Annotated in this window: 52 protein-coding genes, 1 pseudogene and 1 riboswitch (2 of these 54 only partly in view); of the genes and pseudogenes, 11 read left to right on the top strand and 42 right to left on the bottom strand. The window is 72.3% G+C overall.

What is annotated here, in order from left to right:
- Nucleotides 1-898, top strand: partial view of an AAA family ATPase gene (locus tag C6376_RS22215; RefSeq protein WP_107445039.1) — the 3' end only. Its footprint begins 971 nt before the window's first position; 898 of the gene's 1,869 nt are visible here — the last part of the coding sequence; its start codon lies off the left edge, out of view; its stop codon occupies nt 896-898.
- Between the two features lie 516 nt (nt 899-1,414).
- On the opposite strand, the gene C6376_RS22210 is transcribed toward C6376_RS22215, so the two are convergent.
- The 9 genes from C6376_RS22210 to C6376_RS22170 all read right to left on the bottom strand — a co-directional run bounded on the left by C6376_RS22210 (nt 1,415) and on the right by C6376_RS22170 (nt 8,783).
- Nucleotides 1,415-2,500, bottom strand: coding sequence for a hemolysin family protein (locus tag C6376_RS22210; protein ID WP_107445038.1), 1,086 nt, complete (start codon nt 2,498-2,500; stop codon nt 1,415-1,417).
- Nucleotides 2,497-3,822, bottom strand: coding sequence for a hemolysin family protein (locus C6376_RS22205; protein ID WP_107445037.1), 1,326 nt, complete (start codon nt 3,820-3,822; stop codon nt 2,497-2,499). The genes C6376_RS22210 and C6376_RS22205 overlap by 4 nt, the downstream gene beginning before the upstream one ends.
- A 204-nt stretch (nt 3,823-4,026) precedes the next feature.
- Entirely contained in the window at nt 4,027-4,494 is a 468-nt protein-coding gene (locus C6376_RS22200) for a PH domain-containing protein (RefSeq protein ID WP_107445036.1), read from the bottom strand.
- A 14-nt stretch (nt 4,495-4,508) separates the two neighbouring features.
- A complete protein-coding gene (gene hisG / locus C6376_RS22195) occupies nt 4,509-5,357 on the bottom strand; it encodes an ATP phosphoribosyltransferase (protein ID WP_057583698.1) in 849 nt (282 codons plus the stop codon).
- Nucleotides 5,358-5,427: 70 nt separating this feature from the next.
- Nucleotides 5,428-5,700: a phosphoribosyl-ATP diphosphatase gene (locus tag C6376_RS22190; RefSeq protein WP_057583788.1), complete on the bottom strand. Its 273-nt coding sequence runs from the start codon at nt 5,698-5,700 to the stop codon at nt 5,428-5,430.
- 34 nt (nt 5,701-5,734) lie between these two features.
- Nucleotides 5,735-6,220, bottom strand: coding sequence for a 6,7-dimethyl-8-ribityllumazine synthase (gene ribH / locus C6376_RS22185; RefSeq protein ID WP_057583696.1), 486 nt, complete (start codon nt 6,218-6,220; stop codon nt 5,735-5,737).
- A 30-nt stretch (nt 6,221-6,250) separates the two neighbouring features.
- Nucleotides 6,251-7,540, bottom strand: a complete 1,290-nt coding sequence (locus C6376_RS22180; protein WP_107445035.1) for a bifunctional 3,4-dihydroxy-2-butanone-4-phosphate synthase/GTP cyclohydrolase II — start codon at nt 7,538-7,540, stop codon at nt 6,251-6,253.
- Nucleotides 7,537-8,178: a nicotinamide riboside transporter PnuC gene (gene pnuC, locus C6376_RS22175; RefSeq protein ID WP_107445034.1), complete on the bottom strand. Its 642-nt coding sequence runs from the start codon at nt 8,176-8,178 to the stop codon at nt 7,537-7,539. The genes C6376_RS22180 and pnuC overlap by 4 nt, the downstream gene beginning before the upstream one ends.
- A complete protein-coding gene (locus C6376_RS22170; RefSeq protein ID WP_107445033.1) occupies nt 8,175-8,783 on the bottom strand; it encodes a riboflavin synthase in 609 nt (202 codons plus the stop codon). The genes pnuC and C6376_RS22170 overlap by 4 nt, the downstream gene beginning before the upstream one ends.
- Nucleotides 8,784-8,928: 145 nt before the next feature.
- Nucleotides 8,929-9,059: riboswitch (FMN riboswitch) on the bottom strand.
- 226 nt (nt 9,060-9,285) lie between these two features.
- On the opposite strand from C6376_RS22170, the gene C6376_RS46440 reads away from it, so the two are divergent.
- The 3 genes from C6376_RS46440 to C6376_RS22160 all read left to right on the top strand — a co-directional run bounded on the left by C6376_RS46440 (nt 9,286) and on the right by C6376_RS22160 (nt 11,051).
- Complete coding sequence (locus C6376_RS46440; protein WP_319593917.1) at nt 9,286-9,549, top strand: sigma factor; 264 nt, start codon at nt 9,286-9,288, stop codon at nt 9,547-9,549.
- A gap of 69 nt (nt 9,550-9,618) precedes the next feature.
- Complete coding sequence (locus tag C6376_RS46435) at nt 9,619-10,191, top strand: sigma factor-like helix-turn-helix DNA-binding protein (RefSeq protein ID WP_319593916.1); 573 nt, start codon at nt 9,619-9,621, stop codon at nt 10,189-10,191.
- A gap of 116 nt (nt 10,192-10,307) precedes the next feature.
- Nucleotides 10,308-11,051 (top strand): SDR family oxidoreductase, encoded by a 744-nt coding sequence (locus C6376_RS22160; protein ID WP_107445032.1) that lies wholly within the window; start codon nt 10,308-10,310, stop codon nt 11,049-11,051.
- Here C6376_RS22160 and C6376_RS22155 read toward each other — a convergent pair.
- A complete protein-coding gene (locus C6376_RS22155; RefSeq protein WP_107445031.1) occupies nt 10,983-12,362 on the bottom strand; it encodes an ROK family transcriptional regulator in 1,380 nt (459 codons plus the stop codon). The genes C6376_RS22160 and C6376_RS22155 overlap by 69 nt on opposite strands.
- Nucleotides 12,363-12,498: 136 nt before the next feature.
- On the opposite strand from C6376_RS22155, the gene C6376_RS22150 reads away from it, so the two are divergent.
- Nucleotides 12,499-13,719, top strand: coding sequence for an MFS transporter (locus C6376_RS22150; RefSeq protein WP_107445030.1), 1,221 nt, complete (start codon nt 12,499-12,501; stop codon nt 13,717-13,719).
- Here C6376_RS22150 and C6376_RS45345 read toward each other — a convergent pair.
- A pseudogene (locus tag C6376_RS45345) lies at nt 13,685-13,783 on the bottom strand (acyl-CoA thioesterase); the annotation flags it as partial. The gene C6376_RS22150 and the pseudogene C6376_RS45345 sit on opposite strands and share 35 nt — an antisense overlap.
- Before the next feature lie 55 nt (nt 13,784-13,838).
- Nucleotides 13,839-14,960, bottom strand: a complete 1,122-nt coding sequence (locus tag C6376_RS22140; protein ID WP_107445029.1) for a glycoside hydrolase family 6 protein — start codon at nt 14,958-14,960, stop codon at nt 13,839-13,841.
- 143 nt (nt 14,961-15,103) lie between these two features.
- Between C6376_RS22140 and C6376_RS22135 the strand changes: the two genes are divergently transcribed.
- Nucleotides 15,104-15,817, top strand: coding sequence for a DUF5995 family protein (locus C6376_RS22135; protein ID WP_107445028.1), 714 nt, complete (start codon nt 15,104-15,106; stop codon nt 15,815-15,817).
- A gap of 60 nt (nt 15,818-15,877) precedes the next feature.
- Here C6376_RS22135 and C6376_RS22130 read toward each other — a convergent pair whose 3' ends face one another.
- The 8 genes from C6376_RS22130 to C6376_RS22095 form a co-directional block, all read right to left on the bottom strand.
- Nucleotides 15,878-17,575: an NAD(P)/FAD-dependent oxidoreductase gene (locus C6376_RS22130; protein ID WP_107445027.1), complete on the bottom strand. Its 1,698-nt coding sequence runs from the start codon at nt 17,573-17,575 to the stop codon at nt 15,878-15,880.
- A 130-nt stretch (nt 17,576-17,705) separates the two neighbouring features.
- Complete coding sequence (locus C6376_RS22125; RefSeq protein ID WP_107445026.1) at nt 17,706-18,494, bottom strand: carbon-nitrogen hydrolase family protein; 789 nt, start codon at nt 18,492-18,494, stop codon at nt 17,706-17,708.
- A gap of 177 nt (nt 18,495-18,671) precedes the next feature.
- Nucleotides 18,672-20,024 (bottom strand): MFS transporter, encoded by a 1,353-nt coding sequence (locus C6376_RS22120; protein WP_107445025.1) that lies wholly within the window; start codon nt 20,022-20,024, stop codon nt 18,672-18,674.
- A 64-nt stretch (nt 20,025-20,088) separates the two neighbouring features.
- Complete coding sequence (locus tag C6376_RS22115; protein WP_107445024.1) at nt 20,089-21,567, bottom strand: HAD-IA family hydrolase; 1,479 nt, start codon at nt 21,565-21,567, stop codon at nt 20,089-20,091.
- Between the two features lie 22 nt (nt 21,568-21,589).
- Entirely contained in the window at nt 21,590-22,669 is a 1,080-nt protein-coding gene (locus tag C6376_RS22110; protein WP_107445023.1) for an ABC transporter ATP-binding protein, read from the bottom strand.
- 3 nt (nt 22,670-22,672) lie between these two features.
- On the bottom strand, nt 22,673-23,485 hold the full coding sequence (locus C6376_RS22105; protein WP_107445022.1) for an ABC transporter permease: 813 nt from the start codon (nt 23,483-23,485) through the stop codon (nt 22,673-22,675).
- Nucleotides 23,473-24,369: an ABC transporter permease subunit gene (locus C6376_RS22100; RefSeq protein WP_107445021.1), complete on the bottom strand. Its 897-nt coding sequence runs from the start codon at nt 24,367-24,369 to the stop codon at nt 23,473-23,475. Before C6376_RS22100 ends, C6376_RS22105 begins: the two co-directional genes overlap by 13 nt.
- A complete protein-coding gene (locus tag C6376_RS22095; protein WP_107445020.1) occupies nt 24,366-25,523 on the bottom strand; it encodes an ABC transporter substrate-binding protein in 1,158 nt (385 codons plus the stop codon). Before C6376_RS22095 ends, C6376_RS22100 begins: the two co-directional genes overlap by 4 nt.
- Nucleotides 25,524-25,744: 221 nt before the next feature.
- Here C6376_RS22095 and C6376_RS22090 point away from each other — a divergent pair, with 221 nt between their 5' ends.
- Nucleotides 25,745-26,485, top strand: a complete 741-nt coding sequence (locus C6376_RS22090; protein WP_107445019.1) for a GntR family transcriptional regulator — start codon at nt 25,745-25,747, stop codon at nt 26,483-26,485.
- Nucleotides 26,486-26,632: 147 nt separating this feature from the next.
- Here C6376_RS22090 and C6376_RS22085 read toward each other — a convergent pair whose 3' ends face one another.
- The 5 genes from C6376_RS22085 to rpe form a co-directional block, all read right to left on the bottom strand.
- Nucleotides 26,633-27,085, bottom strand: a complete 453-nt coding sequence (locus tag C6376_RS22085) for an Lrp/AsnC family transcriptional regulator (protein WP_020128883.1) — start codon at nt 27,083-27,085, stop codon at nt 26,633-26,635.
- A 477-nt stretch (nt 27,086-27,562) separates the two neighbouring features.
- Nucleotides 27,563-29,002: a GuaB1 family IMP dehydrogenase-related protein gene (locus C6376_RS22080; RefSeq protein WP_173985903.1), complete on the bottom strand. Its 1,440-nt coding sequence runs from the start codon at nt 29,000-29,002 to the stop codon at nt 27,563-27,565.
- A 131-nt stretch (nt 29,003-29,133) separates the two neighbouring features.
- On the bottom strand, nt 29,134-29,439 hold the full coding sequence (locus C6376_RS22075) for a barstar family protein (RefSeq protein ID WP_107445017.1): 306 nt from the start codon (nt 29,437-29,439) through the stop codon (nt 29,134-29,136).
- Between the two features lie 104 nt (nt 29,440-29,543).
- Nucleotides 29,544-30,587 (bottom strand): sugar-binding transcriptional regulator, encoded by a 1,044-nt coding sequence (locus tag C6376_RS22070; RefSeq protein ID WP_107449100.1) that lies wholly within the window; start codon nt 30,585-30,587, stop codon nt 29,544-29,546.
- 90 nt (nt 30,588-30,677) lie between these two features.
- Nucleotides 30,678-31,364 carry a ribulose-phosphate 3-epimerase gene (gene rpe / locus C6376_RS22065; protein ID WP_107445016.1) on the bottom strand — a complete coding sequence of 229 codons (687 nt, stop codon included), beginning with the start codon at nt 31,362-31,364 and terminating at the stop codon, nt 30,678-30,680.
- Between the two features lie 161 nt (nt 31,365-31,525).
- Here rpe and C6376_RS22060 point away from each other — a divergent pair, with 161 nt between their 5' ends.
- Together C6376_RS22060 and argG are read left to right on the top strand one after the other, a co-directional pair.
- Nucleotides 31,526-33,688 carry an MMPL family transporter gene (locus C6376_RS22060; RefSeq protein ID WP_107445015.1) on the top strand — a complete coding sequence of 721 codons (2,163 nt, stop codon included), beginning with the start codon at nt 31,526-31,528 and terminating at the stop codon, nt 33,686-33,688.
- A gap of 27 nt (nt 33,689-33,715) precedes the next feature.
- Nucleotides 33,716-35,170 (top strand): argininosuccinate synthase, encoded by a 1,455-nt coding sequence (gene argG / locus C6376_RS22055; protein ID WP_107445014.1) that lies wholly within the window; start codon nt 33,716-33,718, stop codon nt 35,168-35,170.
- A 116-nt stretch (nt 35,171-35,286) separates the two neighbouring features.
- On the opposite strand, the gene C6376_RS22050 is transcribed toward argG, so the two are convergent.
- Together C6376_RS22050 and fmt are read right to left on the bottom strand one after the other, a co-directional pair.
- Nucleotides 35,287-36,714 carry an RsmB/NOP family class I SAM-dependent RNA methyltransferase gene (locus C6376_RS22050; RefSeq protein WP_107445013.1) on the bottom strand — a complete coding sequence of 476 codons (1,428 nt, stop codon included), beginning with the start codon at nt 36,712-36,714 and terminating at the stop codon, nt 35,287-35,289.
- 165 nt (nt 36,715-36,879) lie between these two features.
- Nucleotides 36,880-37,812 carry a methionyl-tRNA formyltransferase gene (gene fmt, locus C6376_RS22045; protein WP_107445012.1) on the bottom strand — a complete coding sequence of 311 codons (933 nt, stop codon included), beginning with the start codon at nt 37,810-37,812 and terminating at the stop codon, nt 36,880-36,882.
- 221 nt (nt 37,813-38,033) lie between these two features.
- Between fmt and C6376_RS22040 the strand changes: the two genes are divergently transcribed.
- Nucleotides 38,034-38,582, top strand: coding sequence for a hypothetical protein (locus tag C6376_RS22040; protein WP_107449099.1), 549 nt, complete (start codon nt 38,034-38,036; stop codon nt 38,580-38,582).
- Between the two features lie 302 nt (nt 38,583-38,884).
- Here the strand turns inward: C6376_RS22040 and C6376_RS22035 are convergent, their stop codons facing one another.
- The 14 genes from C6376_RS22035 to pyrR all read right to left on the bottom strand — a co-directional run bounded on the left by C6376_RS22035 (nt 38,885) and on the right by pyrR (nt 55,745).
- A complete protein-coding gene (locus C6376_RS22035; protein WP_107445011.1) occupies nt 38,885-41,074 on the bottom strand; it encodes a primosomal protein N' in 2,190 nt (729 codons plus the stop codon).
- A gap of 293 nt (nt 41,075-41,367) precedes the next feature.
- Nucleotides 41,368-42,576: a methionine adenosyltransferase gene (gene metK / locus C6376_RS22030; protein WP_107445010.1), complete on the bottom strand. Its 1,209-nt coding sequence runs from the start codon at nt 42,574-42,576 to the stop codon at nt 41,368-41,370.
- A gap of 239 nt (nt 42,577-42,815) precedes the next feature.
- Complete coding sequence (gene coaBC / locus C6376_RS22025; protein ID WP_107445009.1) at nt 42,816-44,018, bottom strand: bifunctional phosphopantothenoylcysteine decarboxylase/phosphopantothenate--cysteine ligase CoaBC; 1,203 nt, start codon at nt 44,016-44,018, stop codon at nt 42,816-42,818.
- Between the two features lie 122 nt (nt 44,019-44,140).
- Nucleotides 44,141-44,413, bottom strand: coding sequence for a DNA-directed RNA polymerase subunit omega (rpoZ, locus tag C6376_RS22020; protein ID WP_003988945.1), 273 nt, complete (start codon nt 44,411-44,413; stop codon nt 44,141-44,143).
- Nucleotides 44,414-44,465: 52 nt separating this feature from the next.
- Nucleotides 44,466-45,059 (bottom strand): guanylate kinase, encoded by a 594-nt coding sequence (gene gmk, locus C6376_RS22015; protein ID WP_107445008.1) that lies wholly within the window; start codon nt 45,057-45,059, stop codon nt 44,466-44,468.
- A 60-nt stretch (nt 45,060-45,119) separates the two neighbouring features.
- A complete protein-coding gene (locus tag C6376_RS22010) occupies nt 45,120-45,443 on the bottom strand; it encodes an integration host factor (protein WP_003977346.1) in 324 nt (107 codons plus the stop codon).
- Between the two features lie 290 nt (nt 45,444-45,733).
- Nucleotides 45,734-46,576, bottom strand: a complete 843-nt coding sequence (pyrF, locus tag C6376_RS22005) for an orotidine-5'-phosphate decarboxylase (RefSeq protein ID WP_107445007.1) — start codon at nt 46,574-46,576, stop codon at nt 45,734-45,736.
- Nucleotides 46,573-47,679, bottom strand: a complete 1,107-nt coding sequence (locus tag C6376_RS22000) for a quinone-dependent dihydroorotate dehydrogenase (protein ID WP_107445006.1) — start codon at nt 47,677-47,679, stop codon at nt 46,573-46,575. Before C6376_RS22000 ends, pyrF begins: the two co-directional genes overlap by 4 nt.
- A 110-nt stretch (nt 47,680-47,789) precedes the next feature.
- Nucleotides 47,790-51,098, bottom strand: coding sequence for a carbamoyl-phosphate synthase large subunit (carB, locus tag C6376_RS21995; protein ID WP_107445005.1), 3,309 nt, complete (start codon nt 51,096-51,098; stop codon nt 47,790-47,792).
- Complete coding sequence (carA, locus tag C6376_RS21990; RefSeq protein WP_107445004.1) at nt 51,091-52,233, bottom strand: glutamine-hydrolyzing carbamoyl-phosphate synthase small subunit; 1,143 nt, start codon at nt 52,231-52,233, stop codon at nt 51,091-51,093. Before carA ends, carB begins: the two co-directional genes overlap by 8 nt.
- Nucleotides 52,230-52,796 carry a hypothetical protein gene (locus tag C6376_RS21985; RefSeq protein WP_107445003.1) on the bottom strand — a complete coding sequence of 189 codons (567 nt, stop codon included), beginning with the start codon at nt 52,794-52,796 and terminating at the stop codon, nt 52,230-52,232. The genes carA and C6376_RS21985 overlap by 4 nt, the downstream gene beginning before the upstream one ends.
- The gene (locus tag C6376_RS21980; RefSeq protein WP_107445002.1) at nt 52,793-54,079 is read right to left on the bottom strand and encodes a dihydroorotase; all 1,287 of its coding nucleotides are present in this window, start codon (nt 54,077-54,079) and stop codon (nt 52,793-52,795) included. Before C6376_RS21980 ends, C6376_RS21985 begins: the two co-directional genes overlap by 4 nt.
- Nucleotides 54,080-54,083: 4 nt before the next feature.
- On the bottom strand, nt 54,084-55,064 hold the full coding sequence (locus tag C6376_RS21975; protein ID WP_107445001.1) for an aspartate carbamoyltransferase catalytic subunit: 981 nt from the start codon (nt 55,062-55,064) through the stop codon (nt 54,084-54,086).
- A gap of 96 nt (nt 55,065-55,160) precedes the next feature.
- Nucleotides 55,161-55,745, bottom strand: a complete 585-nt coding sequence (pyrR, locus tag C6376_RS21970; protein ID WP_107445000.1) for a bifunctional pyr operon transcriptional regulator/uracil phosphoribosyltransferase PyrR — start codon at nt 55,743-55,745, stop codon at nt 55,161-55,163.
- 240 nt (nt 55,746-55,985) lie between these two features.
- Here pyrR and bldD point away from each other — a divergent pair, with 240 nt between their 5' ends.
- A complete protein-coding gene (gene bldD / locus C6376_RS21965) occupies nt 55,986-56,486 on the top strand; it encodes a transcriptional regulator BldD (protein ID WP_107444999.1) in 501 nt (166 codons plus the stop codon).
- Nucleotides 56,487-56,716: 230 nt separating this feature from the next.
- On the opposite strand, the gene nusB is transcribed toward bldD, so the two are convergent.
- Nucleotides 56,717-56,841 carry the 3' portion of a transcription antitermination factor NusB gene (gene nusB, locus C6376_RS21960; RefSeq protein WP_107444998.1) on the bottom strand. It continues 310 nt past the right edge of the window, so the window shows 125 of its 435 coding nt (coding positions 311-435); its start codon lies beyond the right edge, outside the window; its stop codon occupies nt 56,717-56,719.

Genomic DNA, 56,841 nt, shown 5'->3' with positions numbered 1-56,841 from the left:
GCTGCCGGCCGGTCCCACCGATCCCGCGTTACTCGAGGAGGCGCTCGCCGAGCTGGAGCGCATGGTGGGACTGGAGCCGGTGAAACGCCAGGTCAAAGCGCTCTCGGCGCAGCTCAACATGGCGCGGCTGCGGACCGGCCAGGGCCTTCCGGTCCAGCCGCCGAAGCGGCACTTCGTGTTCTCCGGCCCCTCCGGTACCGGCAAGACGACGGTGGCCCGCATCCTCGGCCGCGTCTTCTACGCCCTCGGCCTGCTGGGCGGCGACCATCTGGTGGAGGCCCAGCGGGCCGACCTGGTGGGTGAGTACCTCGGCCAGACCGCCGTGAAGGCCAACGAGCTGATCGACTCCGCCCTCGGCGGCGTGCTCTTCGTCGACGAGGCGTACTCGCTCTCGAACTCCGGTTACGGCAAGGGCGACGTGTACGGCGACGAGGCATTGCAGGTGCTGCTGAAACGGGCCGAGGACAACCGGGACCACCTGGTGGTGATCCTGGCCGGCTATCCGGAGGGCATGGACCGCCTCTTGACGGCCAATCCCGGGCTGTCCTCCCGTTTCACGACCCGTGTCGACTTCCCCTCCTACCGTCCCCTCGAACTCACCTCCATCGGAGAGGTGCTGGCCGCGGAGAACGGCGACGCGTGGGACGAGGAGGCGTTGGACGAGCTGCGCTCGATCGCCGGTCACGTGGTCGACCAGGGCTGGATCGACGAGCTCGGCAACGGGCGTTTTCTGCGCACCCTGTACGAGAAGAGCTGCGCCTACCGGGACCTGCGTCTGTCGGCCTATCCGGGCGCGCTGACCCGGGACGACCTGGCGACGCTGCGCCTGCCCGACCTGATGCAGGCGTACGGAGAGGTGCTGTCCGGGCGGGGGCCGCAGGACCCGTCGGCGACCTGACGCATCCCGCCCGCGCACTCCGCTCGGGCCCACCCCGCTCTGGCCCCCCTGGACCCGCACCGCTGCGGATCGCCGCGCCGATGCCGGCCGCCGGGGACACGCGCGTCCTCGGGCCCGGTACGGCTCTCCCGGACCCGGGGAGCAGCTCGCCCGGCGGGTGTCCACTGCCCGGTCGGCAGGACCACCGGGGAGCACGGGCCCGCCGAGCCGGACGGCCCGTCGGCTGCCGAGACGGTCGCCGTACTGCTCGCCAGGCCGTTCCGGTCGTCGACCCGCAGACGCACCGGGCCGGGCCGATCCGCCGGCCCGGTGCGTCTGCGGGCGATCGGCTCGCTCCCCGGGCCGGCCGGCAGACCGCCCCCGTCGTCGGCCTAAACGATCCACCAGCCGTGACGACCCACCACGCCGGGACGCCACCGCCCGGGAACGCTGGTCCGGCCGGCGACGCGTGCCGGCCGCGTGGTCGGCGCCGTCTGCCGGACGCGCCCGGCCGGATCGCCGACCGCCGGGCGCCGGTCAGCTCGCCAGGGCCTCCTCCGGCTCGTCGCTCGCCCTCGGCTCCGTCAGCCGCACCTCGGGAACCTCGCGGTGTGCGGGGTCGGTGACCTCGCCCACCAGCAGTTCCAGCACGTCCTCCAGGGCGACCAGGCCGAGGACCTTGCCGGAGGCGTCGGCGACCTGCGCCAGATGGGTCGCCGCCCGCCGCATCACGGTCAGCGCGTCGTCCAGCGGCAGTTCGGAGCGGAGCGTCGTCATGGGACGCCACAGCTGCTGCGGCACCGCCCGCTCGGAGTCCTCCTGGTCGAGGACGTCCTTCACATGCAGGTAGCCCATGAAGGCGCCGGTCTCCGCGGCCACGGGGAACCGGGAGTAGCCGGTTCGGGCGGTCAGCTCGACGATCTCGCCCGGGGTGACCGCCGGACTGACCGTGACCAGGGACTCGCGCCGGAGCAGGACGTCGGTGACGGGACGGGAGCCGAGCTCGAGGGCGTCCTCCAGGCGCTCCTGCTCCTCGGGGCCGAGCAGACCGGCCTGGCCGGAGTCCTCCAGCAGACGGTTCAGCTGCTCGCTGGTGACCACGGCCTCCACCTCGTCCCTGGGCTCGACGTGGAAGAGCCGCAGGATGCCGCGGGCGCAGGCGCCGAGCGCGACCGTGATCGGCCGGCACAGCCGGGCGAAGGCGACCAGGCCGGGGCTGAGCCACAGCGCGGTCTTCTCCGGTGCCGCCATGGCGAGGTTCTTCGGAACCATCTCGCCGATCACGAGATGGAAGAAGACCACGGCCGCGAGGGCTATGACATAGCCCAGCGGGTGGATCATCCCGTGCGGAAGGTGGACCCACTCGAACAACGGCTCCAGCAGCTCGGCGACGGTCGGCTCGGCGACCGCGCCCAGGGTGAGGGAGCAGACGGTGATGCCGAACTGGGCCGCCGCCATCATCTGCGGCAGCCGCTCCAGCCCGTAGAGGACCTGGCGGGCCCGCGCGGTGCCGAGCGGCTCGATCTGGCTGCGGCGGACGGAGACGAGCGCGAACTCGGCACCGACGAAGAAGCCGTTGGCGAGCACGAGCAGCGCGGCGAAGACGAGCTGGAGGGCGCTCATCGGGAGACCTCCACGACCTGACCGGTGCGCACCAGCCGGACCCGTTCGGCCCGGTAGTGGCCGACCCGGCGCACCGAGAGCCGCCAGCCGGGCAGCTCCGTCCGGTCGCCGACGGCGGGAATGCGGCCGAGCAGGTCGGCGACGAGCCCGGCGACCGTCTCGTACGGTCCCTCGGGGACCTCGAGGCCTATGCGCTGGAGGGTGTCGACGCGGCAGCTGCCGTCCACGTCCCAGGCGGGCCTGCCCTCCTCGGGCGGGGCGGCGGCGAGTTCGGGGGAGTCCTGACCGTCGTGCTCGTCGCGGACCTCGCCGACGATCTCCTCGACGATGTCCTCCAGGGTGACCACTCCGGCCGTGCCGCCGTACTCGTCGACGACGACGGCGATGGGCTGCTCGCTGCGCAGCCGGGCCAGCAGGGGCTGGACCGGCAGCGTCTCCGGGACCAGCAGGGCCGGGCGGGCGATGCGGACGACCGGAGTGCGCAGCCGGTCGTGGACGGGGACCGCCAGGGCGTCCTTCAGGTGGACCATGCCGACGATTTCGTCGATCTTCTCGCGGTAGACCGGGAACCGGGACAGGCCGGTGGCCCGGGTCAGGTTCACCACGTCCTCCGCGGTGGCCGTGGACTGCAGGGCGCTGACCTTCACGCGCGGGGTCATGACGTGCTGCGCGGTCAGTTCCGCCAGGGAGAGCGTCCGGACGAAGAGGTCGGCCGTGTCCTGTTCGAGGGCGCCGGCCTGGGCCGAGTGGCGGGCCAGCGAGACGAGCTCGCCGGGGGTCCGCGCGGAGGCCAGCTCGTCGGCGGGTTCGACGCCCAGGGCCCGTACCAGGCGGTTGGCGACGGTGTTGAGGGCGGCGATCACCGGCCGGAAGAGGCGGGCGAAGACGTGCTGCGGGCCCGCGACGAAGCGCGCGACCTGCAACGGCTTGGACACCGCCCAGTTCTTGGGCACCAGTTCGCCGATCACCATCTGCACGGCGGACGCCAGCAGCATGCCGACGACGACGGCGACCCCGGAGACGGCGCCCTCGGGGACGCCGATCGCCGTGAACGGGCCGCTGAGCAGCTCCGCGAGCGCCGGTTCGGCGAGCATGCCGACGACGAGGGAGGTGATGGTGATGCCCAGCTGGGTGCCGGAGAGCTGGAAGGACAGTTCCTTCAGCGACTCGACGACCGTGTGGGCCCGTCTGTCGCCCTCGGCGGCGGCCCGCTCCGCGTCCGGACGCTCGACCGTGACAAGGCCGAACTCGGCGGCGACGAAGAAGCCGTTGGCGAGGATGAGCAGGAACGCGGCTGCCAGGAGCAGCAGGGGGGTGGTCATGATGCCGCCGCCTCCGAACCAGGTCGGGTGGGGGCGGCGCAGGTACTACAGGACGAACCGTCCATCGCCGGAGGGAGTCACTCCTCGGGTAGCAGGAACCCCTGTGAGCCCGGCAGGGCACAGCAGGGGCGGGGGCGGGGGGTGCGCCTCCGTCACCAGATTAATCAAGACAGGGGGTTCTGCGGCAGGGCGGCGGGCCCCGAGTCAGCCCTGATCTTGCTCGGGGGGCGTCTCGGGGTCGCGGATCGCGTGTGCCTCGGCGAGCGCCCGGAGCGCCCGCGCGTCGCGGATGGCCTGCTGCTTGTCGATGCCGGGCTGGATGCCGAGCACGGGCAGGCTGGTGCCGTCGCTGAGGTTCAGGAACACCCACGGATCGCCCGGTCGGAGGTTCACCTGGAGGATCTCCGCCCAGGCCAGACGCCTGGTGCTGGCGATGTTCACCACGGTGACGCCGGAGTCGTCGGCGTTCACCCGCACGCGGGCCAGCTGGGCCAGCACCCAGAAGATGAGGGCTCCGGTGACGATGAAACTGAGCTGCTCCCCCGGCCCGAGCTGCTCCAGCAGCATCGCGACGGCGGAGATGACGAGGAAGATCGCCACTCCGGCCGTGAGCAGCACCACACGGGTGCGGCCGGGCCGGAAGACTACGGGGAGGGCAGGCAGGTCGGACATGTTCCCGGCGGAGTTCAGAGGCGGCAGGCGTGGATGGCCGTGGTCAGGATGGCGCGGGCGCCGATGTCGTAGAGGTCGTCCATGATCCGCTGGGCCTCCTTGGCGGGGACCATGGCGCGGACGGCGACCCAGCCCTCGTTGTGCAGCGGGGAGACCGTCGGCGACTCCAGGCCCGGGGTCAGCGCGACGGCCTTCTCGAGCTGCTCGACGCGGCAGTCGTAGTCCATCATCACGTACGTCCGGGCCACCAGGACGCCCTGCAGGCGGCGCAGGAACTGCTGCACCTTGGGCTCCTCGGCGTCCGCGCCGGTGCGGCGGATCACGATGGCCTCGGACTTCATGATGGGCTCGCCGAAGACCTCCAGACCCGCGTTGCGCAGCGAGGTGCCGGTCTCGACCACGTCGGCGATGACCTCGGCGACGCCCAGCTCTATCGCGGTCTCGACGGCGCCGTCGAGGTGGACGACGGAGGCCTCGACACCGTGGTCGGCGAGGTGGCCGGCCACGATGCCCTCGTAGGAGGTGGCGACCGTCTTGCCCTTGAGGTCCTCGACGCCGGTCGCCGCGCCGGGCTTGCCGGCGAAGCGGAAGGTGGAGCGGGCGAAGCCGAGCGGCAGGATCTCCTCGGCGTCCGCGCCGGAGTCGATCAGCAGGTCACGGCCGGTGATGCCGATGTCGAGGCGGCCGGAGGAGACGTAGATCGCGATGTCGCGGGGGCGGAGGTAGAAGAACTCCACCTCGTTGACCGGGTCGACGATCCGCAGTTCCTTGCTCTCCCGGCGCTGCTGGTAGCCGGCCTCATGCAGCATGTCCCCCGCAGGGCCTGACAGGGAACCCTTGTTGGGGACGGCGATGCGCAGCATGAGGTCGGCTTCCTTCGCGTGGAACGGGAAAGGTGGAACGGGAAAAGGGACGGTGTGCGGGAATGCGGTTCTACAGGTGGGCGTAGACGTCGTCCAGCGAGATTCCGCGGGCGACCATCATCACCTGGACGTGGTAGAGGAGCTGCGAGATCTCCTCCGCGGCCGCCTCCTTGCCCTCGTACTCGGCGGCCATCCACACCTCGGCGGCCTCTTCGACGACCTTCTTGCCGATGGCATGGACGCCCTTCCCGACGAGTTCCGCGGTACGGGAAGTGGCGGGGTCGCCGCTGGCGGCCTTCTGCTGGAGCTCGGAGAAGAGCTCCTCGAACGTCTTCTTGGACATGGTGGTGCCCACCCTAGCCGTTCTTCCGGTCCGCCTACCGCCAGGGTTCGGATACTGAACGGAGGGTGGCCGCGGTCGCCACCGCCGCCGTCACCGCCTCGTGGCCCTTGTCCTCGTTGGAGCCCTCGATGCCGGCCCGGTCCAGGGCCTGCTCCTCGGTGTCGCAGGTGAGGACGCCCATACCGACGGGCACCCCGGTCTCGACGGACACCTGGGTGAGGCCCTGGACGACGCCTTGGCACACGTACTCGAAGTGCGGTGTCCCGCCGCGGATGACGACGCCGAGGGCGACGATCGCGTCGTAGCCCCGCCCGGCCAGCACCTTGGCCACCACCGGCAGTTCCCAGCTGCCGGGGACCCGCAGCAGGGTCGGCTCGTCGATGCCGAGGTCGTGCAGGGCGCGCAGCGCGCCGTCGACCAGACCGTCCATCACCTTCTCGTGCCACTGGGCCGCGATGACGGCGACCCTGAGGTCACCCACATTGCGTACGGACAGCTCCGGTGCGCCCTTGCCGCTCACGTTCTCGTCTCTCCTCGGTGCCGGTCGTGCTTACTGGTTGCCGCAGGGGGACACGGGGGCCGCGTCCAGCCAGGGCAGGTCGTGTCCCATCCGGTCCCGCTTGGTGCGCAGGTAGCGGATGTTGTGCTCGCCCGCCTGGACGGGCATCGGCTCGCGCTCGATGACCTCGATGCCGTGCCGGACGAGCGCCTCGCTCTTCTCGGGGTTGTTGGTCATGAGGCGGACGCTGCGCACGCCGAGGTCCTGGAGGATCTGCGCCCCGGCCCCGTAGTCGCGGGCGTCGGCGGGCAGGCCCAGCTCCAGGTTGGCGTCGAGGGTGTCGTGGCCCTGTTCCTGGAGTTCGTACGCCCTCAGCTTGGACAGCAGGCCGATGCCCCGGCCCTCGTGCCCGCGCAGGTAGACCAGCACGCCCCGGCCCTCGCTCTGGATGCGTTCCAGGGACGCGTCGAGCTGGGGGCCGCAGTCGCAGCGCAGGGAGGCGAAGACGTCGCCGGTGAGGCACTCGGAGTGGACGCGGACCAGGACGTCCTCGCCCTCGCCGATCTCACCGTGGACCAGGGCGACGTGCTCGACGCCGTCGACCGTGGAGCGGTAGCCGTACGCGGTGAACGTGCCGTGCACGGTGGGCAGTCGGGTCTCGGCCTCGCGGCGGACCGTCGGCTCGGCGCTGCGCCGGTAGGCGATCAGGTCCTCGATGGAGATGATCGTCAGGCCGTGCTTGCGGGCGAACGGGATCAGTTCGGGCAGTCGCAGCATCCGGCCGTCCTCACCGGCGATCTCGACGATCGCGCCGGCCGGGCGCAGCCCCGCGAGACGGGCGAGGTCCACGGCGGCCTCGGTGTGGCCGTTGCGGGTCAGCACGCCGCCGGGCTGGGCGCGCAGCGGGAAGACGTGGCCGGGGCGCACGAAGTCGGCCGGCCCGGCGTCGCCGCTCGCCAGCAGACGGAGCGTGGCGGCGCGGTCGGCGGCGGAGATGCCGGTGGTGACGCCGTGGGCGGCCGAGGCGTCCACGGAGACCGTGAACGCGGTCGTCATCGACTCGGTGTTGTCGTCGACCATCTGCGGGAGCTTCAGGCGCTCCAGCTCGTCGCTCTCCATGGGGGCGCAGATCAGGCCGCGGCACTCGCTCATCATGAAGGCGACGATCTCCGGCGTCACCTTCTCCGCGGCGACGACGAGGTCGCCCTCGTTCTCGCGGTCCTCGTCGTCGACGACCACGATGGGGCGGCCGGCCGCGATGTCGGCGACGGCCTGCTCCACGGGGTCGAGGCTGAGGTCTTCCAGGCCTTCGGTGCTGTACAGGATCGGTGCCGTGCTCATGCCGGCGCTCCTTCCAGAGCGGGTTGCGAGGCCTTGCGGGACCGCAGCCACCAGTCGCGCATGCCCCACAGGACGAGCGCGCCGTAAATGACGTAGACGAAGCCTGAGAAGGCGTAGCCGTTGGCGAAGTTGAGGGGGACGCCGACGACGTCGACGAGGAGCCAGGCGATCCAGAACTCGACCATGCCGCGCGCCTGGGCGTACATGGCGACGATGGTGCCGACGAAGATGTAGGCGTCCGGCCAGGGGTCCCAGGACAGGGACGGGTTGGCCTTGAAGAGGAGTGCGACGGCCACCGTGCCGAGGGCGGCGGCGCCGATCATGGCCGCGCGCTCGGGCCAGGTGGCGAAGCGGGGGGTGATCTGGCCGTCCGCCGACCGTCCCTTGCTGCGGTTCCACTGCCACCAGCCGTACAGGGCGACGACCATGACGACGACCTGCTTGCCCGCGCTGCCGGCGAGATGGCCGTAGAAGGCGACGAAGAGGACGAGCCCGGAGAGGAACTGCACCGGCCAGGTGAGCAGTGAGCGCCGCCAGCCGAGGGCGAGAGTGATCAGGCCGAGGATGTTCCCGATCATGTCCGACCAGATGATGTGCTGGTCGAACGCGACGAACGCCTCGGAGTTCAGCCAGTTCACCTGCCCGCTCCCTGCTGTGTGGTGGCCAGCAGGCGCTCGACGTACTTGGCGACGATGTCCACCTCGAGGTTGACCGGGTCGCCGGGCTGCTTGAGGCCGAGGGTGGTCAGCGCGAGGGTGGTGGGGATGAGGCTGACGGTGAAGTGGTCCAGGCCGGCCTCGACGACCGTGAGGCTGATGCCGTCGACGGTGATGGAGCCCTTCTCCACGACGTACCGGGTGAGTTCGGCGGGGAGGGAGACCTTGACGATCTCCCAGTTCTCGGACGGCCTGCGCTCCAGCACCGCGCCGGTGCCGTCGACGTGTCCCTGCACGATGTGCCCGCCGAGGCGCGCGCCGACGGCGGTGGGGCGTTCGAGGTTGACCCGGGAGCCGACGGCGAGTGCGCCGAGGCTGGATCGGTTCAGGGTCTCCGCCATGACGTCGGCGGTGAACTCGTCGCCCTCGTGCTCGACGACGGTGAGACAGACCCCGTTCACGGCGATGGAGTCGCCGTGCTTCGCGCCGTCGGTGACGACGGGGCCGCGCAGCCGGAAGCGGGAGGCGTCGCCGAGATTCTCGACGGCGGTGACCTGACCCAGCTCTTCGACGATTCCGGTGAACACTTCCCGGGTCCTCCTGCCTCATAGGGCACGGACTCCGGGGCCTGTCGATGACGACAGCAGGTACGGACAGCGGCTTCGGGACGACGCCGGACAGACTCGTCCATCGACGAGTGCCTGTATGACGACGCGCACGAATGCCCGCCCGCCGCGCACTGCCTCCCATCCGGACTTTAACCGTCGGTCCAGGAATTTCACCTGGTCAACCGGCCGCTGGAAGCGGACGGGTCGCGGACTATAACCGCCGGTTCGGACTTTCACCGACCCCGGAGTGCGCTGCTTTTGGTACAGGGTCAGTGTGCCACGGCCGGTGGGCGTCCATACAGGTGAAGGGTGTGGGTTGGCTCACAGGGCGTCATCCCTCCGCCCGACACTCCATTGGTCCATACCTATTGACGGATTGGTCTAGTCCTTTCTAGGCTCGAGCCGTACGGCCCGGCGGCGGTGACGACGGCCCTTGCCCGCCGCCGGGCCCCCACTCCGGCCGCTCTGCCAGGGTGGCCCCATGGAGCAGGGTGATCCCAGGACGACCGCGGGCGCCGACGAGTTCGAGGCCCACCGGTCCCGGCTGTTCGGGCCGGCCTACCGGATGCTGGGCTCGGCCCATGAGGCCGAGGACACGGTGCAGGGCGCCTACCTGCGGTTCAGCGGAGCCGACCGTGCGGGCGTCGCGCACCCCGCGGCCTGGCTGGCGAAGACCGTGACCCGCCTGTGCCTGAACCGGCTCACCTCGGCCCGCGCCCGGCGCGAGACGTACGTCGGGCAATGACTGCCGGAACCGGCCCTCACCTCGGACGGCACACTCGGCCCCCTGGAGTCCGCGGAGCAGCGCGAGGCGGTGTCGCTGGCGATGCTGGTGCTGCTCGAACGCCTCACCCCGCAGGAGCGGGCCGTGTACGTGCTGCGGGAGGCGTTCGCCTACCCGCACCGGGCGACGGCCGAGGTCCTCGCCCTGAGCGAGGCCCACTGCCGTCAGCTGCACCGGCGGGCGGTGCAGCGGTTGACGTCGGCGCGCCCGCGCTTCGAGGCCGCGCCCGCACGCCGGGCGGAGCTGGTCGCCTCGTTCGTGAGGGCGGCGCGGGACGGCGACCTGCGGGCGCTGGAGAAGGCACTCGCCGCCGACGTCGAGTGGTGGAGCGACGGCGGGGGCCGGGTGAAGTCGGCCCTGCGGCCGATCCTGGGCCGCGAGAAGGTGCTGCGTTTCCTGGACGCCGGGTCCCGGACCTTCGCGGCCGGGTTCTCCTGCACGGTCGTGGAGCTCAACGGCGCGCCGGGCGCACTCGTCCACGGCGGCGGCGAGCTCATCGCCACGCTCGGCTTCGAGAGCTCCGGCGAGGAGATCACTGCAGTGCAGGTCATGATGAACCCGGACAGACTGAGATTCGTGGGCCGTCAGCTCGGCCGGATGTAGCGCGCATGCGCGCAGCGGTTGCGCCGGCGCTGTCACATTCCGCGGGGGCCGGCCGGTCTGTGCTGCCGGAGGACGTTCCGGTCGGGAGCGTCCGCTGTCCGAAAGGGCTGAACACTATGAGCACGATCCTGGTGACCGGCGGGACCGGAACCCTCGGCAGACTCGTCGTGGAGCGGCTGCGAGCGGGCGGGCACGAGGTGCGGGTGCTCAGCCGGCACGCCGAACCGTACGCCGTCGACCTGCGCGAGGGCGGCCCAGGCCTGGACGCCGCCGTGACGGGCGTGGACACGGTCGTGCACTGCGCGAGCTCGCCGCGCGGCGGCGACGAGCGGGCCGCCGCACACCTGATCGCCGCGGCACGCCGGGCCGGGGTGGAACACCTGGTGTACATCTCGATCGTCGGCGTGGACCGGGTGCCGTACGGCTACTACCGGGCGAAGCTCGCCGTGGAGAAGCTCGTGGCGGAGTCGGGGATCGGCTGGACGGTGCTGCGCGCCACGCAGTTCCACGACCTGCTGGTCCAGGCGTTCCAGGCGCTCGCCAAGGTTCCGGTGATGCTGCTGCCCGCCCGGGTGAGCGACCAGCCGGTGGCGGTCGGGGAGGTCGCCGACCGGCTCGCCGAGCTGGCCGCCGGGGCGCCCGCCGGGCGGGTCGACGACATGGGCGGCCCCGAGGTGCGCACGGCCGAGTCGCTGGCCCGCGCGTTCCTGAAGGCGAGTGGCAGGCGGTGCGCGGTGGTGAACGTACCGCTGTGGGGCGCGGCCTACCGGGGTTTCCGCTCCGGTGGCCATCTAGCCCCGGAACGAGCCGTGGGCAAGGGCACGTTCGAGGACCATCTGGCCACGCGCGTCCGGCGCTGAGTCCCGGGGCGCCTCGGGGCTGCCGGCCGCCACCGTCGCGAACAGGTCCTCCTGGGCGGTTTCCCGCGCGGTGAGCAACGCCCCGCGCAGCACCGCGCCGCCGCCCAGCACGCCGGGGCGCACCTCGGTGGGCAGCGGGGCCATGCGCCGCAGCCGCCGTGCCACCCGGTCGGCCAGCACGTCCCCGCCGGCCTGACCGACCTCGCCGCCCAGCACCACGCAGCCCGGGTCGAGGACGGCGACGACGGAGGCCGCGCCGAGGGCCAGCCGGTCGGCGAGGGCGTCGAGGAAACGCGCGGCGGCGCGCCGCACGGCCCCTTCACCCGCCGGCCCGGCTGCCGCGGACCCCGCCTCCCCCGCCGGGGACGCCGGTTCCCCGGCGTGCTCCCCTTGCGTGCCTTGGGTCCCGCGCACCGCGGCCACCGCCGCCCGCACCAGGGCTGCGGCCACCGGTTCCTCGGTGTGCGCTCCGTGCGTCAGACCGAACGTCTCCGCCAGGCCGGCGATCGCCGCGGAGCCGGCCAGGGAGTGGAAGCCGCCCTCGCAGTCGGTCGCCGAGGGCAGTCCGCTCGTGCCGGGGACCGGCAGGAAACCGATCTCGCCGGCCCCGCCGGAGGCGCCCCGGCGCAGGGTTCCGTCCAGGACGAGTGCCGCGCCGGTGCCGTGGCCCAGCCACAGCAGGACGAACGTGTCGCGGTCGTGGGCCGCGCCCTCGCGCTGCTCGGCCAGCGCGGCCAGGTTGGTCTCGTTCTCGATGTGCGCGCGGGCCCGCGGGAACCGGTCCTGGAGGGCGGCGACCAGGCGGCGGTGCCACTCGGGCAGGCCGCTGGAGTCGCGCAGCTCACCGCTCGCGGGATCGATCAGGCCGGGCGCGCCGATGCAGAGGGTGTGCAGCCGGTCGGCGCCCGCCTCGGCCGCCACGCGTTCGACCAGCGCGACCGCTTGTTCCACGGCCGTTCCGGTGCCCGTTTCGCCGCCGATCGGCACCGAGGCCTCGGCGAGCACCCGGCCCACCAGGTCGGAGACCAGCACGGCGACGCCCTCCGTCCGCACGTCCAGCGCGGCCAGTTGCGCGCGGTCGGCGACGATGCCGTAGAGCTTGGCGTTCGGCCCCCGGCGCTGCTCGCCGGCCTCTCCGACGACCTGGATCAGTCCGGCGGCGGTGAGCCGTTCGACGAGGTCGGCCACCGAGGGACGGGACAGGCCGGTGAGCTGTTTCAGCTGCCCCGCCGTCAACGGGCCCTCGCGTTGCAGCAGCCGCAGGGCGAGCCGGTCGTTGATGGCCCGGGCTGTGCTCGGGGTTGCGGGCATGGCGGGAATCCTCCCACGGCCGAGGGGGACCCGGTCGGCGGGCCGACCGGAAGCACTCTATTTATCAGGCAGGGTCCCTGATAGTTTACGTCGGCGGTGCGCGGGCGCCGCCGACGGGAGCCGGGAGGGCGGGAGAATGAGCGGAGTGGGCGACGTGGTCTGCACACCGGCGGAGGTGAAGCACGCCCGGTACGCCGTGGCGGCCGTGTTCACCGTGCACGGCGCCGTCACCGGGTCCTTCGCCACCCGGGTGCCCTGGATCCAGGACCACGCCGGCGTCTCCACCGGCCAGCTCGGGTTCGCCCTGGCCTTCACCGCGTTCGGCGCGGCCTGCGCGATGCCGCTGGCGGGCTCGGTCACCCATCGCTTCGGCAGCCGTACGGCCATGCGCGGGCTGCTCGCGCTGTGGACGCTGTCGCTCCTCCTGCCCGCTCTCGCCCCGAACCTGCTGACGCTGTGCCTGGCGATGTTCGCCTACGGCGCGGCCGCCGGCATGGCGGACGTCGCGATGAACGCCCTCGGGGTGGAGGTGGAGCGGCTGCTCCACAGATCGGTCATGTCCGGGCTGCACGGCATGTGGAGCGCGGGCGCCCTGATCGGCTCGGCCGGCGGAACACTCGCCGCCCACCTCGGCGCGGACGCCCGCGTGCACCACGCCCTGGCCGCGGCGGTTCTCACCGTGCTCGGACTGCTGGCCTGCCGGTGGGTACTGGACATCCGGCCTGCGGCGGGCGAGGACCCGCCCCCGCGGTTCGCGCTGCCACCCCGCTCGGCGCTGCTGATCGGCGCCGTCGGCTTCTGCGCGGTGTTCGCGGAGGGCGCGAGCCTGGACTGGTCGGCGGTGTACCTGCGCGACCGGCTCGAGTCGTCGGCCGGGCTCGCGGCGGCCTGCACGACCGGCTTCATGCTCACGATGGCGGTGGCACGGATCGCGGGAGACGCGGTGGTCAACCGGTTCGGCGCGGTGCGCACGGTACGGGCGGGCGGGGTGCTGGCCGCGCTCGGCGGGCTGCTGATCGTCGTCGCCGGTCGTCCGGCGGTGGCGATCGGCGGGTTCGCACTGATGGGGCTCGGCATCGCGGTCGTCGTGCCGCTGTGCTTCGCCGCGGCCGGCCACAGCGGCCCGAACGCCACTCAGGCCATCGCGGGCGTCGCGACGATCACGTACACCTCCGGACTGATCGCCCCGAGCCTGATCGGCGGGGTGGCTCAGGCGACCAGCCTCACGGCGTCGTTCGTCGTGGTGACCGTGCTGGCGTGCGGGCTGGTGGCCTTCGCGGGCGTGCTGCGCGGCGGAGAGCGGACGGGCGGGGAGGTCGGTCCGCCGACCGCAGCAGTGCCCGGCCCCCGGCCCTGAGGGTCTCGCTCCAGGACGCGGGACGCATGGTCGCGGCGTCCAGCCGGACGAGGACCCGGGCGCCCCCTTCGCGCCCGCCCGTCTCAGAACCCGGCGGCCGCTGCTGGACGCGCCGGCGGTTACGACGACGCCAGCTCATAGGCGTACGCAGGGCTGAACTCGCCCGCCGCCCCCTTGCAGCCGTCCGACTCCCCCGGCAGCTTCACCCACAGATAGGCGTCGATCCGGGCCTGCCCGGTGTCGAAGGTGGGCGCCCTGCCGATCCTGCGGCCGTCCGGGTCGCACCACTGGCCGTCGGCCGGCGCGCCGTTGCCGTTGCGGCTCGTGTCGATGACCGCGCCCAGGCCCGCCGGACCGCCCAGCGCGTCCAGCACCCGGCGCACGTAGGCGGCCTCGTCGGCGGTGCCGCGGAAGTTGGACACGTTGCTGAAGATCCCGTCGGAGGACGCGGTGGAGGCGGCACCGGCCTGCTTCAGCAGCGCGGCCTGCTCCGCCGGCGGGTTCCAGTGGGAGTGGCCGGCGTCGTAGTAGACACGGGCCGACGGGTTCGCCGCCTTCAGCACACGTCCCGCGCGGGCCAGGGCGGCGAAGCGGTCGGCCCGCGCGCCCGCGTCGAGACAGTCGGCCTGGGCGATCGAGTCCGGCTCCAGGACGACGACCACGTCGCGGGAGCCGAGCCCGGCGGCGAACCGGTCGATCCAGCCGGCGTAGGCGTCGGTGTCGGGCGCTCCGCCCTCGGAGGCGCCGCCGCAGTCGCGGTCGGGGATCGCGTACGCCACGAGGACGGGGACCCGGCCCTGGGCGGCGGCACCCGAGGTGACCGCGCGGACCCGTGCGGCGATCGTGCCGGGCGCGTAGTCGGCGAACCAGACCGCGGCCGGCCGGTTCGCGATCCGGGACTCGATGACGGGGGTGCGCGGGTCCGCCGGGTGGGCGCGGACCCAGTCGAGGACCTGGGACTCGGAGTGGCGGTACAGGCCGGTGGACGCGGCCACCGCCCGGGGCTCGCGCACGGCTCGGCGGTCGGCCGAGGGAGCCGGCGTCGCGGCGGGCGGCGCGGTGGAGGGCGCCGCGGAGGCGGACGGGGAGGGCGGCGGGGAGGGGGACCGCGGCGTCGCCCCGGCACGCGGCCGGGCGCCGGCGGTGTCACGGCCATGGCCTCGATCGCCACCGTCGCCGAGCGCGGTCACCATCCCGGCCGCGGCGCCGAGGGCGACCACGGCCGAGGCGACGGCGACCACGACGGCGCGCCGGCCCGACCGTCGCTGACATACCCCTGACACGGTGCTGTTCCCCCTCCCGCGCGACGGGCCCGTTCCCCCGTTCCGGGGAAGCGTCGGGCTCGCCGGCACGCGGGCCAGCCTAGGACTGCCACCCTGCCCCCATGCCGCAATTGGAACAGTTCACCGCTCCCGTCGACGCGGGGGTCGGCCCGGCCGGCCCGAGCCTCGACGGCGTGCTCGCCCGGATGCGCGCCCTCGACGCGGGCCTGCCCGCGCGCGACGGGGTCGCGGTCTTCAACCGCGTCTACCTCGCGGTGACCGAGGAGGTCGGCCGGCGCATCGACCGGGGCCGCTTCCCCGACCCGCAGGCCGCGATCACGCTGGACGTACGGTTCGCCGAGCGTTACCTGGACGCGGTGGATCCGGCGACCGGCGACCGGCGTCCGCCCGCCTGCTGGCGCCCGCTGCTGCAGTTCCGCCGCCACCCCGGCGTACGCCCGCTGCAGTTCGCGCTCGCGGGCATCAACGCGCACATCGGGCACGACCTCGCGCTCGCCGTCGTGGACGCCTGCCGTAGCCTCGGCTGCGAACCGGCCGAGCTGGAGGACGAGTTCGACCGCGTGGGCGATCTCCTCGTCTCGCTGGAGGAGCGACTCCGCGAAGAGCTGATGCCGGGCCCCGATCTGCTGCAGATCGCCGATCCGCTCACCCATCTGCTCGGGGCCTGGAGCCTGGAACGCGCCCGGGACGCCACCTGGACGGCGGCCCGGGCGCTGTGGGCGCTGCGCCGGCTCCCCGACGTGGCCGTGGAGTTCACCGAGCGGCTCGACACGGCCGTCGGCTTCGCGGGACGGATGATGCTCACCCCGCTGTGAGGCGCACCGGCGCGCGGCGCGCCCTGGAGGCACGCCGGTGGAGGCACGCCGGTGAGGGACTCAGTCCTCCGGGAGCTCCACGGGTGCGATCTCGTCGTACACGTCGCCCGGGCCCGGGTTGGTGGCGTCGGTCGCCCCGCCGAAGTGGTGCATGACGCCCCAGACCGCGTTGAGCGCGGTCTGCACGGCGCCCTCGGCCCAGCCGGCCGTCCAGGAGATGTCGTCGCCGGCGAGGAAGACGCCCCGCTTGTCCTCGGGCAGCCGGTCCTGCATGAAGTGGGTGAACAGTCGCCGCTGGTAGCGGTAGTGGCCGGGCAGGTTGGCCTTGAAGGCGCCCATGAAGTAGGGCTCGTTCTCCCAGGACACCGTCACCGGGTTGCCGATGACGTGCTTCCTGATGTCGACCTTCGGGTAGATCTCGCCGAGCGACTTCAGCATGACCTCCATCCGCTCGTTCGCGGACAGCGGCAGCCACTTCAGGCTGTCGTCGCACCAGGTGTACGAGAGGCAGATGACGGCGGGCCTGTCGGGGCCGTCGTCGAGCAGGTACGTCCCGCGCGTCATGCGGTCGGTGAGGGTCATCGACATGACGTCCCGGCCGGTGGTCTCGTCCTTGTCGAGCCAGAACGGCCGGTCGACGGGTACGAACAGCTTGCTGGACTCCATGTAGTGGGTGCGCTCGATCGCGGTCCAGTGGTCGATCGGGAAGAGCGAGTCGTCACAGGCGATCTTCGACAGCAGCATCCAGGACTGGGCGGTGAAGACCGCGGCCCGGTACGTGCGGATGTCGCCGTCGGCGTCGGTCACGGTGATCCGGTCGCCCGCGGTGCGGTGCAGCCGGGTCACGGCGGGTCGCGGCTCGCCGCCCTGGTGCAGCGAGCTGAGCGAGGTGCCGTACGGCCAGTGGACGATCTTCTCCGGTTCGCGTTCCCACAGGCGCAGCGGCAGTTGCTGGGAGCCGCCGACGATGCCGCGGTGGTGGTCGTCGGCCTCGGTGTAGACGACGCGCAGGATCTCCAGGATGGAGTTCGGGAAGTCGGTGTCCCAGCCGCCGGTGCCGAAGCCGACCTGGCCGAAGATCTCCCGGTGGCGGAAGGACTTGAACGCCTCGGAGTCGCAGAGGAATCCGTAGAAGGTCTGGTTGTCGAGCTTCTCGACGAGCTTCGCCCAGATCTCGCGGATGCGCGTCACGTCCCGCTCGCGCATGGCCCGGTTCATGTCGGAGAAGTCGGCGCCCTCCTCGATGCACGCGCTCCAGGCCGCGGCGACGTCGCGGTAGACCTGCGGCAGGTCGTCGATCGTCTCTGCGTAGTGCGACTCGCCCTTGAGGTCGACGACCGTCGAAGGGGTGGCCTCCGCGAGGGGGTTGGGGAACGGCCGGGTCTCCAGCCCCACCAGGTCGATGTAGTGCTGGAGCGCCGTGGAGGACGGCGGGAAACGCATCGCGCCCATCTCGGCGGTCAGGGAGGGGTCGCAGCCCTCGAAGCCGACGGTGCGCAGTCGTCCGCCGATCCGGTCGGCCTCGTAGACGACCGGCTTGAGCCCCATCTTCATCAGCTCGTACGCGGCCACGATGCCGGACAGCCCGCCGCCGATGACGGCGACCTCGGCGCCGTGCTCGGTCGCCGGGATCTGGCCGAGGCCCGCCGGATGTGCGAGGAAGTCGTCGTAGGCGTACGGGAAGTCCGGACCGAACATGGTGATCGGCGGCTGCTGCTCGTCTGCGTGCTCGACGGCGTTGGGCACGGTGGACGTCATGGGGTGCGGACTCCTTGCGGCAAAGATGAGCGGAGGTGTGCGGCGTTCGGGGTGCGGCGCCGCCGGTGCGGCGTCGGGGGTGCGGCGTCGGGGGTGCGGCGTCGGGGGTGCGGCGTCGGGGGTGCGGCGGTCAGACCAGGGACCCGTAAAGACCGGGGCGGCGGTCCCGCAGGTAGGGGTTGGCCTCACGGGAGGCGGCGAGGGCGACCGGGTCGGCGTCGGCGAACACCAGTTCCTCGGCGCGGCCCGCACGCGCCCGGGCGATCCCGTCGGGACCGGCCAGGGTGGAGAGTCCGACGAACTCGAACTCCCCTTCCCGGCCTACCCGGTTGACGTAGGCGACGTACATCTGGTTCTCGAAGGCACGCACCGGGATCATCGACTCGGCGACGAACTGGAAGGGATGCATCTGCGCGGTCGGCACGACGAGCAGGTCGGTGCCGGCCAGCGCGTGCGCCCGCACGTTCTCCGGGAACTCGACGTCGTAGCAGATCAGGAGGCCGACGGTGAGGCCGTTCAACTCTGCCTGGGCGACGGGCTGCGCGCCCTCGGTGAAGTGGTCGCGCTCGAAGCAGCCGAAGAGGTGGGTCTTGCGGTGGTTCGCGAGGCGGCCGCCGTCGGCGGAGATCAGCTGGACCGCGTTGTACACGGTCTCGCCGGAGCGCTCCGGGTAGCCGTAGGCGATCGCGATGCCGTGCCGCGCGGCGGTCTCGGCGACGGCGACCGCGCAATCGCCGTCGGCGGGCTCGGCGAGACGGGCGACGTCGTCGCCGATGGCGTACCCGGTGAGGAACATCTCCGACGTGACGAGCAGCCCGGCGCCCGCGGCGGCGGCCCGGTCCGCGGCCTCGTCGAGGACCTTGAGGTTCTCGACGACGGAGCCGGGGCGTCCGGAGCTCTGGAACAGGGCGGTGCGCATGCGTGATCCTCACCGGGCGGAAGGGGGTTGTGGGGGCCACCTAGACGGTACGGGCGGCCGCGCGGACCGGACAAGAAGGAGCCGTTGCGCGACGGTGAGCGGTTCGTTGCGTGCGCGACGGGTGAGGCGGCGATTCGTTGCGCGCCTCCCTCTCGCCCGCACCCGACGACCGGGCGCTCACTCCCCTCTCCCCCGGCCTCGCAGCACCGCACTCGCCCGCCTCCTCCGGCGGTCCCGCGACAGCGCGCTCGCCGCCCTCCGCCGCCGCCTGCCCACCGCCAGCGCCGTGACCAGATACGGCAGCGCGCACAGGGCGAACACGATGCCGTGCGGGAACCGCGCGCCCAGGACGCCGTACGCGCCGTACACCGCGACGGTCACCAGCTCGGTGCCCAGTCCGGCGATCGAGGTCAGGGTGGCCCGTGCGGCGCCTTCGATGCGCTGCTGGAGCCGGACGTCGGCCAGGACGGTCGCCGTCTGGAAGCCGCCGAAGGCGAGGCCGACGAGGGCGATGCCGGCCTGCGCGCCCGTCAGCGCGCCGGCCGCGAGGGCGAGCGCGGCGCCCGCGAGGACCGCCGCCAGACCGGTGCGGCCGAGGCGCTCGGCCGCACCGGCCAGCAGGCTGCCCGCCGTCACCCCGGCCCAGACCGTCATGAGCAGGTACGGGACGGCCGCGTCCGCCGCCCCGGTCTCCCTGACCAGCAGCGGGGTGTACTCGTCGAGCGCGCCCCACACCGCGGTGACGGCCGGGACGAGCAGCAGGGCGCCGAGAAGGGGACGGTCCCGGTGGAGTCCGGCCAGTCCGGAGAGTCCGGTGCGCAGCGTCCGGGTCCAGCCCTCGTCGCGCCGGTCCCCGCCGGCGTCCGTGCCCTGGTCCCCGCCCTCACCCACGCCGGGCGTCTCACTCACGCCCGACGCCTCACCGCCGCCGGGGCCCTCACCGTCGAGGCCCCCGCCGCCTACGGCGTCGCTCCCGGCGGGCGGCCGGGTGCGGTGCTCCGGGAGACAGGCCGCCGTCGCGGCGCAGAGCAGGCACGCCAGCACGCTGGCCGCGCCGACGGCCGGGTATCCGCCGGCCGCGAAGACCGGGCCGGCCAGACCCGTCGCCGCCATCACGGCCCCCTGGCCCACGGCGTGCGCACGCCCCATGACCCCGGCGTACCGGTGGGCGGCGCCGGCCCGGTCCAGTTCCTCGTAGACCAGTGCCTCCAGCGCGCCGGAGCCCAGCGCGCCACGGGCTCCCCACAGGACGAAGCCGGCCGCGAAGGCCCAGTACGAGGGGAACAGCACCCACAGCGCGAAACCGGCCGCGCCCAGCAGCGGGCCGGTCCACAGCAGCAGCCGCCGGGAGACGGCGTCCGCCAAGGCGCCCGAGGGCACCTCGAGCAGGACGCCGGTCAGCGACCACAGGACGAAGAGGGAGGAGATCTGCCCGACGGACAGCCCGGCGTCCGCGAACAGCAGCGCGTACACCGGATACAGGAGCACGAACTCGTCGAGGAACGCGTACGCGTACAGCGTTGCGGTCAGTCGACGGACGCCGGAGCCGGTCGTGGATCAATGTCGCCAGGTCATGCCGTCGATGGTAGGCGGCTCACGTCCTTTCGCCCACCGGTTTTCCGCAGACCGCCGCGGGGGTGATCGCGAAGGTGGTGATCACCGCGGCGTGGTCGGAGGGCCAGTCGTTGTCCTCGACGTCCGGCCAGGGCCGGTTGCCGCCGGTCACCAGGGTCCGCGAGTCGAGCACCCGCAGACCGCGGTGGAACACGAAGTCGATCCGGTCCTGCGGTTCCGGTCGGCCGCTGCCGTCCTCGTGCTCGGCGTGCACCGGGGACCAGGTGTGACCGGGCTCCCGCACGGGGTCCGGGTGCGCCTCGCGGTAGGAGTCGGCGAAGCCCGCCTCCTCGGCGGCCCTCGTCACCGGCCACGGGACGTCCGCCCGGTCCAGGTGGGAGGGGCAGTTGAAGTCGCCGACGAGGACGACGGGACGTTCCGGGCCCTCCCCGACCCGGCGCAGGGCGTCCCCCAGCCGCGCGAGCCGGCCCTCCTCGTGCGCGGTCAGGGCGTCCGCGGTGAGCCCGTCGAAGGCAGCCTCGTAGGGCCCGTAGGGCGCGCAGTCCAGGTGGACCGTCCACACGTCCACCTCGCCCCCGAGGACGCGGATCCGGGCGCCCGCCGCACCGTAGAAGCCCACGTCGGGGTCGCCGAGCCCGGCCGTGATCGGGTGGCGGCTGACGATCCCCAGGTTCTCCCCGGCCCGGTGGCAGTGCCAGCCGAGGGCTTCGGCGAGCTCCTCGGCGGCGCCGCCGTACGTCTCCTGGAGTCCGACCACGTCCACGTCGGCCTCGGTGAGCACCTTGAGCTGCTTGGCCCGGTGGTCGCGGACCTCGGTTCCCCCGTGCCAGAGGTTCCACGTCATGACGCGGAGCCGGTGCGGGAGCAGCGAGCGGAGCCGGTCGGGGGTGACGCCTTCCAGACCGGCCACGACGGTCCGGCCGGGGGCCGGGGCGATCGGCGCGAGCGACGGCACCGCGAGCACCGCGCACCCGGCCGCCTCGGCGGAGGCCACCCCGGTCTCGGTGTCCTCGACGGCCACACAGGCCGCGGGGTCGACGCCGAGGGCGGCGCAGGCCGCGAGGTAGGGGTCGGGGGCGGGCTTGGTGTGCTCGGTGTCGTCGGCGGTGACGGTGACGGCGAACCGGCCCGCGCCGAGCGCGTCGAGCACGAGGTCGGCGACGGCCCGGGGCGACGCGGTCACCAGTGCCGTCGGGACGCGCTCCCGGGCCAGGGCGTAGAGCAGGGCGAGCGCGCCGGGACGCGGCACGACGCCGGCGCGCACGCGGTCCGCGAACTCGCGGTGCAGCGCCTCGGCGAGGCCCGCCGCCGGCCGGCCCGTGCCGACGGCCAGCCAGCGGGCGGTGTGTTCGACGGGGCGGCCGAGCACCTGCGGCCGGTCCGCCTCGGTCAGCGGCCGTCCGGCGACCCGCTCCACCGCCTCCCACCACAGCCGCTCGGTGTCGACGAGCGTGCCGTCCATGTCGAACAGGGCGGCCTGGAGCGGGATTCGGGTCACGGTTTCCTCTTTCGGCACGGGATCAGGAAGTACGTTCGGCGACGAGCACCGGGCGGTCCGGCAGCGACACGGTCACCGTCGTCCCCGCCGCGAGCCCGGCGGCCTCGTGGGCGGGCAGGTCGGCCTTGACCTCGGTGCCGTCGGCGAGGCGCACGGTGAGCCGGACGGCCGCGCCCAGGAAGGAGCCGGCGACCACGCGCGCGTTCCCGGCGTCCTCGGCCCGTACCCGCACCGCCTCCGGCCGCACCAGGACGTCCACCTCGGTCACGGCCGGCACCCGGCCGTCGACGGGCAGCCGACGCCCGAGCACCTCGACGCTGCCGCCGTCCAGGTGTCCCGGGATCCGGCTCGTCGTGCCCACGAACTCGGCGACGAAGGCCGTGACGGGCCTGCCGTACAACTCGGCCGGGGCAGCGCACTGTTCGAGCCGCCCGGCGTGCATCACGGCGACCCGGTCCGCCATGGACAGGGCCTCCTCCTGGTCGTGGGTGACGAACAGGGTGGTGATGCCGAGCTCCTGCTGGAGCCGCCGGATCTCCTCGCGGAGGGTCAGCCGCACCTTGGCGTCGAGCGCGGAGAGCGGCTCGTCCAGCAGCAGGACCCGCGGGCGCAGGGCGAGCGCACGGGCCAGCGCGATGCGCTGCTGCTGACCGCCGGAGAGCTGGTGCGGGAACCGGGCGCCCTTGTCGGCGAGGCCCACCAGGTCCAGCAACTCCGCGGCCCGCGACCGTCGTTCGGAGCCGCGCACCTTGCGCATCCGCAGCCCGAAGGCCACGTTGTCGAGCGCGTCGAGGTGCGGGAAGAGGCTGTACGACTGGAAGACCATTCCCGCGTCCCGGCGGTGGGCCGGGACCCGGGTGACGTCCTCGCCGTCGACGAGCACCGCACCGGAATCGGGGTGCTCGAATCCGGCGAGCACCCGCAGCGCGGTGGTCTTGCCGCAGCCGGAGGGGCCGAGCAGGGCGAGGAGCTCACCCGGGCGGACGGTGAGATCGAGGCCGTCGAGGGCGACGGTCGGACCGAACTCCCTTCGCAGCCCCCGGAATTCGACGGTCGCCGCCTGCTTCGCGGCCTTCGTCGCTGTCGTGTCGAGCACGGTCATGGTTCATCCCCGGGAAGTAGGACGGGTGCGCCCGCCGAAACCGGCGAGGACGAGGAGGAGTGCCCAGGTCACGAGCAGGCTGAGCACGGACACGGCGACGGACAGCTGGGCCTGCGAGCCGCTGACGTTCACGATCCAGACGGCGAAGGGCCGGAAGCCGAGCAGCTGCGCCACGGTGAACTCGCCCAGCACGAGGGCCAGCGTGAGGAAGGAGGCGTTGAGCAGCGCGCCGCGCAGGTTGGGCAGAACGGCCCGGACCAGCGCCTGCGGCCAGCCGGCGCCGCAGCTGCGGGCGGCCTCGACGAGGGTGCGCACATCGATGGAGCGCAACCCCGCGTCCAGGGCGCGGTACGCGAACGGCAGCGCCATCACCACGTACGCCAGCACGAGGACGACGGGGAAGCCGGGGTCCTGGATCGCCACGAACGTCTGGAAGAGGGGGGTGCGCGAGAGGTGCTCGGGTCCCCACTTCAGGACGGTCCCGATGCCGGCGACGAAGGCGATGGGCGGCACCACCAGCGGCAGCGAGCACACCACCTCGACGACCGGCCGCAGCCGTGGCGAGCCCAGTCGCAACGCCACCGTGGCGGGCACCATCAGCAGCAGGACGACGGCGATGGTGGCGGCGGCCAGCTCCAGGGAGAGCAGCAGGCTGGAGCCGAAGCCGTCGGCGGAGAAGATCTGTGTGTAGGCGTCGAAGGTGACGCCCTGCCCGGGCACGTCGACGGTGAAGACGACCGACGCGGCCAGCGGTACCAGGAAGTACAGTCCGGCGAGGCCGAGGACACCCCACCGCCACAGGTTCAGGCGAGCCATCGCGCGCTCCGTCGTTGCAGGGGCAGGTACACGGCCATGACCAGTCCGGCGACCAGGACCATGTCGAGGCTGAGCGCGAGCGCCACGTTCTCCTGCCCGACGAGGACGTTGCCGGAGATGGCGTCGGCGATCTGGAGGGTGACCAGCGGGACGGAACTGCCCACCATGGCCGCGGCGGTGGCGTACGCGGCGAAGGCGCTGCCGAAGAGCAGCACGAGGCCGCCGAGCAGCGAGGGCAGCAGAACGGGCAGGGCGACGTGCCGCCAGTACTGCGCGGACGTCGCGCCGTTGTTCTGGGCCGCCTCACGCCACTGGGAGCGCAGTCCCTCCAGGGCGGGGGTGATGGTGAGCACCATCAGCGGGATCAGGAAGTACAGGTAGACGATCACCAGTCCCCAGAAGCTGTACAGGTCCCAGCCCCGGTCGGTGAGACCGAACTGCCGGGTCAGCACACCGGCGTTGCCGAGCGTGGCGACGAAGGCGAACGCCAGCGGGACCCCGCCGAAGTTGGCCAGCACCCCGGACGCGGTGAGCACGGCCTCGCGCAGCGCGCGGAAGCGGGAGGTCACGACGGCCTGGGCGAGCGGCAGCCCGAGCAGCGCCCCCAGCGCCGCCGACACGGCGGACAGCTTCACGCTGCCGAGCAGGGCCGTCAGATAGGCGCCCCGCAACGAGGCCGTCAGGTTGTCGGCCGTGTAGGACGTGGCGCCCGTGGCCGGGTCCTTGGCGGTGAACGCGCCGTCGAGCATGGCCACAGCGGGCAGCCCGAAGGCGAGCGCGGTGAAGGCGAGCAGCGGGACGACGGCGAGCCAGCCGAGGGCACGGCGCCGCCGCTTCACCGGAGCGGCGGCGGCCGTGTCGACCCGTACGGCGGTGGTGGTCATCCGGAGACGGCCTTGGCCCAGCCCTGCCCGAGGACCGTCTTGGCCTTGCTCTGCTGGGCCTCGGTCGGGAAGGCGGGCGTCCCGGACACCTCGGGCAGCTTGGCGGCCGCCGCCTTGTCGAGGGTGCCGGCCTTCTCCATGGCGGTCATCAGGGCCGGCCGGGCGTACCCCTTGAGCCACAGGTTCTGGCCCTCGGCGCTGTAGAGGTACTCCTGCCACAGACGTGCCGTCGCCGGGTGCGGGGCATCCTTGTTGATCGCCTGGGAGTAGTACTGGGAGAACCGGCCGTCGCTCGGCACGGACACCTTCCAGTCGACGCCCTTGGACGTGAACTCGTCGGCGTACCCGGCGTTGAGGTAGTCCCAGTCGATGCTGATGGGCGTCTCGCCCTTCTCGACGGTGGCCGGGGTCGACTCGACGGGCGTGTAGTTGCCGTTCTTCTTCAGCTTGGCGAAGAAGTCGAGGCCGGGCTGGATGTCGTCGAAGGAGCCGCCGCTCGCGAGGGCCGCCGCGTAGACGCCGCCGAACGCGGAGCCGGACTTGGTGGGGTTGCCGTTGAGGGCGACCTGGCCCTTGTACTGCGGCTTGAGGAGGTCCGCGAAGGTGGTCGGGCAGGCCTTGACCCGCTTGGCGTCGCAGCCGATGGAGATGTAGCCGCCGTAGTCGTTGTACCAGCGGGCCTGCGCGTCCTTCTGGCCCTCGGGGATGTCCGCGAAGGAGGCCACCTTGTAGGGGGCGAGCAGCCCCTGCTGGGCGGCGCTCAGGGCGAAGGAGCTGCCGAGGTCGAGGACGTCCGGGGCGCGGTCCTGGCCCTTGCGCGAGGTGACGGCGTTGATCTCGTCCTGGCTCGCGCCGTCCGGGTTCTCGACCGCGACCTTGATGCCGTACTTCTTCTGGAAGCCGTCCATGAGGGCGCCGTAGTTGGCCCAGTCGCGGGGCAGCGCGATGGCGTTCAGCGTGCCCTCCTTCTTCGCCGCCTTCACCAGCGCGTCGAGTCCGCCGAAGTCGGCGGCGGAGGTGGCGGTGGCGGCGTTCTTGCCGTCGGCGGTGGTGGAGGTGGTGTCGGGGGCGGCGCCACAGGCGCTCAGGGCGAGTGCGGCGACGGCGGCAAGGGCACCACCACGGACGGCGGTTCTCGGCAGGGGCACGGTCACGGCTTCTCCAGGGGACGCGCGAGAATGCAGGAGACAGGGCGAGATGAGACGAACTTGTCTGAACAAGTTGGCCTCAGTACGCACGCCGCTGATGTCCCCTCGGTAAACACCGGCGAAACCCTGTGCCCAGATTTCACGGACAGTTGCGGCTGCCGCCGAGCAGTGCGGCAGGTCGACTAGGCTGGTCAGGCTGTGTACAGCTGTCGACGCAGAGGGGAAGCATGGCCGCGCGACACGAGGAGATCACCGACGAGCTGCGCCGGGCGATCGACCGCGGAGAGTACGCGGTCGGCGCACGGCTGCCCGCCGAAACCGACCTCGCCGCGCAGTACGGCGTCTCCCGCGGTACGGTCCGCCAGGCCGTGGCGGCGCTGACCGCCGAGGGACTCATCGGCTCCCGCCAGGGCGCCCGCCGGGTGGTCCTGGCCAGCCGCCGCAGCCAGAGCTTCGCCGAGCTGCGCAGCTTCGCCCAGTGGGCGCGCGCGATGGGCCGCGAGGCGAGCGGCCGGGTGGTCGCGCAGGAGTACCGCCCGGCCACCGCCGAGGACGCCGTGCATCTCCAGCTGCGCGCCGGCACGCCCGTGTTGCGCGTCCTGCGGCTGCGCGGCCTGGACGGCGAGCCGGTGCTCGTGGAGCGGACCGTGTACGCGGACTGGATCTCCCCGGCCGTCGAGACGATCGAAGCCGACTGCCCGTCGGTGACCCAGCGCCTCCTCGACGACATCGGCCTGGTCTTCGCCTACGGCGAGCACGTCATCGACGCGGTGGCGGCGGGCGCCCGGGACGCCGGCCTCCTGGGCGTCCGCCGCACGAGCCCCCTGCTGCGGGTCCGCCGGGTCACGACGACCCGCGAGGGCCGACCGGTGGAGTGGTCGGACGACCGCTACCGCCCGGACGCCGTCAGCTTCAGCGTGCGCAACTCGATCGGGAACAACGCGCTGGCCCGTAAGACCGCCGAGTAGACCCGGACCTGCGCACGTCGCCGCGGACCGATGCCTCAGGTCGCCGTGGGGCGTGTCGCAGGTCTGCGCGGAGCGGGGCGCGGACCGCCGCGGACCAGGGCGCGGGCCGCCGGGGCGCGGGCCGCCGCCCGGCGGGGCGCAGGTCCCTCAGGTCGGCGATCCCGCGGAGAAGCGGCGCAGCAGCGGGGAGAGCACCAGCACGGACTTCGTCCGCTCCACGAACGGCTCGCCCGCGATGCGCTCCAGCACGCGCTCGAAATGGCGCATGTCGGCGGCGAAGACCTGGGCCACCGCGTCCGCCTCACCGGTGACGGTGGAGGCGGCGACGACCTCCTGGTAGCGCTCGAGCCCGCGCTGGATGGTCTCCGGGGAGGTGTTGCGGCGGCAGTAGATCTCGACGAACCCCTCGGTCTCCCAGCCGAGGGCCGCGGGGTCGACCCGCACCGTGAAGCCGGTGATGGCGCCGGTGGCCCGCAGCCGGTCCACGCGCCGTTTCACGGCGGGCGCGGACAGGCCGACCAGCTGCCCGATGTCCGCGAAGGAGCGGCGGGCGTCCTCGGCGAGGGCGTGCACGATGCGTTCGTCGAGATCGTTCAGCACAGTGGGTCGTTCACTTCTCGGATGGCGCGGAGGTCGCGAGTCGGGAGCGGCGGTGGGCCGTAAGGGAAGTAGAACACGAGCCCGACCGCCGTCCGGACACCGAACACCGAACACCGCCAAGGTGACGGCCGACAGGCTGCCTCGGTCGAGCACGCGCCGACTCCTTCGTCGCAGCCTCTCGGCACGACGGGGACCGGCGGCGCACCCGCGCGAGCGGGAACCCACCGAGCGGGGTCCCGCCACGCCACGTCCAGCGCACGACTGTACGAGCAGGGCCGTAGCGCTCGTCATGCTGCAACCTTGCGCACACACGCAAGATCATTTACGTCTGCGCCACGGGCGTGCCCGTTCATCGCACGACCGCCAAAGCCGGGCGGCAAGGCGCTTTCGAAGGGGCGCGGGGAACCGCGCGACCAGCCCCCACCGGCCCGCACCCGAAACACGACCCGACCGCCCCCGTCCGCCCCACCCGCGGAGCTACCAGCTCGCGTGCAGCGGCTTGCCCTCCGCGTAACCGGCCGCGCTCTGGATGCCCACGACGGCCTTGTCCGCGAACTCCTCGAGGGAGCCGGCGCCCGCGTAGGTGCAGGAGGAGCGGACGCCCGCGATGATCGAGTCGACCAGGTCCTCGACGCCCGGGCGGACCGGGTCGAGGAACATCCGGGAGGTGGAGATGCCCTCCTCGAACAGCGCCTTGCGGGCCCGGTCGTAGGCGGACTCCTCCGAGGTGCGGTTGCGGACGGCCCGCGCGGAGGCCATGCCGAAGGACTCCTTGTAGGGACGGCCGTTCGCGTCGTGCTGGAGGTCGCCCGGGGACTCGTAGGTGCCCGCGAACCAGGACCCGACCATCACGTTGGACGCGCCCGCGGCGAGCGCCATGGCGACGTCACGAGGGTGGCGGACACCGCCGTCGGCCCACACGTGCTTGCCGTGTTTCCTGGCCTCGGCCGCGCACTCCAGGACGGCCGAGAACTGCGGCCTGCCCACGCCGGTCATCATGCGGGTGGTGCACATGGCGCCGGGGCCCACGCCGACCTTGATGATGTCGGCGCCGGCCTCGATCAGGTCCTTGACGCCCTCGGCCGAGACGATGTTGCCGGCGACGATCGGCACCCGCGGGTCGAGTGCGCGCACGGTGCGGACGGCGCTGATCATCGACTCCTGGTGACCGTGCGCGGTGTCGATGACGAGCGTGTCCACGCCCGCGTCGAGCAGCTGCTTGGCCTTGCCCGCGACGTCGCCGTTGATGCCGACGGCCGCGGCGATGCGCAGCTTGCCGTCGGCGTCGACGGCCGGCGTGTACAGCGTGGCGCGCAGAGCGCCCTTGCGGGTCAGGATGCCGGCGAGCTTGCCCTCCCGGTCGACGGCGGGGGCGTAGCGCCGGTTGGCCGCGTCGAGGGTGTTGAAGGCCTCCCGCGGGTCGATGCCGGCGTCCAGGAGCAGCAGGTCGCGCGACATGACGACCTCGAGCTGCGTGAAGCGGTCGACGCCGGTGAGGTCCGCGTCGGTGACGACGCCGACGGGGCGGAAGTCCTCGTCGACGACGACGCCCGCGTTGTGGGCGCGCTTGGGCAGCAGGGCGAGGGCGTCGGCCACCGTCTGGTGCGGGGCGAGCACGATGGGGGTGTCCAGCACCAGGTGCCGGCTCTTGACCCAGCCGACGACGTCGGCGACGACGTCGATGGGGATGTCCTGCGGGATCACCACGAGACCGCCGCGCCGGGCCATGGTCTCGGCCATCCGGCGGCCCGCGACGGCGGTCATGTTGGCGACGACCAGCGGGATCGTGGTGCCCGTGCCGTCCGGAGCGTTGAGGTCCACGCTCTGCCGCGACCCGACCGCGCTGCGGCTCGGCACCATGAAGACGTCGTCGTAGGTGAGGTCGTGGGCGGGCTGGATGTCGTTGAGGAAACGCACGTGCTGCACATCCCGGTCGATCAGAGGTGACCCCCGGACAGGTCAGCCAGGGGGAGAAGCACGTACTTCATTCTCCCACGAGGGCGGCGATGCGCTGCCCGGACAGAACGTCCAAGCAGCTCACCGGGGTGTTAGGAGGATCCTCCGAGGGCGAGCACGACCGACAGCGCGGGGGTACGGTCCGCCGCCGCGGCGAACACCTCCTGCGCGATCTCCCACTCCTCCGGCCGCGTCCTGGCGTAGGGCCGCCAGTTCCGCACGATCACCAGCACGGGTCCGGACTCGGGTCCGTCCGGCAGGCCGGTGAGACTGTCGGCGAGGGCGTCCCAGTTGCGCGCGAACCGGTCGGGCAGCTCCAGGTGCCGGGCACAGCGGTCCATCAGGTCCGCTTTGTCCGTGACGCCGTCGAGGTCCAGCGTGAGCACGTGCTCCGTCATGCAGGCACCGTCCTGAGCCAGTCGTGGTGGTGGCGGGGGAAACGGCAGGGGGCGGGGAGAACGGCAGAGGGGGCGGCCCCGTGACCGTCCCCTCCGATCGTCCGTCAGCTCCCGTCCGGATCCGCCCGGTTGAGGGCCGGCTTGGGCGTCGGCCCCGCCGTCATCAGAAAGTCGGCCGCGGAGGTGTCCGTCACCAGGCTGGTGACGAGCCCGGACCGCAGCACGGCGTCGATCGCGGCCGCCTTGCGCTGGCCCCCCGCGATCGCGACGACCTCGGGAATCCTGCGCAGCTGGTCCGTCTTGACCGTGATGCACCGCTCCCCGAGGTCGCGCCCGACCCTGCGTCCGTCGGCGTCGAACAGGTGTGCCGACATCTCCGCGGCGACGCCGAGCGAGGCGTAGTGCGCCCGCTCCTCGTCGCTCAGCATGTCGTGCACCGTCGAGATGCCCGGCTCCCAGGAGCCGATGGAGACACAGGCGACCGTGACCTTGTCGAAGTACTCGAAGGCCCGGGCGATCCCGGTCTGGTGGCGCAGCGCGGTCGCGGTGGCCACGTCCGGCAGCAGCATCGGCGCGTAGATGGGGTGCGCGTCGCCGCCGGACACCTGGGCGGCGCGGCGGACGGCCTCGACCGAGCCGCGCTCGGCGGTGCCGGCGTCGTACACACCCGTCAGCTGCACGACCGTGCAGGGCGGCAGCCGGTCCAGCGCCGCCGCCATGTGGATGGTGGACCGGCCCCAGGCCAGCCCCAGCACGCCCCCCTCGTCGACCAGTTCGCCGAGCAGGTCGGCGGCCACCTCTCCCAGGTTCTCGGGATCCGTGGCCTCCTCGGCCTCGGCCGGGGACTCGACCACGACGGCGTGCCTGAGCCCGTAACGGGCGCGGAGCGCGTCGGAGCGCTCGGCGTCCAGTTCGGCCGGCACGCGAATCTCGATCCGTACGAGATCCCGTTCGAGGGCGGTCTCCAGCACCCGGGCCACCTTGAAGCGGCTGACGCCGAACTCCTCCGCAATCTGGATCTTGGACTTTCCCTCCAGGTAGAAGCGGCGGGCCATGGCCGCCGCCTGCACCAGCTCAGCGGGTCCCATCCGCATGGCTGACCGGCCCGACGACATACCCGACACGGCGATCTCCTCACTGCTGTTCACACTCTGGATACGCCGTTCATCCTCGCAGATCCGGCGCACTTGATCAGCTCTGATGAGAGCCGTTCACATTCCTGTAGGTAACTGGTCGGTTCAGTGGCGACACGCCCAGGAGGCTCCCGCGGTCGCCTTCTCCGCCTGAGCCCGCAGGCCACGGACCGCTTCGGCCGGGTCGTCGGCCCCGAAGACCGCGGATCCGGCCACGAAGACGTCGGCGCCCGCCTCGGCGCACCGCTCGATCGTCGAGGCCGACACCCCCCCGTCGATCTGCAGCCAGAGGTCGAGTCCGTGCTTGCTGATCAACTCGCGGGTGCGCCGGATCTTCGGCAGCATGATGTCGAGAAAGGCCTGACCCCCGAAGCCCGGTTCGACGGTCATGATCAGCAGCATGTCGAGTTCGGGCAGCAGGTCCTCGTACGGCTCGATGGGCGTCGCGGGCCTGAGGGCCATGGAGGCGCGGGCGCCCTTGGCGCGGATCTCGCGTGCGAGCCGCACCGGCGCGGCGGCCGCCTCGACATGGAAGGTGACGGACGAGGCGCCCGCCTCGACGTACTGCGGGGCCCAACGATCGGGGGCCTCGATCATCAGATGGCAGTCCAGCGGAGTGTCCGTCGCACGGGCCAGTGACTCTACGACCGGCACACCGAGCGTGAGGTTCGGGACGAAATGGTTGTCCATGACGTCGACATGGAGCCAGTCGGCTCCTTCGACCGCCTTCGCCTCGTCCGCGAGGCGGGCGAAGTCGGCGGACAGGATGCTGGGGTTGATCTGCGGGGCCATGACCCAAGCCTGCCATGCCCCTCAGGGGTTGCGGGCACCGGTTCCGCAGGGGGAACGTGGTTCGCCGTCGGCGGGCCCGCCCCGGCCGATCACGCAGATCCCCGCGCCCCTCACCGGGCGCGGTCCCACGCAGCGGCGACAGACCGGTCCGGGGGGTAGTCATGGCCGAGAAGCGCGGTATCGCCCACCTCGTCTGCGGGCGGCGTGCGAAGTGGCTGGTGCTGGCGCTGTGGGTGGTGGTGCTGTTCCTGACCGCGCCCTTCGCGCAGAAACTCACCGACGCGCAGGACAACGACGCGGCCTCCTGGCTGCCAGGCTCGGCGGAATCCACCCAGGTCCTGCAGATCTCGAAGGACTTCCGGCCCGAACAGATCCCCGCCGTCGTCGTCTACGCCCGCGACGGCGGCCTGACGGTGCGGGACCGGGCCGCGATCGACCGGGACGCCGCCGAGCTCAGGGGTCTCGGCGACCACGGCATCCGCGGCGCCGAGACCCGCGGCCCCGTCTACGACCGTGCGACCGATCCGCGGGCCGCGCAGATCTTCGTACCGATCACCATGGACGAGCAGGGCTGGCAGCGCATCGCCCCGGCCGTCGACTCCATCCGTGACGTCGTCGGCGACGGCGGCGCCGGACTGGCCGTGCACATCACCGGCCCCGGCGGCACGTCGGCGGACTTCTCGGAGGCCTTCGAGGGCATCGACTCCACGTTGCTGGTGTCGGCGATGGCGGTCGTCGTCGTCATGCTCCTGATCACCTATCGCAGCCCCAGCCTCCTGCTCGTCCCGGTGATCGGCGTGGTCGCCGCCCTGTTCACCGCGCAGGCGCTCATCTACTTCCTCGCCCAGCACGCGGGACTCACGGTGAACGGGCAGAGCGCCGGCATCCTGACCGTGCTCGTGTTCGGCGCGGGCACCGACTACGCCCTGCTGCTGGTGGCCCGTTACCGGGAGGAGTTGCGCCGTCACGAGGACCGGCACGAGGCGATGGCCCTGGCCCTGCACCGCGCCGGCCCCGCGGTCCTGGCGTCGGGCGCCACGGTCGTCCTGAGCATGCTGGTGCTGCTGGCCGCCGAGATGAACTCCACCCGCGGCCTCGGCCCGGTCGCGGCCATCGGGGTGGCGGTGGCGCTGATCGCGATGATGACGCTCTTCCCGGCCCTGCTGGTCATCTGCGGTCGCTGGATCTTCTGGCCGGTGATCCCGCACTTCGGCTCGGACGAACCGACCGAGCACGGTGTCTGGGCCCGCACGGGCCGCAGTTTCGCCCGCCGTCCGCGCATGATCTGGGCCGTGACCGCCCTCGTGCTGGCGGTCTGCTCGCTCGGCCTGATCCAGCTCCGCGCGGAGGGCATCAGCAACGCGGACGCCTTCACCGGGACACCGGACTCGATCACCGGCCAGAAGGTGTCGGGCCGGTACTTCCCCGCGGGCAGCGGCGACCCGCTGGTGATCGTCTCCGACCAGGACCGGGCCGGACAGGTGCGCCGGGCGGTCGCCGGGACCGAAGGCGTCGTGCCGACCTCCCTCGGCGTGCCGTCCGGCGCGAAACCCGTCCACGAGGGCCGGGTGCTCCTCGAGGCGACCATGACCGCGCCTGCCGACAGCGAGGCCGCGAAGCAGACCGTCGAGCGGGTCCGCGACGCCGTGCACGAGGTACCCGACGCCGACGCCCTGGTCGGGGGCGGCACCGCGGCCCTGCTGGACATGGACAGGGCGACCACACACGACAACCTGCTGATCATTCCGCTGGTGCTGGTCGTGGTCCTGCTGATCCTCTGCGGGCTGCTGCGCGCCCTGATCGCCCCGCTGGTGCTGGTCGGGACGGTGATCCTGTCCTTCGCCGCGGCCCTCGGCATCAGCGCGCTGGCGTTCCGCCACGTCTTCGACTACGCGGGCGAGGCGACCGACTTCCCGCTGTTCGTCTTCGTGTTCCTGGTGGCCCTGGGCATCGACTACAACATCTTCCTCACCACCCGCATCCGCGAGGAGGCCGCCCGGCAGGGCACCCGCGCGGGTGTGGTGACGGGCCTGGCGGCGACCGGCGCCGTGATCACCTCGGCGGGCCTGGTGCTGGCCGGTACCTTCGCCGCCCTCGGCACGCTGCCGATGGTCGCCTTCGCGGAGATCGGCTTCGCGGTGGCCCTGGGCGTGCTCCTGGACACCTTCATCGTGCGGTCGGTGCTGGTCACCTCCCTGTTCCTGGACATCGGGCCGAAGGTGTGGTGGCCGCACCGGCTGTCCCGGGAGCCGGCCGGGCATCCGGCGGCGGTCCGGGGGGACCGGCGTCCCGAGGCGGTCCCGAAGGACGGACCCTTTGCATGACCATGCGAGTTCATGCATAATCTTCCTATGTCCAAGGTCCTCACCTCCCTTCCCGCCGGCGAGCGCGTCGGCATCGCCTTCTCCGGCGGGCTCGACACCTCCGTCGCGGTCGCGTGGATGCGCGACAAGGGCGCCGTCCCGTGCACCTACACCGCCGACATCGGTCAGTACGACGAGCCCGACATCGCCTCGGTGCCCGGTCGCGCGAAGACCTACGGCGCGGAGATCGCGCGCCTGGTCGACTGCCGCGCCGCACTGGTCGAGGAGGGCCTTGCCGCGCTCACCTGCGGGGCGTTCCACATCCGCTCGGGCGGGCGCTCCTACTTCAACACCACCCCGCTCGGCCGCGCCGTCACCGGCACCCTCCTGGTCCGGGCGATGCTCGAGGACGACGTCCAGATCTGGGGCGACGGCTCGACCTTCAAGGGCAACGACATCGAGCGGTTCTACCGCTACGGCCTGCTCGCCAACCCGCACCTGCGGATCTACAAGCCCTGGCTGGACGCGGACTTCGTGACCGAGCTCGGCGGCCGCAAGGAAATGTCGGAGTGGCTCGTCGCCCACGACCTGCCCTACCGGGACAGCACGGAGAAGGCGTACTCCACCGACGCCAACATCTGGGGCGCCACCCACGAGGCCAAGACCCTGGAGCACCTGGACACCGGCGTCGAGACCGTCGAGCCCATCATGGGCGTGCGGTTCTGGGACCCGTCGGTGGACATCGCCGCCGAGGACGTGACGATCGGCTTCGACCAGGGCCGCCCGGTGACGATCAACGGCAAGGAGTTCGCCTCCCCCGTCGACCTGGTGATGGAGGCCAACGCCATCGGCGGCCGGCACGGCCTCGGCATGTCGGACCAGATCGAGAACCGCATCATCGAGGCCAAGAGCCGCGGCATCTACGAGGCGCCCGGCATGGCCCTGCTGCACGCGGCCTACGAGCGCCTGGTCAACGCGATCCACAACGAGGACACCGTCGCCCAGTACCACAACGAGGGCCGGCGCCTCGGCCGCCTCATGTACGAGGGCCGCTGGCTGGACCCGCAGGCGCTGATGATCCGCGAGTCGCTCCAGCGCTGGGTCGGCGCGGCCGTCACCGGCGAGGTGACCCTGCGGCTGCGGCGCGGCGAGGACTACTCGCTCCTCGACACCACCGGCCCGGCGTTCAGCTACCACCCGGACAAGCTGTCCATGGAGCGCACCGAGGACTCCGCGTTCGGCCCGGTGGACCGGATCGGCCAGCTCACCATGCGCAACCTGGACATCGCCGACTCCCGGGCCAAGCTGGAGCAGTACGCCGGCCTCGGCCTGATCGGCACCGGCAGCCCCGCCATCGGCGCGGCGCAGGCGGCCGCGACCGGCCTCATCGGCACCATGCCGGAGATGCCGGAGGGCGGCGCCGAGGCGATCGCGTCCCGCGGCGAGGTCTCCGAGGACGACGCGCTGCTGGACCGCGCGGCGATGGAGTTCGGCACGGACTGACCCCGACGGGGCACCCTCGCTGAAAAAGGCCGGCCGCACACCACAGGTGTGCGACCGGCCTTCCGCATGGTCCCTTCACGGCCCGCGGCCGGCCCTGCGCACGACTCTCGCGCGGCTCAGCCCGTCTTCCTGATCAAGGCCAGGTACATGGCGTCGGTGCCGTGCAGATGCGGCCACAGCTGGACGTCCGGTCCCTCGCCCAGCGCCGGGACGCCCGGCAGCAGCGGCCGCGCGTCGATCAGCTCGGCCCGCGGGTACTGCTTGAGGACGTCGGACACCACGGCCCGGGTCTCGGCGAGATGCGGCGAGCAGGTGGCGTACCCGACCACACCGCCGACCCGGACGGACTCCAGCGCGGTCCGCAGCAGCCCGCGCTGCAGCGGGGCGAACCCGTCGAGGTCCTCCGGCCGGCGCCGCCACCGCGCCTCGGGCCGCCTGCGCAGCGCGCCGAGACCCGTGCACGGCACGTCCATCAGCACCCGGTCGAACGACCCGGGCCGCCACGGCGGACGCGTGCCGTCGGCGGCGATGACCTGCCAGGGCCCGGGATTTCCGGTCAGGGCCCTGGCGACCAGCCCCGCCCGGTGCGGCTGCTTCTCGGCAGCGAGCAGGGCGGCCCCCCGCTCGGCGGCGAGAGCGGCGAGCAGCGCGGCCTTGCCGCCGGGTCCGGCACAGCCGTCCAGCCACCTGGTGTCGGGCCCGTCGAGCGGCGCGGCGGCCAGGGCGAGCGCCACGAGCTGGCTGCCCTCGTCCTGCACCCCCGCCCGCCCGTCCCGTACGGCGTCGATGGCGCCGGGCTCGCCGCCCTCGGTGAGCCGCACGGCGTACGGCGACCAGCGCCCGGCGACCGCCGCGTCCTCCCGGAGGAGCTCCTCGGTCGTGGCGCGCCCGGGCCGGGCGACGAGCGTCACCTCGGGCCGCTCGTTGTCGGCCTCCAGCAGGTCCTCGATGCCGGCCCGCCCGCCGCCCAGGGAGTCCCACAGCGCGGAGACCACCCAGCGCGGGTGCGAGTGCACCACGGCGAGATGGTCCTCGGGGTCGTCGTCGTAGGGCGGTGCGACCTTCTCGATCCACTCGTCCAGGTCGTGCTGGGCGACCTTGCGCAGCACTGCGTTGACGAACTTGGCGCGCCCGTCGCCGAGCACGACCCGCGCGAGGTCCACCGAGGCGGACACCGCCGCGTGGGTCGGGATGCGCGTCCCCAGCAACTGGTGCACACCGAGGCTCAGGACGTCGAGGACCGGCGGATCCACCTCGCGCAACGGCCGGTCGACGCACGCGGAGATGACGGCGTCGTACGTCCCCTGCCGACGCAGCGTCCCGTAGACCAGCTCGGTGGCGAGGGCGGCGTCACGCGCGTCGAACTTCTCGGGCCCCTCCTTCTCGCGTGCCTTGCGCAGCAGCGGCGGCAGCACGAGGTTGGCGTACGCGTCCCGTTCGTCCACGGCACGCAGGGCCTCGAAGGCCAGCAGACGGACGGGGTCCTTCTGGGGCCGGCGGTAGGGCTTGCCCGGCTTACGGGGACGTTGGGGCTGCTCGCTCACGGGAAAGGTGCTCCGGGTGACAGAAGGGAAGGTGCGTCGAGAGGGACATCGAGGGCGAAGGCTCGGGCAAGCGCGCCGCGCCGGGGAGGTGGGGTCCGGGAAGTCGCGCCGAGGGGGGAACGGACGGTGGCGAAAGGTGCGTCCAGCGTACGTCGGCGGCCGGCGCTACAGCCCGACGGCCTCCGCGTCCCCGATCCGGACACCCCGCGCCCAGTCGGCGGCCCGCATGGGCTTCTTCCCCTGCGCCTGCACCCACAGCAGCTCGACGGCGTACGAACCGGTGCCGACGTGCACGCTGTTCTTGCCGACGGCGAGCGCGCCCGGAGCGAGGTCGGTCCGCGCGGGGACGGGCTGGACCTGGATGAGCTTGAGCCGCTCGCCCCGGAAGGTGGTCCACGCCCCGGGAGCCGGGGTGCAGCCCCGCACCACGCGGTCGACGCGCAGGGCCGGTGCGGTCCAGTCGACCTGGGCGTCCTCGACGGTGATCTTCGGTGCGAGGGTGATCCCGTCCCCGGGCTGCGGCACGGCCTTCAGGGTGCCGTCCTCGATACCGTCCATCGTCGCGGCGAGCAGTCCGCTCCCGGCGAAGGCGAGCCGGGTGAGCAGATCGCCGCTGGTGTCGGTGGGGCGGATCTCCTCCGTGACCGTCCCGTACACCGGCCCGGAGTCGAGCCCCTCCTCGATGAGGAAGGTGGAGGCGCCGGTGATCTCGTCCCCGGCCATGACGGCGTGCTGCACCGGAGCCGCGCCGCGCCAGGCGGGCAGCAGCGAGAAGTGCAGGTTGACCCACCCGCGCGCCGGGATGTCCAGCGCCACCCGGGGCAGCAACGCCCCGTAGGCCACGACGGGACAGCAGTCGGGCGCGATCTGCCGCAGCCGCTCCAGGAACTCCGGCTCCCGCGGCCTGACGGGCTTCAGCACCTCGATGCCGGCCTCCTCGGCCCGCTGGGCCACGGGCGAGGCGACCAGCCTGCGTCCCCGCCCGGACGGCGCGTCGGGCCGCGTGACGACAGCGGCCACCTCGTGCCGCCCTGAGGCGAGGAGAGCGTCCAGGGCGGGAACGGCGACCTCGGGGGTACCGGCGAAGACCAGCTTCATGAGTGGGCGATGCCTCTCGAAAGGACGAACGACGGGCAACGCACAAGTTTATGCCGCCCACGAAACCCCGGAACCCGCCCCGGGACGGCCGCCCACCCGTGTCCCGACGGGGGCGTACGCATATGCCCATACGCCCCCACACCGTGACCAGGGGAGCGGACCCGCGTTGGTCAAGAAAGAGTTGACACACCTTCTTCAACGCCGGTTCGAGAGGCTTGTTCATGGCCGACCATGCAACCCACGACGCCCAGGCCCGGGCCAGCCTGCACTTGCTGGTGCGGGACATCGAGCGCGTCCGCCGGCAGGTGGACGCACTGCGCACCCTCACCGCGCAGCTGGGCAACGTCTACCGCCCCCGCCGCTCCGGCCCCTCGACGGGCTTCGTCGTCTACGGACGCGCCCCCGCCCCGACGGTCCGCCTCGCGCAGGAACTGCGGGACAGCGTCGAGACCCTGGTGACCGCGGCGGTGGACTTCGACCGTTCGCTGGGCTTCTCGTGGGACGCGGTGGGCTCCGCGCTCGGGGTCACCAAGCAGGCGGTGCACCGTCGATACGGCGCCCGGCGCGCAGCCGCCGCCCAGGCGGCCACCGCCGAGGCGGAGCGGCCGACGGAGCCGGCCGGCGCGCGCCCGGTCGGCGTGACCACGAGCATCCCCACCGTTCCCACCGTTCCGGCCGCCCGCTCGATGCCGACCCAGCCGACGGCGGGCAGCCCGTCCCTGCGCGACGAGGCGAGACCGACCGCCTTTCCCGGCCCCCGCAACGGCTGACGCGACCACCCCGACTCCCCCACCCCTCCCTGCCCTCTCGGCCCCCTCCGAGAGGGCAGACGCACACCCCCCGCCACCACCCCGCTTCGACGAGCGTCCCGGTCGTCCCCGAAAAGCCGGCCGCGCCGGCCCATCCCCACCCGACCGACCCGGCCGACCACGCCCCGGCCGTGCCATTTCAGCCCGTCCGGCGTTCGAGGACGAGGCCCCCTCAGGGCCGAAAGCGGGGCCCGGGGGTGCAGCCCCCAGGGACCGTCACCCGGATCGACCCGCACATTCCCGGCCCCCGCCGCAGGCGAGCCTCACCCGATGTCCGGCGGATCGATGCGCACCCGGACGGCTTCCTCCGTGCCCCTCCCGGAACGCCCCGTCCCGCCCGTCCGGGCCATCCGCGCCGCCTGCGCCGCCTTCAACGCGGCGGCCAGTGCGGCTCCGCTCCCCGGCGGGACCCGGATCAGCGCGCGCTCCCACTGCTCCCCCGGCGGCGGCGTCCCCGGACGGCGGGGCCGCCCGGCAGGCTCGGCCGGAACCGGGACCGGCCCCAGCACCTCCGCCTCGCCGGGCAGGTCGACGGCGGCGAGGAACCCGGTGACCGCCTCCGCCGTCCCCGACACCGCCGCCATCCGCGACACCGGCGGAAAACCCAGCTCGGCCCGCTCGGCGAGCTCCCGCACGGCGTGTCCCACGGGATCCCAACGCACCAGTGCCTGCACCGGACGCAACGTCGGCTCGGCGACCACGACCACCGTCCCGCCGTCGCCCTGCGGCCGTACCAGGGCGGCGGCGGCGACCCAGCGCCGCAACGCGTCCTCCCCGGCCCGCAGGTCGGGCCGGCTCAGCATCGCCCAGCCGTCCAGCAGGAGGGCCGCCGCGTACCCGCCCTCGGCGACCGGCTCGGCGCCCGGCGTGGACACCACGAGCGCGGGCGCCCCCGGCACGGTGTCAAGGACGTGCTCACGCCCCGATGTGCGCACCGGGACGGCGGGAAACGCCCGCCCCAGCTCCTCGGCCGTCCGCCGCGCACCCACGACCTGAGCCCGAAGCCGGAACGAGCCGCATTCGGGACAGTGCCAGGCGCCCTCCTCGCGGCCGCACCAACCGCACCACAGGGAGCCGCCCGCGCCGCCGTCCCGCGCCTCGAGCGGTCCGCAACAGTGCCGGCACCGGGCGGCGGCCCGGCACTGCGCACAGGCCATCCGCGGCACGTAACCGCGCCGGGGCACCTGCACCAGCACCGGTCCGGTCCTGAGCCCCTCCCGGACGGCCTGCCAGGCGAGGGTGGGCAACCGGGCGGCCCGGGCCGCCTCGTCCCGGGCGAGATCCTGGTCGCCCACGGTCCGCACCAGCGGAGCCGTGCGCCGCACCCGCTCCCGCGGGGCGACCAACGGCCGGGCCCACCCGCTCTCGACGAGCTGGGCGCCCTCCACGGTGCAGCTCCAGCCGCCCATCAGAAAGCCGCACCCGTCCTGAGCCGCCCTCAGCAGCAGCACCTCCCGCGCGTGGGGCTGCGGCGCGTGCAGCTCGCTGTGGCTGTCGTCCCCGTCGTCCCACAGGGCCAGCAGCCCGAGGTCCTGGACGGGCGCGAACATCGCGGCACGGGTCCCGACGACCGCCCGCACGGACCCGCGCCGCACGGCCAGCCACTCCCGGTACCGCTTCTCGGGACCGGCGTCCGCGGTGAGCAGCGCATGCCGGCCCTCCCCCAGCGAGACCGTCAGTGCGGCGTCGACCCGGGCGGCGGCCCGTCCGTCGGGGACGACGACCAGCGCTCCGCGTCCCGAGGCGAGTGTCGCGGCGACCGCCCGCGCCAGCTCCTCGCTCCACTCGGGCCCGGGCAGCGCGTTCCACACCGCGCGCGGCGCACCGCCGGACGCCAGGGACTCGAGAAACGCGCCACCGCGCTCGTACCTGTCCCAGGAACCGGGCGTCGGCGGGGCGGGCGGCGGCAACGGAGCGGGCGAGGGCCGCTGTTCGGCCCGGGCGTTGCGCGGCGGGACGGCGAGCTGCAGCACGTCGGCCAGGCTCCCGGCGTACCGGTCGGCCACGGCACGAGCCAGCCCCAGCAGCTCCTGGCTCAGCACCCGTTCGGGCGACACCACCTGGGCGAGCGCCGCGAGCGGCCCGGAGTAGTCGGACGCGGCACGCCGCTCGACGAGGAAGCCGTCGATGAGGCCCCCGCCCTCGCGGCGCCCCTCCCGAACCCGCCCGCGCCCCGCGCCGAAGCGGACCCGCACCCGCACCCCCGGCTGGGCGTCGGCGTCCAGTTCGGCCGGCACCGCGTAGTCGAAGTACCGGTCCAGGTGCAGCACGCCCTTGTCGACGAGCACCCGCGCGACCGGCAACTCCTCTGCCAGCGCGGCTCCCCGCCAGGTCCGGGGCTTGGCCCGCGGCGCCTTGGCCTGCCGGACGCTCTCCCGGATCAGCGCGAGCTGCTCCGGCGGCGCGCCCTCCCCGGCCGCACCCCCGCCCCCCTGCCCGTTCTCGCTGCTCACACCTGCATTCTTACCAAACGCCACCGACAACGGCGGACGCCCCGAAGGCGCCCCGAAGTCGTCCTTCCCGGATCAGGCGGGCCGCGGCACGGGTCCTGCCCGCTGCACCGCACGCCCAGGGCCGGCCTCCACCGCGGCAGCCGCGGCCTTAGCACGGAAGATCACCGGCCTGAGGAGACCACGCCCACTGCCGCGAGGCCGCCTTTCGCCCTTGTCGCCCTCTCCCGAGACGCGTCGAGGCCCGGCCCTCCAGGGGAGAGCCGGGCCTCGCGAGTCACCGGGGCGACCGAGTGCTACAGGCCGGCGGCCTTGCGCAGTGCGTCCACGCGGTCGGTGCGCTCCCACGTGAAGTCGGGCAGCTCGCGGCCGAAGTGGCCGTACGCGGCGGTCTGGGCGTAGATCGGGCGCAGCAGGTCGAGATCGCGGATGATCGCGGCCGGGCGGAGGTCGAAGACGTCGTCGATGGCCTTCTCGATCTTCTCGACGTCGACCTTGGCGGTGCCGAAGGTCTCGACGAACAGGCCGACCGGCTCGGCCTTGCCGATCGCGTAGGCGACCTGGACCTCGCAGCGGGCCGCCAGACCCGCCGCCACCACGTTCTTCGCCACCCAGCGCATCGCGTACGCGGCCGAACGGTCGACCTTGGACGGGTCCTTGCCCGAGAAGGCGCCACCGCCGTGACGGGCGAAGCCGCCGTAGGTGTCAATGATGATCTTGCGGCCGGTGAGGCCGGCGTCGCCCATCGGGCCGCCGATCTCGAAGCGGCCGGTCGGGTTCACCAGCAGACGGTAGTTGTCGGTGTCGAGCTTGATGCCGTCGTCCAGGAGCGCCTTCAGCTCCGGCTCCACGACGAACTCACGGATGTCGGGAGCCAGCAGCGACTCCAGGTCGATGTCCGAGGCGTGCTGCGAGGACACGACCACGGTGTCCAGCCGGACCGCCTTGTCGCCGTCGTACTCGATGGTGACCTGGGTCTTGCCGTCCGGACGCAGGTAGGGGATGGTCCCGTTCTTGCGGACGTCCGACAGCCGCTTCGACAGCCGGTGCGCCAGGAAGATCGGCAGCGGCATCAGGGTCGGCGTCTCGTCGGACGCGTAGCCGAACATCAGGCCCTGGTCACCGGCGCCCTGACGGTCCAGCTCGTCCTCGTCGCCCTCGACCCGGGACTCGTACGCCGTGTCCACGCCCTGGGCGATGTCCGCGGACTGCGCGCCGATGGACACCGAGACACCACAGGACGCGCCGTCGAAGCCCTTCTTGGAGGAGTCGTAGCCGATCTCGAGGATCTTGTCGCGCACCAGCTGGGGGATCGGCGCGTAGGCCTTGGTGGTGACCTCACCGGCCACGTGCACCAGACCGGTCGTGATCAGGGTCTCGACGGCGACCCGGGAGGCCGGGTCCTCACGCAGCAACGCGTCGAGGATGGTGTCGCTGATCTGGTCAGCGATCTTGTCGGGGTGACCCTCGGTCACAGACTCCGAAGTGAACAGGCGACGGGACACAACGCTCCCTGGGGTTGCAGCGGCTGCTGGCTGATCATTGGCGGACGCGACAGGAGCTGCGCCCGGCGTCGTCCGAGAACAGTTTATCGGTCGTGCCCCGCCACCGGCCCACCCGTCTCGCCTCTCGGGAGCGCTGTGACCTGCGGCACGGGCATTCTGCCGAATGCCCGCCGCCCTTGGCCAGGGGACGCGGACCCGAATCCGGCCGGACCGGGCATGCTCGCGGGCGCGCCGGACGGTCAGCCGAGTCGCTGTGCCACCAGGTCCCACACGATGTCTGCCAGGGCCTCCTTCGGACCGTGGGCCACGGGGGTTTCGGTGCCGTCGGCCCCCAGCACGACGGCCTCGTTCTCCTCGGATCCGAACGTCCTGCGCTCCCCCACCTCGTTCACCACGAGCAGGTCGCAGCCTTTGCGCCGCAGCTTCGTCCGGCCGTTCGCCAGGACGTCGTCGGTCTCGGCGGCGAAGCCGACAACCACCTGGTTGGGGCGCGCCCGGTCGGTGGACAGCTCCGCGAGGATGTCCGGATTTCGCACCAGGACGACCGGGGCGGGCTCCTCGCCGTCCTTCTTCTTGATCTTGCCGGCCGCGTAGTCCCGCGGCCGGAAGTCGGCCACCGCGGCGGCCATGACGACCGCGTCGGCGTCGGCCGCGGCCTTGAGGACCGCCTCCCGCAGCTGCACTGCCGTGCCCACCGGGACCACGTCGACCCCCGCGGGGTCGGGCAGCCCGGTGTTGGCCGCTATCAGCGTGACGCGGGCGCCGCGGGCGGCGGCGGTGCGGGCCAGGGCGTACCCCTGCTTGCCGGAGGAGCGGTTGCCGAGGAAGCGGACCGGGTCGAGGGGCTCGCGGGTGCCGCCGGCACTGATCACCACGTGCCGGCCGGTCAGGTCGGGCTCCCGCACGCCTCTGGCCAGCACCCGGCGGCAGACCTCGAAGATCTCGGCCGGGTCGGGCAGCCGGCCCTTGCCGGTGTCGACGCCGGTGAGGCGCCCGACGGCCGGCTCGATCACGAGGGCGCCCCGGCGGCGCAGTGTCGCCACGTTCTCCTGGGTGGCCGCGTGCTCCCACATCTCGGTGTGCATCGCCGGGGCGAAGACGACCGGACAGCGGGCGGTGAGGAGCGTGTTGGTGAGGAGGTCGTCGGCGAGGCCGTGGGCGGCCTTGGCGAGCATGTCCGCCGTGGCGGGGGCGACGACCACCAGGTCGGCGTGCTGGCCGATGCGGACATGCGGAACCTCGTGGACGTCCTGCCAGACCTCCGTGGAGACGGGGTGGCCGGAGAGGGCGGACCAGGTGGCGGCGCCGACGAAGTGCAGCGCGGACGCGGTGGGCACGACACGTACGTCATGGCCCGACTCCGTCAGTCTGCGCAGCAGCTCGCAGGCCTTGTACGCGGCGATGCCGCCGCTGACCCCCAGAACGACCTTCGGCTTGTCCACCGTTTCTCCCCGGACCTCGGCGCGGGTACGCCGCGGCTCCCGGCGTACGGGTCCATCACACACCACAGGCCCGGCAGTCGCGCTGCCGGGCCTGTGGAAAAACCCACGGTGAGCCGAAAATACTACTGCGCAGGGCCCTCGACGGCCTCGGACGTCAGCAGACCGGCGTTGATCTCGCGCAGGGCGATCGACAGCGGCTTCTCGTGGACGTGGGTGTCGACGAGCGGACCGACGTACTCGAGGAGGCCCTCGCCGAGCTGCGAGTAGTACGCGTTGATCTGGCGCGCCCGCTTGGCCGCGTAGATCACGAGGCTGTACTTCGAGTCGGTGGCCTCGAGGAGCTCGTCGATCGGCGGGTTGATGATGCCCTCGGGCGCGGAGATGGAAGAGGACACGCTCTACCTTCCGATGGATGGGAAAAAATAGGTCATGATCACAGATTCGTGATCACACAACATCCATCAAGGCTAGCAGCTCGCGCGCCACGTCCTCGACGGAGGTGTTGACCAGGGTCACGTCGAACTCCGGCTCGGCCGCGAGTTCGATCTTCGCCGCCTCCAGACGGCGCTCGATCACCTCGGGCGGTTCGGTGCCCCGCCCGGTGAGCCTGCGCACCAGCTCGTCCCACGAGGGAGGGGCCAGGAACACCAGCCGGGCCTCGGACATGGACTCGCGGACCTGGCGGGCGCCCTGCAGATCGATCTCCAGGAGCACGGGCTCGCCCGACTCCAGGCGCTCCAGCACGGCGGCGCGCGGAGTTCCGTAGCGGTTGCCGGCGAACTCGGCCCACTCCAGCAGCTCGCCGTTGGCGATCAGCTTGTCCATCTCGTCGTCGGTGACGAAGAAGTAGTGGACGCCGTGCCGCTCGCCGGGCCGGGGTTTGCGGGTCGTCGCCGACACCGAGAGCCAGACCTCGGGGTGTTCCTTGCGCATATGAGCGACGACCGTGCTCTTGCCGACCCCTGAGGGGCCGGAGAGCACGGTCAGCCGCGGACGTGCGTCCGGGGGTTCGGGGGTCGTCCCCCGGAGGTTTACTGCCATGCAGCGATTATTCCAGCAATCCCGGAGTGCCCGGGACTCCCTTCCGGCAGGACCCGGGGATCAGGAGCCGGTGCTGCCGAACTCACGCTCCAGGGAAGCGATCTGGTTGGAGCCGAGGCCGCGCACGCGACGACTCTCGGAGATGCCGAGCCGCTCCATGATCTGCTTGGCGCGGACTTTGCCCACGCCCGGGAGCGACTCCAGGAGGGCGGAGACCTTCATCTTGCCGATGACGTCGTTTTCCTGACCCTGCTTGATGACCTCGTGAAGGGAGGCGCCGGAGTGCTTCAGTCGATTCTTGACCTCGGCCCGCTCCCGGCGAGCCGCGGCGGCCTTTTCGAGCGCGGCTGCGCGCTGTTCGGGGGTAAGGGGCGGAAGAGCCACGCCTACGTCACCTCGGATGTCGAACTGTCGGATACGGACCGGTGAGGAACCTAGTGGCCCCACACCTGGTGAGATACGAGCAACACGCGCTGCCCGTTCACTCTCCGTCGGAGACTAGCGGCCAACTCCGCCAGAGTCAGCGAGAACAGAGGAAAAGTCCTGGTCAGCCTCTACAGGGCCGGACATTTAAGACATACTGCCCCTGATTTGAGGATGTATCCAGACTCAAGTCGCCCCGGAGCCGCCCCGTCGAACCCCCGGTCGGGCGGCCGACGCCCTCCGGGCGGCCCTCAGGCGGCGGTCACGGCGGTCCGGACCTCGTACGCGAACCGCTCCACCGCGTCACGCAGAGCGACGACGCCGGGACCATGGCGCAGCACCCCCCGGCTCACGTTCGGAACGACGTTGCGCACCGCGGACCCGAAGACCCCGGGAAGGTCGGCCGGCGTCGCCCCCTGGGCGCCGACGCCGGGCGCGAGGAGCGGACCGTTGATGTCCAGGTCGTACGTCGAGAGGTCGCCCAGCGTGGCCCCGACGACCGCGCCGAAGGAGCCCAGGGGCTCCTCCCCCACGTTCTCGGCGGCCAGGTGCGCCAGCATCGTCGCGCCCACGTCGCGCCCGTCCGCCCGCACCGCGTGCTGGACCTCGCCGCCCTCCGGGTTGGAGGTCAGCGCCAGGACGAACAGCCCGGCGCCGCTCTCCCGGGCCAGCACGACCGCCGGCGAGAGCGATCCGTAGCCGAGGTAGGGGGAGACGGTGAGAGCGTCGGAGAACAGCGGAGCGTCCTTGTGCAGGAACGACTCGGCGTAGGCGGCCATGGTCGACCCGATGTCGCCGCGCTTGGCGTCCATGACGACCAGGGCGCCCGCCGCCCGCGCCTCCTGCACCGTCTTCTCCAGGACGGCCACCCCGCGCGAGCCGAACCGCTCGAAGAAGGCGCTCTGCGGCTTCAGCAGGGCGACCCGGTCGGCCGTCGCCTCGACGACCGTGCGGCTGAACCGCTCCAGACCTGCGACGTCGTCGTTCAGACCCCACTCGGCGAGCAGGGAGGCGTGCGGGTCGATGCCGACGCACAGCGGACCGCGTTCGTCCATCGCCCGCCGCAGACGCGCGCCGAAGGGTTCCGTCGTCATGCCGTCTTCCTCACGTCGGCGCCGACCGCGTCGGCGAGAGTGGCGTAGGGGCTCGTCCGCAGGCGGGCGGCGAGGCCCTTGTGGACGGCGCGGCCCCAGAAGGGTCCCTGGTAGACGAAGGCGCTGTACCCCTGCACCAGGGTCGCGCCGGCCAGGATGCGCTGCCATGCGTCCTCGGCGTTCTCCACGCCGCCGACGCCGACCAGCGTCACGCGGTCTCCCACGCGCGCGTAGAGGCGACGCAGCACCTCCAGGGAGCGCGCCTTGAGGGGCGCTCCGGACAGGCCGCCGGTCTCCTTCACCAGGGAGGGATCGGACGTCAGGCCGAGACCCTCGCGGGCGATGGTGGTGTTCGTGGCGATGATCCCGTCCAGACCGAGCTCCACGGCAAGGTCGGCGACCGCGTCCACGTCCTCGTCGGCGAGGTCCGGGGCGATCTTCACCAGCAGCGGGACACGGCGCGCGGTGACCGCACGGTCGGCGGCCTCGCGCACGGCGCTCAGCAGCGGCCGCAGCGCCTCGGTGGCCTGCAGGTTCCGCAGCCCCGGCGTGTTCGGCGAGGACACGTTGACGACCAAATAGTCGGCGTACGGCGCGAGCCGCTCGGCCGACTTCACGTAGTCGCCGACGGCGTCCTCCTCCGGTACGACCTTGGTCTTGCCGATGTTGACGCCGACGACGGGCCTGAAGACGGGCGTACGGGAGGCCAGGCGCGCGGCTACGGCCAGCGAGCCGTCGTTGTTGAAGCCCATCCGGTTGATGAGCGCGCGGTCCCGCACGAGCCGGAACAGCCGCTTCCTGGGGTTGCCGGTCTGGGCCTCGCCGGTGACCGTGCCGATCTCGACGTGGTCGAAGCCCAGCATCGACATCCCGTCGATCGCGACGGCGTTCTTGTCGAAGCCGGCCGCGAGCCCGAACGGGCCGTGCATGCGCAGCCCGAAGGCCTCGGTGCGCAGCTCCCGGTACCGGGGCGCCAGCGCCGCCGCGAGGAACGTGCGCAGCACCGGCACTCGGGCGGCGAGACGGATCCAGCGGAAGGCCAGGTGGTGGGCGTTCTCGGGGTCCATCCGGGTGAAGACCAGACGGAAGAAGAGCTTGTACATGTCTCAGGTGTCCTTCGGAGAGCCTGGTGAGCCCCGTGGAGCGTGGGCCTCGTGCCGAGGGGGCCTCATGAAGAGGGGGACACCGTTTCCGGTGTCCCCCTCTTCAGCTGCTAGTCGCGAGCCGCGGTCAGGTGTTCCGCGTGTTCCTGGAGCGAGCGGACGCCCACGTCCCCGCGGTTGAGGGCGTCGATGCCCTGGACGGCCGCGGCGAGCGCCTGCACCGTCGTCAGGCACGGCACGGACCGCGCCACGGCCGCCGTACGGATCTCGTAGCCGTCGAGCCGGCCGCCGGTGCCGTACGGGGTGTTCACGATGAGGTCGACGTCGCCGTCGTGGATGTGCTGGACGATCGTCTTCTCACCGCCCGGACCTGGGCCCTCTGACTGCTTGCGCACCACGGTGGCGTTGATGCCGTTGCGCTTGAGGACCTCGGCCGTGCCGGAGGTGGCGAGCAGTTCGAAGCCGTGGGCGACCAGCTCACGCGCGGGGAAGATCATCGAGCGCTTGTCCCGGTTGGCGACCGAGATGAAGGCGCGGCCCTTGGTGGGCAGCGGACCGTACGCGGCCGCCTGCGACTTGGCGTACGCCGTGCCGAAGACGGAGTCGATGCCCATGACCTCGCCGGTGGAGCGCATCTCCGGGCCGAGGACGGTGTCGACGCCGCGGCCGGAGGTGTCCCGGAAGCGGGTCCACGGCATCACGGCCTCCTTGACGGAGATCGGCGCGTTCAGCGGCAGCTCGCCGCCGTCGCCGGTCGCCGGAAGCAGCCCCTCGGCGCGCAGTTCGGCGATGGTCGCGCCGAGCGAGATGCGGGCGGCGGCCTTCGCCAGCGGTACCGCGGTCGCCTTCGAGGTGAAGGGCACGGTGCGGGACGCGCGCGGGTTGGCCTCGAGGACGTAGAGGATGTCGCCGGCCATCGCGAACTGGATGTTGATCAGTCCGCGCACGCCGACACCCTTGGCGATCGCCTCGGTGGAGGCGCGCAGGCGCTTGATGTCGAAGCCGCCCAGGGTGATGGGGGGAAGGGCGCACGCCGAGTCGCCGGAGTGGATGCCGGCCTCCTCGATGTGCTCCATCACGCCGCCGAGGTACAGCTCGTCGCCGTCGTAGAGCGCGTCGACGTCGATCTCGATGGCATCGTCGAGGAAGCGGTCGACGAGGACCGGCCGGGTGGGGCTGATCTCGGTCGACTCGGCGATGTACGAGGACAGCCGGGTCTCGTCGTAGACGATCTCCATGCCGCGGCCGCCGAGGACGTAGGAGGGCCGGACGAGGACCGGGTAGCCGATCTCGTCGGCGATGGCCTTGGCCTCGGTGAAGGTGGTGGCGGTGCCGTGCTTGGGAGCCGGGAGACCGGCCTCGGCGAGTACGCGCCCGAAGGCGCCACGGTCCTCGGCCGCGTGGATGGCCTCCGGAGGCGTGCCGACGATCGGCACGCCGTTGTCCTTCAGGGCCTGGGCCAGACCCAGCGGGGTCTGCCCGCCGAGCTGCACGACGACGCCGGCGATCGGACCTGCCTGCGCCTCCGCGTGGACGATCTCCAGCACGTCCTCGAGCGTCAGCGGCTCGAAGTACAGGCGGTCGGAGGTGTCGTAGTCGGTGGAGACGGTCTCCGGGTTGCAGTTGACCATCACGGTCTCGTATCCGGCGTCGGACAGCGCGAAGGAGGCGTGGACGCAGGAGTAGTCGAACTCGATGCCCTGGCCGATGCGGTTGGGGCCGGAGCCCAGGATGATCACCGCGGGCTTCTCGCGGGGCGCGACCTCGTTCTCCTCGTCGTAGGAGGAGTAGAAGTACGGCGTCTTCGCGGCGAACTCCGCGGCACAGGTGTCGACCGTCTTGTAGACGGGGCGCACACCAAGGGCGTGCCGGACCTCGCGCACGACGTCCTCGCGCAGCCCGCGGATCTCGGCGATCTGGTGGTCGGAGAACCCGTGCCGCTTGGCCTCGATGAGCAGGCCGTCGTCCAGGCGGTCGGCTGCGGCGAGCTCGTCGGCGATCTCCTTGATGAGGAAGAGCTGGTCGACGAACCAGGGGTCGATCTTCGTGAACTCGAAGATCTCCTCGGGGGTCGCGCCCGCGCGGATGGCCTGCATGACCGTGTTGATCCGGCCGTCGGTGGGCCGGACGGACTCCCGCAGCAGCTCGTCCTTGTCACCGGGCTCTCCGACGAACGTGAACTGGCTGCCCTTCTTCTCCAGCGAGCGCAGCGCCTTCTGGAAGGCCTCCGTGAAGTTGCGGCCGATGGCCATGGCCTCGCCGACCGACTTCATGGTGGTCGTGAGGGTGGAGTCGGCCGACGGGAACTTCTCGAAGGCGAAGCGCGGGGCCTTGACGACCACGTAGTCGAGCGTCGGCTCGAAGGAGGCCGGCGTCTCCTGCGTGATGTCGTTGGGGATCTCGTCGAGGGTGTAGCCGACGGCGAGCTTGGCCGCGATCTTGGCGATCGGGAACCCGGTCGCCTTCGAGGCGAGGGCCGACGAGCGAGACACGCGCGGGTTCATCTCGATGACGATGACGCGGCCGTCCTCGGGGTTCACCGCGAACTGGATGTTGCAGCCGCCGGTGTCCACGCCGACCTCGCGGATGATCGCGATACCGACGTCGCGCAGCACCTGGTACTCGCGGTCGGTCAGCGTCATCGCGGGAGCGACGGTGATCGAGTCGCCGGTGTGCACGCCCATGGGGTCGAAGTTCTCGATGGAGCAGACGACCACGACGTTGTCGTGCTTGTCGCGCATGAGCTCCAGCTCGTACTCCTTCCAGCCGAGGATGGACTCCTCCAGGAGCACCTCGGTGGTCGGCGAGAGGGTGAGGCCCTGGCCGGCGATGCGGCGCAGCTCCTCCTCGTCGTGGGCGAAACCGGAGCCGGCGCCGCCCATGGTGAAGGAGGGGCGCACGACGACGGGGTAGCCGCCGAGGGTCTCGACGCCGGCGATGACGTCGTCCATGGAGTGGCAGATCACGGACCGGGCGGACTCGCCGTGCCCGATCTTCGCGCGGACGGCTTCGACGACGCCCTTGAAGAGGTCGCGGTCCTCGCCCTTGTTGATCGCCTCGACGTTGGCGCCGATCAGCTCGACACCGTATTTCTCCAGCACACCCTGCTCGTGCATGGAGATCGCGGTGTTCAGGGCGGTCTGGCCGCCGAGCGTCGGCAGCAGGGCGTCGGGCCGCTCCTTGGCGATGATCTTCTCGACGAACTCCGGGGTGATCGGTTCGACGTAGGTGGCGTCGGCGATCTCCGGGTCGGTCATGATCGTCGCCGGGTTGGAGTTGACCAGGATCACCCGCAGGCCCTCGGCGCGCAGGATGCGGCACGCCTGGGTGCCGGAGTAGTCGAACTCGGCGGCCTGGCCGATGACGATCGGGCCGGAGCCGATGACCAGGACGGACTGGATATCGGTGCGCTTAGGCACGCTGGCCCTCCATCAGGGATACGAAGCGGTCGAACAGGTAGGCGGCGTCGTGCGGGCCCGCTGCCGCTTCGGGGTGGTACTGGACGGAGAAGGCCGGCTGGTCGAGCAGCTGCAGCCCCTCCACGACGTCGTCGTTGAGGCAGACGTGCGAGACCTCGGCGCGGCCGAACCTCGTCTCGCTGACCTTGTCGAGCGGCGCGTCCACGGCGAAGCCGTGGTTGTGCGCGGTGACCTCGACCTTGCCGGTCGTCCGGTCCTGGACCGGCTGGTTGATGCCGCGGTGGCCGTACTTCAGCTTGTAGGTGCCGAAGCCGAGAGCGCGGCCGAGGATCTGGTTGCCGAAGCAGATGCCGAACAGCGGCGTCCGGCGCTCCAGCACCTCGGTCATGAGCGCGACGGGACCGTCGGCGGTGGCCGGGTCGCCCGGGCCGTTGGAGAAGAACACCCCGTCGGGGTCGACGGCGTACACCTCGTCCGCCGAGGCCGTCGCGGGCAGTACGTGCACCTCGATGCCGCGCTCGGCCATGCGGTGCGGGGTCATGCCCTTGATGCCGAGGTCGACGGCGGCCACGGTGAAGCGCTTCTCGCCGACCGCGGGCACCACGTAGGCCACCTTGGTGGCGACCTCCTCGTACAGGCTCGCGCCCTTCATGTGCGGCTGGGCCTGCACGCGCGCGAGGAGCTCGGCGTCCGGGGCGATCGCCTCGCCGGAGAAGACGCCGGCCCGCATCGAGCCGCCCTCGCGCAGGTGGCGGGTGAGGGCGCGGGTGTCGATGCCGCAGATGCCGACGATCCCCTGGGCGACCAGTTCGTCGTCCAGGGAGCGCCTGGCGCGCCAGTTGGAGGGCACGCGCGCGGGGTCGCGTACGACGTAGCCGGAGACCCAGATGCGGCCGGACTCGTCGTCCTCGTCGTTCCAGCCGGTGTTGCCGATCTGCGGGGCGGTCGCGACGACGATCTGGCGGTCGTACGACGGGTCGGTCAGGGTCTCCTGGTAGCCGGTCATGCCGGTGGAGAACACCGCTTCGCCGAAGGTCTCCCCCACGGCCCCGTAGGCACGACCGCGGAAGATGCGGCCGTCCTCCAGGACGAGTACGGCGGGAGCCTTGGCGGCTCCCCTGGTGGAGGTCGTCATCGTGCGCCTTCCGTCGTGTCGTTCTTGATCATGGAGTTGATGGCGTCGACCCATGCGCCGTGCTCGGCCGCGTGGTCCGAGCGGAAGCCGGAGTCGATCAGCCTGTCGCCGTGCGCCCAGGTCACCACGAGCAGTCCGCCCTCGGTGAGGACCTTGCCGGCGATGCCCTTGCCGAGCAGCGCCTCGCGCAGTGCGGCGGCCGGGACGAAGAAGTCGCTCGCGCCGGGGCGCACGACGTCGAGTCCCGCGTCCGTCAGGGTGAGCTCGACCCGGCTGCGGGCGCCGAGGCCGTGCGCCACGATGCGGTCGAGCCACTGCCCGGCGGTGGTGGAGCCGTGGTAGCGGCCGCTCATGCTCAGTCTCACCGGACCGGGCTCGTCCGGCGCGGTGGGGATCTCGGGCAGGTCTCCCTGGAGCGTGCCGCGCCACTTCCAGCCCTCACGCATCAGCCAGTACACGAGCGCGACGAACAGTCCGAGGCCGACCACCCAGCCGGCCCGGGCGGCCCAGTCGGTCACTTGGGCCGATTCCTTCTCGGCCGCGAGCAGTAGTGCAGATGTCACGTGAGCTTCCCGTCGACGAGCGTGGCCTTGCCCCGGAGCCACGTGTGCGTGACACGGCCCGGCAGCTCGCGACCCTCGTACGGGGTGTTCCGGCTGCGCGAGGCGAAGCCCGCGGGGTCCACGGACCCACGGTATTCGGTGTCGACGAGCGTGAGGTTGGCGGGCTCACCTGCCGAGACGGGGCGGCCGTGACCGGTCGCCCGCCCGATGAGGGCGGGCTTGAAGGACATCCGGCTCGCGACCCCGGCCCAGTCGAGCAGGCCCGTCTCCACCATCGTCTCCTGGACCACCGACAGCGCGGTCTCCAGGCCGACCATGCCCATGGCGGCCGCGGCCCACTCGCAGTCCTTGTCCTCGTGCGGGTGGGGGGCGTGGTCGGTGGCGACGATGTCGATGGTGCCGTCGGCGAGGGCCTCGCGCAGGGCCAGCACGTCCTTCTCGGTCCGCAGCGGCGGGTTCACCTTGTAGACCGGGTTGTACGAGCGGACCAGCTCGTCCGTGAGGAGCAGGTGGTGCGGGGTGACCTCGGCGGTGACGTCGATGCCGCGGGACTTGGCCCAGCGGACGATCTCGACCGACCCGGCGGTGGACAGGTGGCAGATGTGGACGCGGGAGCCCACGTGCTCGGCGAGCAGCACGTCCCGGGCGATGATCGACTCCTCGGCGACCGCCGGCCAGCCGCCCAGCCCCAGCTCGGCGGAGACCACGCCCTCGTTCATCTGGGCGCCCTCGGTCAGCCTCGGCTCCTGCGCGTGCTGGGCGACGACTCCGCCGAAGGCCTTCACGTACTCCAGGGCCCGGCGCATGATCACCGCGTCGTCGACGCACTTGCCGTCGTCGGAGAAGACGGTGACGCCCGCGGCGGACTCGTGCATGGCGCCCAGCTCGGCGAGTTTGCGGCCTTCGAGGCCGACGGTGACGGCGCCGATGGGCTGCACGTCGCAGTAGCCGTGCTCCTGCCCGAGCCGGTAGACCTGCTCGACCACGCCGGCGGTGTCGGCGACCGGGAAGGTGTTGGCCATGGCGAAGACGGCTGTGTAGCCGCCGGAAGCGGCCGCGCGGGTGCCCGTCAGCACCGTCTCGGAGTCCTCGCGGCCCGGCTCGCGCAGATGGGTGTGCAGGTCGACCAGGCCCGGCAGCAGCACCTTGCCCGCGGCCTCGACGACCTCGGCGCCCTCGGCGCTCAGACCCGTGCCCACCTCGGCGATCGTGGAACCGTCGATCAGGACGTCCTGCGGCTCGCCGCCGAGCACCTTCGCACCGCGGATCAGGATCTTGCTCATGTGCTTACTTCTCCTCGGTGGTACGGGCGTGGCTGACGGCGGGTTCGTTGCCGCCCAGGAGCAGGTAGAGGACGGCCATCCGGATGGACACGCCGTTGGCGACCTGCTCGACGACGGTGCAGCGCTCGGAGTCGGCCACCTCGGCGGTGATCTCCATGCCGCGGACCATCGGGCCGGGGTGCATCACGATCGCGTGCTCGGGCATCCGCGCCATCCGGTCGCCGTCGAGGCCGTAGCGCCGCGAGTACTCGCGCTCCGTCGGGAAGAACGCGGCGTTCATCCGCTCGCGCTGCACGCGCAGCATCATCACCGCGTCGGACTTGGGCAGCGTGCTGTCGAGGTCGTACGACACCTCGCAGGGCCAGGTCTCGATGCCGACCGGCACCAGGGTGGGCGGGGCGACCAGGGTGACCTCGGCGCCGAGCGTGTGCAGCAGGTCGACGTTGGAGCGGGCGACCCGGCTGTGCAGCACGTCGCCGACGATCGTGATGCGCCTGCCGGAGAGGTCCTGGCCGATCCCGGCGTCCCGGCCGACCAGTCGGCGGCGCATGGTGAAGGCGTCCAGGAGGGCCTGGGTGGGGTGCTGGTGGGTGCCGTCCCCCGCGTTGACGACGACCGCGTCGATCCAGCCCGACGTGGCCAGGCGGTAGGGCGCGCCGGAGGCGCCGTGCCGGATGACGACCGCGTCGACGCCCATCGCCTCCAGGGTCTGCGCGGTGTCCTTCAGGGACTCGCCCTTGGAGACGCTCGATCCCTTGGCGGAGAAGTTGATGACGTCCGCGGAGAGGCGCTTCTCGGCCGCCTCGAAGGAGATGCGCGTGCGCGTGGAGTCCTCGAAGAACAGGTTGACGATCGTGCGGCCGCGCAGGGTCGGCAGTTTCTTGATGGGCCGGTCGGCGACCCGGGCCATCTCCTCGGCGGTGTCGAGGATCAGGACGGCGTCGTCGCGGGTGAGGTCGGCGGCCGAGATGAGATGACGCTGCATCTGTCAGGCTCCGTAAGGCAGTTCAGACATGGGGAGATCACGGGCGTGCAGGGGCACGGCTGCACGACGCGCGGCGAAGGGCCGCACGTGCGCGTGCTACTGCTGGGCGGTCTGCTTCACACCGAGCAGCACGGTGTCGCGACCGTCCTCCTCGGCGAGCTGGACCTTGACCGTCTCCCGCAACGACGTGGGGAGGTTCTTGCCGACGTAGTCGGCGCGGATGGGCAGTTCCCGGTGGCCGCGGTCGACGAGGACCGCGAGCTGGACCGCGCGCGGGCGCCCGAGGTCGTTCAGGGCGTCGAGGGCGGCGCGGATGGTGCGGCCGGAGAAGAGCACGTCGTCGACGAGGACGACCAGTCTGCCGTCCAGGCCGTCACCGGGGATCTCGGTGCGGGCCAGCGCACGCGGCGGGTGCATGCGCAGGTCGTCGCGGTACATGGTGATGTCGAGGGAGCCGACCGGAACCTTGCGGTCGGTGATCTCCTCCAGCTTGTCGGCGAGCCGCCGGGCGAGGAAGACGCCGCGGGTCGGAATGCCGAGCAGCACCACGTCGTCGGCGCCCTTGGCGCGTTCGACGATCTCGTGGGCGATGCGGGTCAGCACGCGCGCGATGTCGGGGCCCTCGAGTACGGGCCGGGCATCGGTTTGCCGGGGATCCTGCTGGGTGTCCTGCTTGTCCATAAGAAACGGACCTCCTTCTCCGCCTCACGGGACGGACCTTAAAGGACGTCGGATTTGCGCCATCCACGGTACCAGGCCCGAGGGGCGCCCCTGATCACCCTCTTGGCCCAGTCGGCCATCGATACCACGGAAGAGTCGGTGTGGACCATTCGGCTTGACGCAGAAGAATCACGCTGCGTAACCTCACAGTGAGTTACCAGCACGCGGCTCGCGCCGCGTCGACCCATTGCCGGGAGCTATATGTCCAGCGAATACGCCAAGCAGCTCGGGGCCAAGCTCCGGGCCATCCGCACCCAGCAGGGCCTTTCCCTCCACGGGGTCGAGGAGAAGTCCCAGGGACGGTGGAAGGCGGTCGTGGTCGGTTCGTACGAGCGCGGCGACCGCGCCGTGACCGTGCAGCGTCTCGCCGAGCTGGCGGATTTCTACGGCGTTCCCGTGCAGGAACTACTGCCGGGCACCACCCCGGGCGGAGCGGCCGAGCCCCCGCCGAAGCTGGTCCTGGACCTGGAGCGGCTGGCCCACGTGCCCGTCGAGAAGGCCGGCCCGCTGCAGCGCTACGCGGCCACGATCCAGTCCCAGCGCGGTGACTACAACGGCAAGGTGCTGTCGATCCGCCAGGACGACCTGCGCACCCTCGCCGTCATCTACGACCAGTCGCCCTCGGTCCTCACCGAGCAGCTGATCAACTGGGGCGTGCTGGACGCGGACGCCCGGCGCGCGGTCGCCCACGAGGAGGGCTGAGGCCCCAGCGGGCCCACAGAGCTCTGCAGAAACGTGCCGCCGGGGTGGCCGGAACCTGATGGTTCCGGCCGCCCCGACTTGGTTCGTACCGCGCCGGAGGGCCCACAGCCTGCGCTGTGGGCCCTCCGGCGTGTGCGCACCCCTGCGACCCCCGGCGAGGACGCGGGAGGCCGCGCGGCGAGCCACAGGCGCCCCGCAGGCCCCGTGGGGCCCGCGGGGCGCCCGTGGACCTATTCGCCGGTCCGGCGCAGCGACGGCTTGAGCTCCTTCAGTCTGCCGAGCAGACCGTTGACGAACGAGGGCGACTCGTCCGTGGAGAACTCCTTCGCCAGCTGCACCGCCTCGTCGAGGACGA

The organism is Streptomyces sp. P3, from assembly GCF_003032475.1.
Classification (GTDB): Bacteria; Actinomycetota; Actinomycetes; order Streptomycetales; family Streptomycetaceae; genus Streptomyces.
Note: the sequence above shows the minus strand (reverse complement) of the source record. Positions and strands in the feature narration are given on the sequence as shown.

Excerpts from the sequence above, each read along its gene's own strand:
- C6376_RS22210 (WP_107445038.1), bottom strand. The coding sequence starts at position 2,500 with ATGAGCGCCCTCCAGCTCGTCTTCGCCGCGCTGCTCGTGCTCGCCAAC.
- C6376_RS22205 (WP_107445037.1), bottom strand. The coding sequence starts at position 3,822 with ATGACCACCCCCCTGCTGCTCCTGGCAGCCGCGTTCCTGCTCATCCTC.
- C6376_RS22200 (WP_107445036.1), bottom strand. The coding sequence starts at position 4,494 with ATGTCCGACCTGCCTGCCCTCCCCGTAGTCTTCCGGCCCGGCCGCACC.
- hisG (WP_057583698.1), bottom strand. The coding sequence starts at position 5,357 with ATGCTGCGCATCGCCGTCCCCAACAAGGGTTCCCTGTCAGGCCCTGCG.
- C6376_RS22190 (WP_057583788.1), bottom strand. The coding sequence starts at position 5,700 with ATGTCCAAGAAGACGTTCGAGGAGCTCTTCTCCGAGCTCCAGCAGAAG.
- C6376_RS22180 (WP_107445035.1), bottom strand. The coding sequence starts at position 7,540 with ATGAGCACGGCACCGATCCTGTACAGCACCGAAGGCCTGGAAGACCTC.
- C6376_RS46440 (WP_319593917.1), top strand. The coding sequence starts at position 9,286 with ATGGAGCAGGGTGATCCCAGGACGACCGCGGGCGCCGACGAGTTCGAG.
- C6376_RS22160 (WP_107445032.1), top strand. The coding sequence starts at position 10,308 with ATGAGCACGATCCTGGTGACCGGCGGGACCGGAACCCTCGGCAGACTC.
- C6376_RS22155 (WP_107445031.1), bottom strand. The coding sequence starts at position 12,362 with ATGCCCGCAACCCCGAGCACAGCCCGGGCCATCAACGACCGGCTCGCC.
- C6376_RS22150 (WP_107445030.1), top strand. The coding sequence starts at position 12,499 with ATGAGCGGAGTGGGCGACGTGGTCTGCACACCGGCGGAGGTGAAGCAC.
- C6376_RS22135 (WP_107445028.1), top strand. The coding sequence starts at position 15,104 with ATGCCGCAATTGGAACAGTTCACCGCTCCCGTCGACGCGGGGGTCGGC.
- C6376_RS22130 (WP_107445027.1), bottom strand. The coding sequence starts at position 17,575 with ATGACGTCCACCGTGCCCAACGCCGTCGAGCACGCAGACGAGCAGCAG.
- C6376_RS22125 (WP_107445026.1), bottom strand. The coding sequence starts at position 18,494 with ATGCGCACCGCCCTGTTCCAGAGCTCCGGACGCCCCGGCTCCGTCGTC.
- C6376_RS22110 (WP_107445023.1), bottom strand. The coding sequence starts at position 22,669 with ATGACCGTGCTCGACACGACAGCGACGAAGGCCGCGAAGCAGGCGGCG.
- C6376_RS22105 (WP_107445022.1), bottom strand. The coding sequence starts at position 23,485 with ATGGCTCGCCTGAACCTGTGGCGGTGGGGTGTCCTCGGCCTCGCCGGA.
- C6376_RS22100 (WP_107445021.1), bottom strand. The coding sequence starts at position 24,369 with ATGACCACCACCGCCGTACGGGTCGACACGGCCGCCGCCGCTCCGGTG.
- C6376_RS22090 (WP_107445019.1), top strand. The coding sequence starts at position 25,745 with ATGGCCGCGCGACACGAGGAGATCACCGACGAGCTGCGCCGGGCGATC.
- C6376_RS22075 (WP_107445017.1), bottom strand. The coding sequence starts at position 29,439 with ATGACGGAGCACGTGCTCACGCTGGACCTCGACGGCGTCACGGACAAA.
- rpe (WP_107445016.1), bottom strand. The coding sequence starts at position 31,364 with ATGGCCCCGCAGATCAACCCCAGCATCCTGTCCGCCGACTTCGCCCGC.
- C6376_RS22060 (WP_107445015.1), top strand. The coding sequence starts at position 31,526 with ATGGCCGAGAAGCGCGGTATCGCCCACCTCGTCTGCGGGCGGCGTGCG.
- argG (WP_107445014.1), top strand. The coding sequence starts at position 33,716 with ATGTCCAAGGTCCTCACCTCCCTTCCCGCCGGCGAGCGCGTCGGCATC.
- fmt (WP_107445012.1), bottom strand. The coding sequence starts at position 37,812 with ATGAAGCTGGTCTTCGCCGGTACCCCCGAGGTCGCCGTTCCCGCCCTG.
- C6376_RS22040 (WP_107449099.1), top strand. The coding sequence starts at position 38,034 with ATGGCCGACCATGCAACCCACGACGCCCAGGCCCGGGCCAGCCTGCAC.
- gmk (WP_107445008.1), bottom strand. The coding sequence starts at position 45,059 with ATGGCAGTAAACCTCCGGGGGACGACCCCCGAACCCCCGGACGCACGT.
- pyrF (WP_107445007.1), bottom strand. The coding sequence starts at position 46,576 with ATGACGACGGAACCCTTCGGCGCGCGTCTGCGGCGGGCGATGGACGAA.
- C6376_RS22000 (WP_107445006.1), bottom strand. The coding sequence starts at position 47,679 with ATGTACAAGCTCTTCTTCCGTCTGGTCTTCACCCGGATGGACCCCGAG.
- carA (WP_107445004.1), bottom strand. The coding sequence starts at position 52,233 with ATGACGACCTCCACCAGGGGAGCCGCCAAGGCTCCCGCCGTACTCGTC.
- C6376_RS21980 (WP_107445002.1), bottom strand. The coding sequence starts at position 54,079 with ATGAGCAAGATCCTGATCCGCGGTGCGAAGGTGCTCGGCGGCGAGCCG.
- C6376_RS21975 (WP_107445001.1), bottom strand. The coding sequence starts at position 55,064 with ATGCAGCGTCATCTCATCTCGGCCGCCGACCTCACCCGCGACGACGCC.
- pyrR (WP_107445000.1), bottom strand. The coding sequence starts at position 55,745 with ATGGACAAGCAGGACACCCAGCAGGATCCCCGGCAAACCGATGCCCGG.
- bldD (WP_107444999.1), top strand. The coding sequence starts at position 55,986 with ATGTCCAGCGAATACGCCAAGCAGCTCGGGGCCAAGCTCCGGGCCATC.